Genomic DNA, 55,859 nt, shown 5'->3' on the forward strand with positions numbered 1-55,859 from the left:
GTGGCATCGAGAAGGGCCTGCGTCATGACGCCATCGGTCTCGCCGAGCGTTTGAAGCACCCAAGTGCCGATCTCGACCAGTTCCTCGTCGGTGGTGCTGGCCACGGGCGGCATGATCAGGCCGATGTACATCTGGCCCTGCACCTCCAGTTTGCCCGCCATCCCCGAGACCACCACACCGGCGAGATAGTCGGGCGCGGTGTCGCCAAGAGCCTGCCAAAAGGCGGGGCGGTTCAACGGCGGGGCGAGGCCAGGATTGCCGATGCCGCCCGTGTTGTGGCAGGCGGCGCAGTGAATATCGAACAACTCCTCCGGCGTCTCTGCCGAGACCGGGAGGGTGAGGAGGGCCGTGGCAATCGCCACAGCCCCCGTGAGTGTCGTCAAAAGGCGCACGTCAGATTACTCCGCCAAGCCCACAACCACGGAAACCGTGCAGTGGTAGCCTTTGTCGGTGTTCGCCATGCACCAGTTGATGTCGTTGTATAGCCCCATACGATAGCCCGGACGTTCGCCTTCGGAGGTGTAACAGAAGGCTGCGGAATCCACCGGCGGCTTGCCGCAACAGTCATTGTAGGCGACGAGGTAGTCCTTGCCGTCATCGGGGTTCGAACAGGTGCCGACCCAAGACACGGAGGAGGCAGACGAGCCCGGAGGACATTGCGTCAGAGAGCCGCCAGAGGTGGAGCAAAGGTTGCCATCAAGGGCACAATGACGCCAGTAGGAGCATTCGTCTTCCGGCAGCTCAGAGGCGTTGGCGCGACGGTCGAAGGGCAGGATCGGGGTCGCCACGGCGGCGCCCAGAACCGAAGCCCCGGCCTTTGCCATAAAGCTGCGGCGGCCAAGGTTGCGCGCGGCGGTGCGGGCACCGGTTTCGACGCTTTTGTCGAGGGTCTTGAGAAGTTTGTCGATCAGTCTGGTCATAATCAGATCCTTTCGGAGGAAAATTGAGTGGCGCCCATCTGGTGAGCGACCGCAGCCTGGTAAGAGGGGATGCCGGTCTCGGAGGCGGTGAACAGGCTTTCGAGCTGTTCACGGGAGTTGACGAGACCCTTGGCGCGCACCTTGCCGTCCGGCCCGATGAGCACGGCAAAGGGCAGTTTTGCGACCTTGAAGGTCATGCCGAGGTCGGAGGAGAGCGCATATGGGAAGCTTTGCAAATGCTCCGCCTCGATGAGCCGACGATGCGCCGCTTCGCGCCCGTCGGAGGCCAGCGCGACATCGAGCCAGCCCTGTTCATCGTCCCGGATCGATTTGATCGCGGGCAAAAGCGCCTTGCAAATCGGACAGGTGGTGGAGAGGAAGAACACAAGCTGCGCCCGTCCTTCCGGTCCGCCCAGTGCAAATTCCGACCCGTTGAGATTGGGCAGGGTCATCTGCGGCACGGTTTCGCCAATGTCCGGTCCGCTGTCCGAAATCATCGCGCCGACCGGAGAGACCCGTTCGAACAGGATGCCGATCTGGCGGGCGAGCGCGAAGATGATCGCGATCTGCACCAGCACGACAACCCACAGGGCGATGTTGGAAAAGATAAGTATATTCATATCGTTCTGTCCTCTCTCATCCGGCCTGCCGGATGTGGGGGAGATGGGAGGCGAGTTTTTCCGCCACGCCGTAGATGGCGAAAAGCGTGATCCCGGCGGTGATCGCCATGATCGCCCCCATCGCACCGAGCGGCCCGGTGGTGATCATCGCGACGGCCAACGCCATGACGGTCAAAACGGCATTGCGCCCGAGGGTGAGGCCGGAGACGATCTGCGGCGTGCCACCGCAGCCACAGTCGATCTCCGTCTGCCCGCGCAGCAAAGCCGCCGCCATCAAAGCGCCGTAGCCCAGGAACAAACCCGCCGCCATCAGCCCGCCGAAGGGGCGGGCGAAAGGGAGCAGGAGTGCGAGAACGGTGAGGGCCTCGGCCCCCATCAGTCCACGCACGATCAAGGGCACCATATGACGCGGCACAAGCCCATAGCCCTGCGCAAATCCCACCGTTTCATAATAGGCCTGCCACTTGTGCCAGGCCGCGCGCGCCAAGACGAGCACGAGAAAGCTCGTCAGGGTTGCAGAGGTGAGGTGCGACAGGTCTCCCATCAGCGATCCAGCTCCATGACGGTCGGCCAGCCAGCGATGTTGAACTCTTCGGCCACCTCAAGGAAAACTTCGTCGCCCATCTCGACGGAGTAGAGATAGACTTCGCCTTCCTCATTGGCGCCATAGAGCATCGGCTCTTCGGTCTGGGTCACGATCAGCCCGTTTTCGTGATGCGCGGCGGCGCGTCCGACAACGGTTTTGCTGTCCATATCCACGGCCCAGATTTGCTCGGCGCCGTTTTTGTGCGACCCGTCATAGGACCCGGAGTGCATCAGCACGAAAGCGGTGTTGGTCGGCGCGTTATAGGCGATCAGCTCAGAGCCGGAGGGCGCCCATTTGCCCAAAACGCCTTCGGTGAGGGCGATGGTCTCGGACAGGACCGGCACCTCGCCGCTGTCATCGACGACATAGAGATTGCCGTTATAGGACACGTAAACGAGGGTGTCGCCCACGCGCACGCCATTAGTGAAGAGCGCGTCGTCATCGACGTCAAAGATCTTTTCCGACTTGCCCGGATCGCCAAAGGTGCCATCGGCGGCATAGGAATAGGTTTGGAAGGTGCCGTCGCCACAGATCGTGGTGAATTTCATGCCAGAGGTCGAGGGGAAGATGCCCCAACAGCCCGGCGTCGGAATTTCAGCCAAGGCGCTTCCGGCGGCAATGTCGATCACCGACACGGAGGTGGCGGGTGTCGCGTTTTGCGCCAGCGCATAGGCCTCATCGGAGGACAGCGCCAACAACGCCGGCTGGCTTTCCACATGGGCCATTTTATCGCCGAACTCGAATTCGCCTTTGATCTTGAGCGTATCAACGTCCCAAGTGTGGAAGACGTTGGTGATCGAGCCATAGGTGTAGCGTTCAAAATAGACCGAGGTGGTATACATCGTCTTGCCATCGGCAGAGAGCACCATCTGTGCGGTGGTGCCCGGACCCATGTTGCCCTTCATCGCAAAATCTTCGGCGCCCAGCACGTTGATCGAGGACGGGCCTTTCCATTCCTGAGAAAGCACGAACAGATTCGGGCCTTCGTCGATCGTTTCCTTGACGGTGAGGGTTTCGGGTTCAATGGCGTCTTGCGCGAAAGCCGATCCGGTCAACGCAACAAGCGCCACGAAAGCGGCGGTTTTAGATTTCATCATCTGTCTCCTGGTGATGGTCTCGCGATCAGCTTAGGCGCTGGCAGTCAGCCCGCGCTATCCGCTTTGCTCCGGCTATTTCGCTCATAAAATATGCGTCGCGTGAATCTCGCCGTTTTCGGCGCCGACAAACTTGACGCGCCCCTTCCCGATGCGTCTTGAAGGAAGAAAAACATTCAATATCGGACGCTTACCATGCACACATGCCTCAAGGCCAAGACCCTCGTGAAAGAGGTGCAATATGACAGTTTCGTCGATCAAGAGCGTGGTCTCGACGGTTGGAAACAGCTCTATCGGCAATTGTCTCCCGGGGCGTTCGAGGGGCATATCGCGGCATTGGACTGGGATGAAATCTCGCTCTACCGCGAGACAGTGAACCAAAAGATGGAGAATTTCTATCGCGTCCCCGAAGGCTCCATCTGCGTCGGATTTTCGCTTGGAAAACGGCTTTCCATGGCGGGACAGGCCAATGCGATTGGTGCGGGGACCGGCATGATCCATGTCTCAGACGAAGAGTATCACATCTTCACCGACAGCCATGCGGATTACATCATGCTCACCCTGCCCGAAAACGCCCTGTCGGAAGAGGTCGCAAGAGGGTCGAACCCCATTCCGCCGCAGGCCAGCCATGGCCTCGCGGACTGGATGTTGACGCTGATCGAGAGTGCACGGCAGGGTCTGGCGCAACAACCCGTTCTGGATCTGGCGCCGGATCTGTTGATCGACCGCATATCGCTCTGGGCGCGTGACGCCACGCGACACCGCCTGCGCAAATCCCCGCGCGGGTTGATGTCGGATATTCTGGCGGCTTGCGACACGCTTCCGTTCGAAAAGCTCAGCGTCAGCCATTTGTCAAAACTGTTGGACCGGGACCGGGTGCTCCTGCGCGCCTGCTGTTTGGAACGGACGGGGATGACGCTTGACGACTTGCTCAAAGGGCGCCGCATGAGCGAAGTGCATCGCCGCCTCCGCATGTCAGACCCGCGCGCTACAAAAGTGTCGGATGTGAGTATGGAATTCGGCTATTATCATTGGGGAAGGTTTTCCCAAGCCTATCGTGCCATGTTTGGCGAACGCCCCTCTGACACATTGCGCCGTGGCGCGCCCAAATGTTGCTGAGACGTGAGCATCAGATCACTTGCTCGGATGAGATGCACGCATAGGCATAGCGCGGAAACAGGTGTGTGACGGAGCGAAGATCAAGGCCTGACCGGGATAACGCGCTCTGCGCCCTGACAGACCTTGGCTTGTCGAATGGCGCATGTGGTTTCATGCTGGAGAGTGGTCGGTTGACGTGATCGTGGTGCTTGTCGCGTTTGTCTCTCGCGCACGGCTGACAAGAGCGACCACGTCGGTTGCCACGGCGAGGATGTTGGCTCGCGGCGAGACCGCGACGTAGATCGGTTGCCAGTCCGGCGAGAACTTGTCCTTGAAGGCCCGCAGACCCTCGAAGTTGTAGAACTGTCGCCCGTGACGATAGACAAGCGCTCCGAGGCGGGTCGACAACGCCGCGCCGCGCCGTGCGTCAAGGCCCGAGAGCGGGGCATTGCCCAACGAGAATTCCGCGTAGCCTTGGTCCGCGAAATGCAACAGCAACTCGGTGAACAGGAACTCCATCAGCCCAGAGGGCGCATCGTCAATATGGCGCATCAGGTCGATTGATGCCTTTTGCCGCGCCTCGGTCAGCCACAGGTTGGCAAAGGCCACGATCCGCCCGTCAAAACGCACCACGGCGATCGGCGCGCGCGACAACACGGCAGGGTCGAAGGCCCCGACGGAAAAGCCCTTTTCCTCCCCCGCTTTGGTTTTCAGCCACGCGTCGGAGATCGCCTTGAGTTCAGGCATGAGATCCTCGGCGAAGGGCGGCGTCAGAACCTCGAAGGACAGCCCGTCGCGCAGAGCACGATTGTGTGCCGTGCGCAGTTTCTTGCGGGCGGGGCCTTCCAGCGAGAAATCCCTGAGCGGCACCACGGCCTCCTCGCCCATCTTGACCAGCGCAAGACCCATCTCGAGCCAGAGCGGAATCCTCTCGGCTCCGACCGAGTAGAACACCGGTCGGGCATTGGCCGCATAGGCTGCGTCCTGAAAGGCCCAAGCCAGCGCGGACAGTTCAGACGGATCACCGAAAGGTTCGTGCAACGCGATCCAGCTCCGCCCGCGGATGCGATACATCAGGGCGCTGCGCCCACTGTCCGAGAACATCAGGCATTTGTCTCCCGTCAGGGCAATATTGGCCTCGGGGTCAGGTTGAGACATGACAATGGCACGGACCTTTTCGATCTCGTCCAGCGTCGGCAACTCGTGCGACATCTGCCCCGGACGCAGGGCAAAGACCAAAAGCGACAGGCCCAGAACCGACATGCCGACCAAGGCGGCCCTGAGCGCACGAGGGGCACTCTGGTCGATGGCGAATTGCCACCACAGCTCATTGGCGTAGGGCGTCGCCTTATGGGCGAAAAACAGCGTGGCTGCCAGCGCCGCCATGAGGCCGAGGATCACCACCGCCCAACGGGGGCTGAATGCTTCACGTGTCAGACGTGTGGTGCGAAAGAACTCGGCCTTCGTCGGCCAGAGGATCAGCAGGGCGACACCGAGAAACGCGGCGCGTTCCACGTCGAGCCCATTGGCCAGGCTGGCGACGATGCCCGCTGCCAGAGCCAACATCGCCAACCACCATGCCCCCGCCACACGGCGCAGGAGCCCGTGTGCGATAATCAACATAGCCGCTCCGAGGATACTGGACAGCAATGCGCCACCTTCGATCACCGCCAGTGGTGTGAGGACTTCGAGCTGTTCGGCCAGTTCCGAGGTCGGCGGGATCAGCGTCGACATCATCAGGAACGCGCCCGAGGCCAGCATCATGACCGACATGGCCAGCGGCACCAGCGCGCCGACCGAGCGCGTCACCGGAGCCAGCACGGGCATCACCTTGCCGGAGGCCATCCGCGCCTCGGTCAGCGCCATCAGCACCAGCGACAGACCGAAGGGCAGAAGATAGTAGATCACGCGATAGAGCAGCAGGCCGGCGGCAACATCGGCGACAGGCACCGAGGCGGGCAGCGCCGCGACCACCACGGTCTCAAGCACCCCGACACCGCCCGGCACGTGGCTGATCACCCCCGCCATCACAGCCGCGGCATAGACCGCAAGGAAAGTGGCAAACCCGAGATCCGAGGGCGGCAGCAACAGATAGAGCGTCATGGCGGCCAACAGCAGGTCTAAGGCTGTAAAGAGAAACTGTGCCGCCATGAGGCGCGGCGCAGGGGCCTTCAAGGTGATGCTCCGCACCGTGATCTGAGAGCCGCGCACGGCGATCACAAACAGCAGACCGACGGAGAGTGTGACCACCACCACAGACAAGCCTCGCACCATCCCCGGTGCCAGCGGCAAGAGATGCCCCAGCGCATAGGGATGGACGGCCAGCGCGCCAAAGCCGATGATCGTCGCGCCGAACCCAAAGGAGACCGAGGCAAAGGTGGCAATCGCCGCGATGTCCTGCGCCGTCAGCCCCAGTGCGGAGTAGATGCGATACCGCACCGCGCCGCCTGTGATCAGGCCTGCACCGATCGTGTTGCCCATGGCATAGCCGAGAAAACTGCCGAGCGCGATCACGGGCTTGGGCAGATCCTTTTCAATGTAGCGCAGCGCCGACCAGTCATAACCGATCAGGGCCGCATAGCTGGCCAGCGTTGCCAAAACAGCGAGAGCCAGCACATGCCACGGCGTGGCCCGCGCGACGGACATCACTTGTTTCAGGTCGACACTGGCCAGAAGATGGTGCAGCGACCACGCCCCCGCCGCGAACAGGCCAAGGGTCACAATCCAAGGCAAAAGCGGCTTCAGGCGGTGCAGGAGACTGGGGGGCTGTGCGGTGTCTGTCATGGCCTATCCTATGCCCTACGATCATGCCGCCTGCGGCTTTGTAAAAGGTCAGGGAAACATTACGATTTCACACCCTTTTGGCAAGGCATGCACGATCTGTGGCGGGCATACGGCCATCCTCGCAACATCCTGAGCAACGTTCACTGCGCTGCCCCTTCTGCCCCCGCAACGACTGCCACGTCGGTGACCGACTGCCCCCTCTCGACGCCTGCTTCGACCTCCTGATCGCTCATACGTTGCGGCTATACTTCGCTTCGAGCCTATCCCTTGTCGCTTTATCGAGGAGATGGAGACGGCTTCGATTGTGCGCCACGTCTGCGTGCTTTACTTTCGCGGCGATCGGATTGCTCATGACACGCGGAAGATACTGTGTCTCGTAATCCTCAAGCGGCTGTTTCGTCATCGCAGCTACGGCGTCTGCGATCTCCGGGCCAAACCGCTCCGTTAAAATTTCCATCGACACCAGGCTGCGATCTGCACAGTCTTCCAAACTGTCATGCAGCAGGCCAACAATCTCGAATTTCAGCCCAAGATGCGCCACAGCGGCCGCAACTGCACGTACATGCTCTATATAGGGCACTCCAAGCTTATCGACCTGACCCGCGTGAGCTTTCTGTGCAAGTTCGAGTGCAGCAATGCGAAGATTTCCGTCCATGTTCTGAGACATCAACTATCCTTTTAGAGGTAAGCCAAAACCTTTGCGCGCATTGTCGGGCGGGTTTCCCACTTTGGGTCAACCAGCAGCATGACAGGCGCGAATGACATTTTGTAGGGGACTGTACAGCTGATAGGATAGCGTCCTTAGTGCAGTCGACAATGCTGTAAGTGCGCACAGTTCCAAGCTAAAATCGATTTCCGGAAGTTTGCTGCACGCCGCACGCATGTCCCGTTTGTGACTTGCTTAAGATCGGCACATGCGTTTCACCCCCGCTCATGACGTAGTAGGCTCCATTTTCCCCTTGAGTTCAGCCTGCGCAAAACTAGGATCACCCTCATTCATTTATTTCATTCCGGTATTCCCACATGTCTTTCTTTTCGCAAACCTCCCGCATGGGTCGCCTGACCACCGCACTTGGCGAGGACGTTTTGGTCCTGATGCGCTTTGAGGGCGAGGAGCGGATCAACGGGGTGTTTAGCTACCACGTCGACTGTCTCGCCTCCGCCGATGATATTGATTTCGATGCGCTTTTGGGCACGCACGCCACCGTCACGCTGCGCACCCATGACGGCTCGGACAAGCCTTTCGATGGCATTATTTCTGAGGCGCGCTGGATGGGCGCGGGCGAGAATGGCCATCGGTATCGGCTGACGCTCAAGCCGTGGTTCTGGCTCGCGTCGCTCCGTCGCAACCAGCGGATTTTCCATAATAAAACCGTGATCGACATCCTCACCGAACTGCTCGGCGCCTATGCTTCGGCGGGCAAGATGGAGACCCGGCTGACGCTCGAGTATCCCGAGCTCGAATACACCGTTCAGTACCGCGAGAGCGACATGGATTTCGCCGCGCGCCTCATGGAGCGGCACGGGATTTCCTATCATTTTGAACAGGATAGCGGCTCGCACCTGATGGTTCTGACCGACATTGTCGAGAGCCATGCGACCATCGGCGAGCGCCCGTTCAAGCCCTATGACGGCCACCATCAGGAAGAGATCGAGCACTTCTGGGAATGGCGGCCGGCGCGGCGGATCACGACGGGGGCTGTGCGGCTCACGGATTACAATTTCAAGACGCCGACCGCGGCGATGGAAACCAATTCTTCATCTTCTTCGAGCTATGCTCAGGGCCAGATCGAAAGCTTTGACTGGCCGGGGGATTACCTCGACCAGGGCCGTGGCGATGTGGTCGCCCGGCTGCGCTCAGAAGGCGAGACCGGCCAGGACCGGCGCTTTGAGGCGCAGGGCGATATTCCTGCGCTTGGTGCGGGGCTACGAGTGACGCTTGGCGGCGAGCCTCTGCCGGGCACGGGAGAGGACTACCTCTGCCTTGTGGCGCATCACAGCTACACGTCGGACAATTACGGCTCCGGCGGCGAAGAGGGCGACGGCTACGCCTACACCGGGCGCTATGTTTTGCTGCCCGCCGACGCGCCTCTGGTTCCGGAACTGAAGACCGCGCGCGCCGATGTGAAGGGGCCGCAAACGGCGGTCGTCGTGGGCGATGGCGAGATCGACTGCGACGAATACGGGCGCATTCTGGTGCAATTCCACTGGGATCTGGACGCCGCCTATTCGATGCGCTGCCGGGTGTCGCAATCCTGGGCCGGTAACGGCTGGGGCGGCATGGTGATCCCTCGGATCGGCATGGAAGTCGTGGTCGAATTCCTCGACGGCGACCCGGACAAACCGCTGGTGACAGGGTGCGTGTATAACGGCAAGAATGCGGTGCCGTATGATTTGCCCGCGAACAAGACACGGAGCACCTTCCGGACGGATACGCATGAGGGCGAAGGGTTCAACGAGCTTCGATTTGAGGACAAAAGGGGTGAGGAGGAGGTGTTCCTTCATGCTCAGAAGGATCGCAATGAGAAGATTCGCAACAATCACACGGAGCGGATTGATCATAACTGGGTTCAGAGCATTGGTGGTTTCAAGGGAGCTGAAATAGCCAGAAGCTCCTCAGAAGTCGTTAGCATCAGCAAAAGTGTGATCGTAGGAAAATCCCCACGCCACCCACATCTCGATAAGCGTTTGGAGAGCGATCAGGGGATTGGTTCTCTTGCAACCAACACTGGCTTGAAAAACTTTTTTTGGCCCCCTTCTGGCTGTATGCAAACTCAAATTGAATTTGACTCAGAAACGACTGTTGGGCGGCTTTTTTCTTTAAGTGCAGGCGAGACCGTGAAAATCAATTCCCCAAAATTTGACGTTACGACAGCACAACAGTTGACCCTGACATCGTCGGTTTCAACAGGCGTGAATGCGAAAAATAGCCTTTCTTTAAACGGCGGGGACCAAGTCATAATCTCTTCTGGAAAAGCCCGAATTGTTCTTAGCAAGGATGGAACTATTGCTCTGAAAGGAACCCAGTTACTGGTCCAAATGGATGGAGATACCGAATTTGTAAACGGCTCAAAATTCTCCATTGTTGCTGCAAAAATTAATTTGAACTGAGAATCTTAATGGCTGATAAGCACTATTTCCCTTACGGAAAAGATTTGCGGCATCCTGAACGGTGGCTAGGTCGTTATGATACAAAATCCCGATATTGGCATGCCACCTATATAGGTGGGTGGCCCGTTGGGGCATTCCTAAATGGGCATACTATTGCGTTGTTCGGAACGGAATCCCTAAGCGCAGCAGTTGTGACACTTTTTAGCTATGGCTTACAGGGCACGCTTTCACCAGGAAAAGCCGTTAAATGGGCGCGGGGTGCTAGCAGAACAGCGGGCGCACCTAGCCGCATCTCGAAAGATATCGAACAGAGGTCAGAGGAACTTCAGAAACGGCAGGCAATATCCGGCAAACTGCATAAAGCACCGAAGTTCATCTCCGAAATAACTGAACTGAACTCTGCAATCGATATTTTCAACGTATGCCAAGGATACGGAACAACAGTGCGGTGCGATATTCCGATGAGTTTAGCCGATCTCGACGGAATGTCCGGAGGTATCGCTGGAGGTGAAATTGAAATGATTGGCGCTGCATCAATCTATGCGATTACAGGGCAAAAAGTTAGCACCTCTCCTTTGCGGACATCCAATTATTTTGTCGATCAGCAAGTCTATAATATCAAGGGTGGCTTCGTTGGTATTGGCGGAGGTATCGCGGGAGGCATCTGGAAAGTTAGAGAATTCTACGATGGCTCGACACTAAACGATCCTGACAATGACCGCCCTCTTGAAGTAATCCGCGCCGGCGATCAGGAAACAATCCTAGAGAAGAACTTTGGTGACGTGACGAATGTTGGGTTGGATGAGAAGCCATACTATCGTTATTACGATTCTCCCGAATACATCAGACATTTACCCTCACTTTATGCGTCAATTCCTGACAGCATCATCGAGCTCGGAAATATGTATGCGGAAGAACAAAAGGTATTGAACCCATGAAGAAATATTTCTCCGTTGTCGTGTTTAGCTTCTCTATGGTCAGCACAGCCTGTTCTGAAGAAACAAAGCTGGTTCCTTTTGCAATCTCAGCGGAACAAGACAGTGCCGAAATTGAAACTCTGCTCATTGAACATGACATGTGTAGTGTAACCAAACCTACCGACAGTCTCTGGGAAGGAATTGAAAAAATAGATGCTAAAATTGGGCATTCCGATTGGGCATGGACCTGCTCAGTAAATTTTTCTGAGCATGTTTTAAGAAAGGTATCCGTCGAAAAATGGGTTAAGCCAGGTCGACAGAAAGTTTTAGCTGCCGCAGGCGACATAACACATAGCGGTGTAAATGTACTGGATACGGTTCCAAAACTGCAGACAGAGTGGCCGAGCGGTGCGTTTAAATACTACGAGACTTCCTTGCGGGTTCTTGCAGAAAATTATGCATTTTCTGTAGATAGAGGGGTTGGTTTTGTCGGCCTGGATGGCCGGTATATGGCATTCAATCCTCCGCTCGAAAAAAGTAATACAGCAAATACTACACAATATAGATGTAGGAGTATTGTTGGAATCTGTGTTTCCGGCTTCTTCGTCGCCAATGGTGAAATTTATCCAATGATTTATAGACCTTAAGCATAATGTATCTCGAACAAAATTTTCGTCCGGCATTTATCTGGTTCGTGCTTCAAAAGAATGCCGCGCACTGGAATGATCAGTTTTTTAATGGAGCACTTCCCGAAAACCTAGTGCCGTTGGACATGGAAGACAGAACTTTTTTAAAGGAATTGCAGTCGTATAATTCTAAAAAATGGTTGTCGCTCTGTGATGCTCTCGGCCCGACCGTCTACGGCGCGATCGCCCTCTCCTGGTGCAAAGACGCCGAGCTTTCACAGGTCTGGGAAGGCTGGCATGCCTCCGGTTTCCCCCTCAAACCAAGCCCCGAATTCGAACGCCCTGCCCGCTTCATCAATCCCACACTCATGCCGGTGAGCGACAGCCTGCATGACATCCTCAACGCCGAGGCGCGCAAGCACGAGGACTCCGAAATCCACACCCTCGCCATCTGTGCCCGTATCGCCGCCGTGCAGGGGCCGCTCAAATTCGACATCCCGCTCGACAGCCTGAAAACCGCCCCGCCACAGATCGCGGCGTTTCTTAAATCGCGGATGCTCGAAAAACCGGATCGCACAGCGGAAGAGAACGCCCTGATCGCGACATGGTCGGCGACGGTCAAGGGCACGGAATTCGACATCTGGGAGAGTGCATAATGCCAGCAGCAGGACGCAAGGGCGACACAGGATCGGACCACGACGGCTTCCCGCCGACGCCCGCCACATCGGGGAGCGGGGACGTGTACATCAACGGCAAACCTGCGCTCCGACAAGGCGACAGCTTCGCGCCGCATTCCAAACCCAAACACCCGGCGCACGGGCGCAGCCTCTCGGGCGGGTCTGGCACGGTGTTCATCAACGGCAAACCGGCTGGCCGCGTCGGTGACGCGATTGATTGCGGGGGCAGTGTGTCGAGTGGGTCGGGGGATGTGTCGATTGGTGGGTGAGAAAACCTAGGTCACATCGGTGTGCGCCCTCACGCAATTCTGTCCCAGAAAATTGAAATCTTAGATGACATGATCGATGGCTCGAAACTGTAACCGACCCTGAACTGCAGATACAGATGGATCACGACGCATTTGCGGAGAACGGCATTGGACCAGGTCCGGCGCGCGGTTCAGCCTGCCAATGAGCGTTCACTCAATGTCGAAATCCGGCAGGGTCTTGGTGAGCTTGCTCATATCGACCTCCGCCAAAAAGCGTGAGCGCGGCGCTGGCAGCGTGCTTCCGTCACTCAGACTTATTCGATATCCGTTCGCAGCCTTATCGACCTTCGTGATCTGACTGTACGCGATCCAATAGCTTCGGTGAATGCGTGCCCCCAGATCTTTGGGCATCTTGTCGGCCGCACCCGACAGGCTGATCCTCGCAATCCGATTGCCTGAATCGGTGGTGCAAATAAGGACGTAGTTCTGCTGTGCCTCAATCTTTACGATGCTTGCGGCGTCAAGCGTTTCCGCCCCCAGCGTGACAAATCTCGAGTGCGCGCCTTCTGGCCTCTGATCATCCTGCGTGGCGTGCGCAGCCGGGCTGGCTTTTGGGGCATGTTTCCGCATGTCCTTCAAAGCACTCGGAATGACGAAATTGCCGAGGACCGTCAGCAGCATTTCATTGATGAAACTATTGAACACGACCTGAAAGAAGAGAGACTTTAGTTTAAGCGGTTCGCCTCCCAGAAGGTATGTGAACCAATACCAAAACGGGGTCGTGACAGTGACCAAGACGATTACTAGGCCAATCGACCAGACGACGACCGCCCTCTTGCGCCGCATTAGGTATGCGTAGAGTTTTAACGAGAGCATGAACTCCAACCACCCGAACACGACCGCCAAAGTGAGTAGAATAAAGCGCTGCATGAAGGGCAGAGTGTTGGCGTTGTCCCAAGGCGCAAGTAGGGTAAATATCATAATAAATGAGAGCATCGCGATCAGAATGAAGCGATGCGACAGGAGCGTCAGACATTTATCCGCCCCAAATGTCACTGACGTTCCATTTAGGTACTTAAGAGTTATCTGCACGGGCGGCTTCTGCGCGGTATCCATCTGGCTCACTTTAATTGGCTTGAAGATTCTCACAACTGGCGATGCGTGCGTTTCAATGCGTCAGCTGGGTAAGTGACACTATTCACCCAAATGTGGCGAAACAAGGAGGGTTTAGGGGGAAACATCGTGATGCGTCGTCATGCCGACCAAATCGCATCGCCCAGAGACAGCTCATGTCTGACACTTTTCGCCACGACCTGGCACAACACGCCGCTCAGAGCCTACCACCTCATTCAGTGAACTGCTTTCACGTTTCCACCTCGGCTTACGCCACATATCCGACAGCAAAAGTGCGCCCGCTCTTTCGTCCCTTCGTCCCAAAGTTCGTCCCTTTGCCCCTTAATCATCGCGTCGAACAGGAGGTTTGTGAAGAAAGTCATGGATCGACTTTTCGATTCCGGTCGCAGCGCGGCGCGGAACGCAAAGGCGAATGGGGGCGAAAGCCAGCGCGCGACATCTGCAAGCCCAGATGACGGTGCGAGTACGCAAGTAAAGGGGTATGTGACTATGGCGTTAACTCAAGTTCCTACCAATGACGGCAGCGGGGTCACCCTTGTCACGTCCTCGTTGGATCTGACGAGCGGTGCGGTCTACGGTATCACCGAGGGTGATTTGCAAAGCTTCGACATCGATGCCAACAACGACGGCTGGAATGCGTCCGGCGAAACTGTCGTCGTGAACGGTGTCGAAACAACCATCGTGAACATCTATGCCGTCGACGTCGAGTTGACACTGACAGATGGCACGGTCATCAATTGGGACGTCTATGGCTCCCCGGAGAATGCCCGCGTCCTCGAGTTGGAAAACGGCGATTACCTTTGGTATCTGGCCAGTGTCCCGCCAGAATATCAAAACGCAGTCATCGACACTTTCGAGGTTCAGTCAAGTTGGTTGCTGAGTGTGGATTATCTCGGACACTATACTCCGTACTCGATCGACCTCAGCGACGGCCTCCCTGACGGCATTGTCGAAGGCACTGAAGGCGATGACTTTATTGATGTGAGCTACTTGGGTGACCCCGAGGGCGACATGGTCGACAACAGAGACAACACGGGGGCAGGTGTCGACATCGGAGGCGCCCCGGGATCGCATGACGACCTGATCGAAGCCTATGGCGGCAACGATACCGTCTATGCCGGCCGGGGAAATGACTGGGTCTACGGCGGCGACGGAAATGACACGATTTACGGTGAAAGAGGCGATGACACGCTCTATGGCGAAGCCGGAAATGACACGCTCGATGGCGGTTCCGGCGATGACATTCTCGATGGGGGCACCGGCGATGATGTTCTGACCGGGGGGGCCGGAAACGACACGTTCGTCGTCGGTCCGACGGACTCGGGTCATGACATAATCACCGATTTCAACACCGGGAACTCCGGGCCGATCAACGATGGCGACCAGTCCAACAACGACTTTGTCGATCTGTCCGCCTTTTATAACCAGGAAAACTATGATGCCGCCGTCGCCGCGGGGGACATTGATCCGACTGTCATCAAGAACCCGCGGCAATGGATGCGCGCCGACCAAGACGACGATGGTATCTTAAACGACATCCATGCTTGGGGGGCGGGGAACAGTCTGACCATTGAGAATGGCGGTTCTGCGGTGTCCGGGACCGATCTGACCTGGGACAACACGAATGTCATCTGCTTCGTGTCTGGGACGCTGATCACCACCGCATCTGGACTGGTTCCGGTCCAAGACCTCAGCCCCGACGATCTGGTTTTGACGCGTGACCATGGCTTCCGTCCGGTGCGCTGGATCGGGTCGACCAAACGCCCGGCAACGGGCAAGGTCGCGCCCATTTTGATCCCTGAGGGCACCTTGGGCAACGCGCGCGATCTGATGGTGTCACCGAACCACCGGATGCTGATGAAGGGCGCAGAGGTGGAGCTGCTCGTGGGTCACAGCGAAGTTCTGGTGGCCGCAAAACACCTGCTGGACGGCAAACATGTGCGCCAAGTCGAAGGCGGGACGGTCGAATATTGGCATATCCTGTTCGACGACCATGAAATCATCCTCGCCGAAGGCGCCTGGTCGGAAAGTTTCCACCCGGGCAAAGAGGGATTGGGCACCCTGTGCGAAGACACGCGGGCGGAAATCCTGGAGCTTTTCCCGGAGCTGGACGCGGACCATGCTGATGCCGACAGAACCACGGCCCGCATGGCTTTAAAAAGCCATGAAGCGGCCTTGCTGCGTCCGACCATCGCGCATGGTCACATGGCGCAAGGGGCAGCGTCATGTTGGTGAAAGGGGCTCGTATTCAGTGCGATCGCGATGGCCAAAGCAAAGCGGTTGAGGACTTGGCTGTCGGCGACCGGATTTTCGATCCGGTGCTCAACAGCCGCATCGCGATCGTGGACATTCTGTCCCGCACGATCCGCTTCACCGAAGGAGACCGCTCTTTGCACGCCGCTCTCTGGCCGCTGCGCGTTGGGCCCAGCGCCTTAGGGCCAAACATGCCGCAAGACGTTGTGCATGTTTCTCCGGGGCAAACCGTTTTCTCGGCGGCGGGCAAAGAGAGCCCGAACACACTTGAGCAATGCAGCGCCTTGGAGCTGGCAGAGCAATCGTTTGATGTTCAGACCTGTGTCATGCATGAGGTCGAGTACATTGCGCTCTTTACGGAGCTGCCGCAAATCATGAACGTCAATGGCTTGCTGCTACAGAGTTATTCTTATGTCGCGCTCTACGTGAGCGACGCACAGTGCAATTTGCTCCGACAACGCGGCGGGCACTCTCCGTGGGGTACGCTATGACCGAGCGCACAGATCCCGAGAACCGATATCGTTTGAGTGAAACGGTCAGCGTCGTCAACATCAGTGGCGATCTGCCGGGGCCGGAACATTGGTTATGGAACGCGCCAAGCCATCCCCCGGCCAAGCCCGCTTTTGAGGAGCCTGCGGCATTCCCTGTCACCGCATTCGATCTTTTCGGCCTCGACGATGGTGCAGCCAAGGATGACACCGTGCAAACGCGCCAATCGTCTCGTCGCAGGCGGTGAAGGACAGCGACAGAGCCTTCGTTTCTAAGCCGCTGAAATTCCGGAATTCCTCTCTCTTGCCCCCTTTCACCGGAGAGAGGTCTGCAGGCCAGGACCAACAGCACCCCATCATGCCCCCCAAATAGTGATGAGGTTGCATCGGAGCCCGCTCCGGCCTGGCCTGCTTCATATCAATGGCAATCGATACGCCGCCCAAGGATGTTGCGGTATTTTGTGATCAGGAGGACCATATGGGTTTTACGAGTACGGTCAGAAATCTGAAAAAACGACCTCAACAGGATCATGTGCCGAAAATGATCCGGAAGGTTTGGTTGGCCCGAGACTGTTTTGATGCCGCACATTCAGACCCGATGAAGCGGTCGAAGCAAAATGTGGCGTCTCATGATCGGGAAACCTGTCTGCTGCACGGCTCGGAGCATCTTCAGACCCGCCTGCATCCGTGCCTCCCGGAAATCTCCGGGAACACCCGAGCCATCAGATTGATCCGCCGCGTCTGGTTCAATGTCACCTTCGACGTTGCCCCGTCGATTTTCCTGGAAACCTCTCTTTCAGATCTGGGATGGCAAATCGAACTCTACGACATCTCCTGTGAGGGCTTCGATATTTCTGCGGAAATGAAAAGATGTAACGATTTGGAAGCGCTCGTCATCCCGTGGAAGGCCGTCGGCTTTCTTCAATCCGGACCGGATGCAGCACGGTAGAGAAATCCCCCTCAGCCCCATGTCTCTCAAAGTCTGAAAGATCCCACCTGCCGTCAACTTTGGCGACAGCAACACCGTCTCGTGTCACTCGTATAAGGAAAATTCCATGTCAGCGGTTTCCCGCAAAATCCTCTCCGCCCTCACCCTGATCGGACTTGCCGGTTGTTCCGGCTTTCTGGTGGACTACACGCCGATCTCGCCTGAGACATCCAGGGCCTGGACCGTCACGGCCATCCATGTCGATGTCCCTGAAGACCTGAAGGTCAACACGATCAATATCATGATCCCCAACGAAGATATCGTCTGGTACGGCGATGGCCCGGGAGACAAACGCGCGCAGGTCGCGGAGATCCTCGAAGAGGGCCTCTCCCAAGGCAGCAAAACGCTCAAAGGCCCGGTCCCCGTCGTTTTTGACGTCGAGTTGGTGCAGTTCCATGCGCTGACCCCAAGAGCCTTTCACAGCGCCCCCTCGGGGACGGGCGTGGAAAGCGTCCGCTACAAGATCGAAGTGCGAGATGCCCGAACCGATGCAGTGATCGTCCCGGAGCAGCTGATCGCATCCGACGGCCGCGCGCTCGTCGCGGTAGATGGTGGAGAGGACGGGATCGCCGAACGCAAACGCATCGTGGCGAAGATCGCGGAGACGACCCGAGGTTGGCTTGGTATTGGCCGGGATAATCGCACTGAATTCGAGCGGCTGGGACGATAGCGCCCACACCAGCGCGCTGACCACACGCTCTGTTGGTCGAAAACCTGACCACAGATGGCGCCTCGAAAACGCGGTTGTCCGAGGCGCTTCGGGCGGCGGGTCTGGTCGCCGAGGACCTATGCTGTTCCAATACAACATCTTTCCTGAGACCCGCGATGCGATGGCGCAGGCGGGCCTCAGGCTCCATGCGCTCGCGAAGTGGCAAGACATTCGCGAGCGCATGATCGTTTTACCGCAGCCGAGCGTGACATGATCGCCGAACTGGTGATCGTGCCATGAGCCCCTTCCTGACCCTCGAGGGAAAGTGGGCCCTCGTCACCTCCGGTACACGCGCTGCCAGAGGCGACAACCGCCTATGCCGCCGCAAAGGCGGCCCTGTCCACCTACAGCAAAAGCCTGTCGAAGCAGGTCTCGCCAAAGGGTGTGCGAGTGGTCCGGGTCTCTCCGGGCTGGATCGAAACTGAGTCCTCCGTCGAGCTGGCCAAACGCCTCGCGACGGAGCACGGAGTTGACGTGGAAGCGGGTAAGCGCATGATCATGGACTCGCTGGGCGGGGTGCCGATCGGGCGTCCGTCAAAACCTGGCGAAATCGCGAATCTGGTCGCCTTTCTCGCGTCGGACCGCGCGGGGACCATAACAGGCACTGAATACGTGATCGATGGCGGAACCGTGCCGACAGCGTGATCACCCTGACCGCCCCGCCCCAGCTCCGGCACCGTACCAAAGGCCCTGCGAGTAGACCAAGGATGCTGAGGGCAGCGGTGCTCGCCCACTCAAAGATGGAGGGGATTGTGCGCCACCTTGACGTCCAACATCAAAGCTGCGCGCGCCATCTTGGAAGAGCTGGAACTCTAGGGCGTCGGGACGGTCGGGAACGGTCGGCCCGAAGCGGATTTTCGGGTAAAATGTAGAGAATGACCGCTCTCGTCTACGAGCGGAACGCACCGGATTCAGTGAACCACAACCCGCTTTTTGCGCCTCACCAGGCCCGGGCCCGCTTCTCCGGGGGCAGCCACATCGGATCACCTTCGACTATGCCATAAGTCTCATAGAATGCGTCCACATGCTGGAGCGCCGCGACCGACCGGTAGTAGTCTGGCGCATGGCCATCGTTGGTGACGATGGTATGCAAGAACTGATCCGTCTGCTTCGACGCCCAGAACTGCGCCCAGCCGACAAAGCAGCGCTCGGCAGGTGACATGCCGTCGATCTCGACGTTTTCCTCCGGGTGCTCTTCGAGGTAGACCTTCAGCGCCTCGTAGCCGAGGGTGATGCCGCCCACGTCGGCCATGTTCTCGCCCACGCCGAGCGCGCCGTTGATGTTGAGGCCCGGAAGCACTTCGAAAGTGTCGGCCTGTTCGACCAGCTTCTTCGCCTCGACGATAAAGGCCTCGGTGTCTTCGGGGGTCCACCAGTCGCGCAGGTTGCCCGTCGCGTCATACTGGCGTCCGCTGAAGTCGAAGCCGTGGGTCATCTCGTGCCCAATAACCGCGCCGATCCGGCAGAACTTCAACGGCGCGTCCATGTCGGGCGAGAGGGCCGGTGCCATGGTGATTGCGGCCGTGATTTCGAACCCGTTGATCTGCGGTGTGTAGGCCGCATTCATCGCGATCGGCAGGGTCGATTCACCGTTGAACTCCTCGTGTTCGGGCGGGCGGGTCAAATTGTCGATGGTGCGCTCCATCTCGAAGCGACCGAGGGCGATCATGTTGGCCACCGGGTCGGGGCCGATCTCGACGCCGCTGTAGTCGATCCAATTGTCCGGGTAGCCGACCTTGTAATAGAAACTGTCGACCTTGCTTAGTGCTTCGGCCTTGGTGGGGTCGGACAGCCATGGGCTGGTCTCGATCCGGTGGCGAAAGACGGCCTTGATCCGCTCAACCATGTCGAGCACGTCTTCCTTCGTGCCGTCAGGATAGAACTGGTCGACGAAGACCTTGCTGGCCGGGTGCCCCATCTTCTCTTTCAGGAGATCATAGACCTGTTCGGAACGAGATAGATCCGGGCGCGCGCCGACCAAGGCCTCGAAGAGATCGAGCTTCGGTTCGCGAAGGGCCGTGTCGAGAAAGGGCGCATAGTTCTGCACGATCCGGTAGGCCATGTAATCCTTCAGATCATTCAGGGGCGTCTCACGCAGAACCTCGGACAAGCGGGGCAGCGCGCGGGGTTGGAACATGACGAATTCGTCGGGCTGCTCGAAGCCGACCATCTCCAGATAGAGCGGGATGTCGATCTCGGGCACCTGGGCGGCGGCTTCGTCGAAGGGCAATTTGGCGGAACGCATCTTTGGGTCCTTGAACTCTTCAGGTGTCAGGAAACCGCTGTAGAGCGCCGTTTCAATGGCGATCGAGTTGTCAGCGATCCGCAGGGCGTCTTCCGATGTGTAGCCCGCAATCTCCATCAGTTTACGGATGGAATCATGATAAGGGATCAGCGCGCTGTCGCCCGGTTCGGCGCGCAGAAGCTCAAGGAAGTGACGGTCGATCCCGAAGGCCTGACCGACCGCGTAAAGGGCGAACTTGCCGCTGTCCTCCGGATCCTGCCCCGGACCGAACATGGCGAACAGGCCCGGACCTGCCGTTGCCGCCTGTGACGCCATGAAAGGCGTGATATCGGACAATGAGGAGATCGCGTCGATTTCGTCCAGCATCGGCCTGATCGGATCTATCCCCGCCGCGTCGATCGCCTCGACATCCATGAAGGCGTTGTAGAAATCACCAACTTGCTGGGCGGGGGACCCTTTTGGCTGATCGCCTGCGGATTTGCCTGCCTCGGCGGCGGCGAGGGCGACCTGCTTGGTCAACCGGTCGTTCATGATGGTGAAGATACCGTAGGTGGGAAACCGTGCCGGACGCTCGACTCGATCCATCCATCCGCCTGCCGCATAGCGATAGAAGTCCTGACGGGGATCGGCGCTGCGATCCATATTCTCGACCGAGAAGGCCAGCTCATCTGGCGTCGGGGCGAGCAGTGTTTCCTGTGCCTGCCCAGGGGCGGCAAGTGCGCAAAGCGCGGCGGTGGTCAAAAGCGAACGGATCATCGGGGTCTCCCTGGTCACTCTGAGGCATTGGTTTCCGGCGGTCGGCGACGAGGTGGAACACTGCCGTCACCGCAAATGCAGGCTTTCTGAACGTCATGGCGCCAATCTCGCCGTCTTACGCTGTAGTCCGCTCTTGAAACTGCCTCGCCGACCAAAGGGCGTATTTTGGTCTGGTCTTTTTTCGATGCGTCTGAATTGTGACGCGATCCAACGTCAGACAGCTATCCGCCAAAGAGGATCGCATCCGGGAGTTCGTAACGTTCTGTTCCGTTGATCGAGATGATGTTCAGATCGCCCGTGCGGTCCTGAAACACCTGCATGCCCGGATCGCTGCCAACCAGCCGCCCTTCGCGAAAATCGAGGTAACGTTCCCCGCCCGACGGGAGCGCCACCCACACGCTGGCCGTCCCGCCAGACCCGCGAGAGACGCGGAAGGTACAGGTCGCCATCGGTTGCCCGACCGCCAATGCGCAGGGGATCATGCCAGAGGCCTCGCGATTAGGTGTGGACGCGGTCGCCGCCTCTCTTAGGTAGCGGCCCGCTGCCCACCCCCTCAGGGGTTGATCGCCCGGCATCTCAATCTCGCACCATTTCGTCTGGCCGTTCATGCGGCAGCCAAGGTTGCGAACCCGGTCGCCGTTGCCCAGTTGACCGACCACCGGGTTCGAAGTTCCCGGTCCGGAGCGGACGTTCAAGAGATCGCCCCCCGCCACGCCAGCAACGGACCACCAGTCCGGCCCTCCGGCCAGACCGTCGGCATAGTCGCTCGACGCAGTATGGGCTGGCGCTGCGCCGCCGATGCCGATGTTCAAGGTGAAATCTGCGGTTTCGTTCCGCCGGGCCGCGCTTCGCATCAGATAGACCCTGATGCGATAATCTCCATCCGCCGGTAATGCACCGGAGAAGCTGTTACCGCTGGTCGACCCGATGAAGATCGCCGCTGGATCGGTGCCGCGCATGACGTTGAAATAGGCCGACGGGTTTGTCGGCGCGAAATCCACTGTCATGACCTGACCGGCCCGAGCGCCAAGGATGTAGTCGACGATCTGCGACCCTTCGATCCGGCTTTGAATTGTCGTACCACTGGTGCCCGAGGCAAAGGACACCCGTTGCTCCGATATCGGTTGAGCAGCACCAATTGACGGTGCCACCAAGGCGAAGATAATCAGAAAAAATGTCGAAAGTTTCATGTGAACCTGCCCTCTGATAGTCCAGAACGTTGGAGCTGGCCCACGACGCAACCTTCACTCGGGCCAACAGCAGTCTTGTTCGCACGGTATCATGGTTTCATGGATTTACCTAACGAGAACCTTTAGTCGCGGTGTGTCATGCCCGGGGGGAGCTCTGGAACTCGGTCCGACGGAGGTGCCAGAGCCATTCATCCAGCGCCAGAATGGGACACTTCGCAGCCTGAACGCGCAGGACAGGCGCTGATCGCATTCCGTCTGCACATCAGTCCTGTTTTTTTGCGCATAGGGATAAGGTCGCGCTACGGCGGCAGAGGCAACAATAGCCCCGGCAATCATAACGCCTGCAACGCCAGTGGCCCTCATCGTTCTCAAACAGAAATTGTCATGTTGGCAATTAAGCGCACCCCGGTATATTTGCGTCCATATCCGCGAGAGAGCGGGACGTTGCATTTAAAATCTAGGGGCGAAATGATCGTATTTTCCGCTCAGTGTGAAATTTTATTGGAACGGAAAAGGGTTTGGACACAGACCTATTGTCCGGCACCGTCTCCTCAGGCGATGGATACCCTGCTTCGCGCACGACTTGACTCTATCGGCGGGCAGCTGCTGTTTATGAGCACGCCTGAAGCCGTCGGCATAGAGGCTCTTAAATTTAATCCAGAACACACGGCAATCAATGGAATATGGATCGATGTGTTGGATCGGGCAGACGGTGCCACAACATTGGCTGGACACTGGCTGGGCTTCGAAGACGAGCATCTATCCGTCTCTCCTTTGGATTCACAGTTTGGCGTGTATCCAACACGATCTATACCACCTGAATTGAGCGAAGCGCTCTCTTGCGAGCCCCTCCATCTCTATGGCTTAATATGCGCTCGAAAGGTCGATAATCTGGACCTGCGCTTGAGCCGTGGCTCCACACCGGCCTTATGCCTATACGAAGGTGAGCAGCGCGAAAAATTCGCAAAATCTGCACCATGGCTGGTCGCTCTCGCAGAGGACGACGCGTTTACACGTTCGCTGTTTACAGATGCGCCCGACAAGCCCTCATTCACCAGCTTGTGGCGCAAAGACCCTGTCGTAATTTTACGCAGTTCGCTCGAGATCGGTGATCTTGCCCGCCACCTGAAAAGGTTTGTCCGGTTGCAGGATGATAGCGGGGATTGGCATTACTTGCGATACTGGGAAAGCGATGCCTTCAGCGCCTTCGTCGATTGGCTACATTGCAACCCGTCTTTTTTGCGCAAATTTCTGACGACATCTAACGGCGAAGATCAGACCATTGATAAAATTGCGATTCCAGACAGCAACAGGTCCAGTTGTCGCGTCATAACTTACCCGCGCACAGCCCCCTCAGCGCAGGCGGCAACGCCGATTATTGACAGCAATCTCAAAGCGCGACTGGCCCAGGTCAACCGCGTGCGCAGTTTTCGCACCTGCTGCGACTATCTCCATAAAGTACTGCATCGCCGGACCCCTGAACGAAGCGGATTGGATGCAATCTCAGAAAACTATATGCGCGCTGCCTGGGTCGAAAGTTATGGTCTCGGGATGACGAGCGAGCTTGGCCGATGTCGTCTCGCTGTCGCGATGACGAGACTGGGGCACAGGTTCCTGGATGATCCCAAATACATGAGTGTTGGACTGTCACGACATGCGTTAAAACATGACACAACGGGTGAGACGTTGTTCGATACCTTGAAAGAGATCGAGCCTGTCTTGTTCAATCTGGACAGGGTACGCATGCGCGAGATGATCGACGATGGTGCTTTTGCAAGTTTTGCAGCTCTGGAACACTGGTTGCGACATAACGATGGGCGCGCGATGAACCTCTGGGGCGACAGCTTCGATGATATTGTTCGCGCGACGCTGAATGCCTCTGTCGAGGAACCAAGTACAATAAGTGCTTTCTTCGCTTACGTTTACGGTGCGGGATACATGAGCGACCCTTTGCTTGAACCGGAATTTTTGCAAGACCTCCAACGCGTTTAGTTTTAAACAGAGGTTGTTACCGAGTGTGCCGCCATTTAACGAGAAAGGTCTTCTTCATGGAAGATGAACTGGTAGACCCCGCAGACGATCCGGAGACCGAGCTTTCTCCGGTCCCGGAAGGCACCGAGGGGATGTGTCCCGGCCCGGTTGTGTTTCCGCTTGCCGAAGGGGCTGACGCGGACGGTTGGTCGGATTTGTTCGGTTACCCTGGCGAGCATGAGACAGGGTCGATTTCGCTGGGCCGACTGATGCAAAGTCAGGACCCCGAAATGCAGTTTATTTTCGACGTCTACGACGAGCTTGTTCGCCAGAAAGGCGGCGAAGACAGTGATGCCGCGATGGATTGGCTCACCAACTTCTTTCCACCCCGTCCCGAAGTTGGTGACCGCAGAACTCATTATTGCGTGCTGGTCTTTGAAAGCGAGGGATTGGAAATCATCCGGGGATCAGGCTGGTTTACCGATAGCCCCGACAACACCCGCCTGGAGACACCGGGTCTGATGGATGATGCCATCTATGAGATCAAGGTGTCGATGAGCCTTCAGGTCGATGTCGTCGCGCGATGGGGGCGGCACACCCGCGAGATCAACCCGATCGGCGACGCCGCAGGCGTGGCGCGTTCCATTATTCGCTTTGTAGATGAGGCTGCCCGGCACCGAGAGAACCGCCTCGCCGATTTGTTCGCGTTGAATATCGTTTCGGTCTTTATGGGAGTTGGCATCGGGACTGCTGCGCTGCGTGTTGCAACAACCGTCGGAGCACGTCTGGCAGCCTCCGCCGTGATCCTGTTCGAGACATCGCAGGGGGTGGAATACATCACGGGATATATGGGCGGGCGGCGCAGTGGCTATAATCCGCTGCGCGAAACCTTCCGGTATCTTGGGCGGACGAGCAATGGGCGTTCTGGCGAACAGACAGGAGAGATCGTGTTCAATACACTGAACATCGTGATCGGCTTCGGCGGCAGGGTCGGGCTTTTGGCGGGTGGGCTTTATGCGACAAGATCGGCCATTCCGACGTCTTGCACCCCGGCAGAGGGCGACATCGATATCATTGATGCCGAAAGCATCCCCCTTGAGGCGCAGTCTCGATAGTCATGGCAAAGTTGAATGTTCTTAGAAACGGCTCTGTCCGCTCGACCGCCAACGGTGCGACGTTCCGCCGGTTGACCGGTATCGCTGCGCGCCTGCGTAAAGGTTATTCCGTTGAAATCGCGCCCTATCCCTCTTCGTCCGGCAAATGGCTGGTGCGCGTCGTCGCTCCGACACGCGGCTCCACTCAGGGGATGACCACAGTCGACAGCTATTACGAGGTTATCGCCCGCAATCAGGCCGAAGCCGAGCGTTTCATCAAGACCGACGGTTTGTGGGGCGGCGCATTGGCGGAACGGGTGTCCAAGACGATCGGTGATATGGGGGAGGCGCATTTTGTCTCCCGTTTGCGAGGGGCCGGGATTTTTGACTCGATCTGGGGCAAGCAAGTGCGTTTCACTGACGTGCACCAGTTCCAAAACGCATCGGGCCACGGCGTCGATGCAATTGCCCGTGTTGCCCATGCGGCACCCCCGCCGCCCCCGAATGTCGGCGACTTCGTTGCGTTCGAGATCAAATCGACACTGGGGGTCCGAGGTCGCCCTCCCAGCATCGGCACAAGTCAAAAAACACCGACGCCGTTGGACTATGTAAGGGGCCGCTTGGAGCGGGCAGGCGGGGCCCCTAACTACCCAAATCCTAGTAAGGCTGACCGAAGATTTCTTAGAGCCGCTATAGCTGCTGCTCATGGTGGTGGTGCGGGTTTTCATCTTCGCAAAGGTGAGGTTGTCATGGACCATGCCGGCAATCTATCTTCGGCGGGCGGTCGGCCGGCAATTGCAACAAAAACCTGGTAGGACATATGACACTCGAACCCAAATATACCGTTGCGGAATTGCGCGGCTTTCGCGCTGGAACACACCGCCAATCCGCTCAAAGGGCCTTGAAAATTGAGCTTATGGATCTTGAAGACTTCACCTCCCAAGAAGACGATGACCTAGGCATCGCTCTAGTTAACTTGGAGGGCGCAATTGTGTGGCAGAGCCGCGTGGCGCTGGATGACTATTTGTTCGCGCAGGACGATATTGCCGATCTTCTCCCGCCCGATTTTCAAGTCGCCCGCATGGCATTTGCCCTGCGCCTGACACGATGCCGTGATTGGCTTCATTTCCGTCCTGAGCTGGGACCGGACATGGCCGCAGTTGGCGGCTGTATCGTGGATCTGATTGCCATCGGACAAGCGGCCAATGCCGCGGAACTGTACGAGGTGTCGCGTCAGGTTCTAGAAGAGACCGGCTATGGTTGGCAGGTTTTCTGGCGCAATCGGAGAGGAACCAAGCCCGAGATTCCGGATGAGGAATTTCCCACGCAAAAGCTACTGCCATTTGCGCATGAGCTGATCGCGGCACAAGCGGGCGAAGAGATCGATTGGGAGGCGCTGTTTCTCGAAACCGAGCCCGGATACATCGCCGCCGCGCGCAGCGTGATGTCCACAGATATGGCCAAGGTGAAAGCCGCGGTTGACGCGTTGTGTGATCTCCACATCACGTTCACGACACCGAACCCTGATGGCAATCTCCGGGCCTTGGAGGGATATGAGATCGACACATGGCATCACATGCTATGGCCAACCACGGTATTTGCCTATTTACGTGTCCGGCAGGCCCATGGCCTTGAACTGCCAGCACTGGATCACCCTTTGCTGCGCCAGACCATGGGACAATTCCCTCCCCGCCCGTTCAAAACGCAGGAGCTGCCTGAGTGGTACCTAAACGCGCTCGAAGCGCTGGGCAAGGCTGACCCCAGCCTTTCAGACCTTCGGGCTTTAGTCACGCGTGAGAATACCCTATGATTCTGAGTATTTTGGAGGTGAGGTGCCTCTAGATTTGTAGGCACGCTTCCAGTTTCCTTTGAACAAGCTAGCTCATATTTCACCCCCTAGGCGTGTTATGTAAAATAGCCCCCAGCACATCAGCAAACCTTTCCCCTTTCATATGCCCGGACATATCCGCTGGTGCATCTGATCGTCGGAATTCCCTCCCAGTCAAGACGCCGGGCAAGATGGATCGCGGCCACATTTTCCAGATCGGCCATTTGGCCCAGCGTGATGTATGAAGCCTCAAATCGCTTGATGCTGGCTTTGGTTATATAGAACCTCTGAAAATTCGTATCCGGGTTGCGGCGCCGAATTTGCGTCAAATAGCCTCCGTCCCTAAGCCTGCGCACTGCCACAACATTGAGCTTCAGATAACTGGCAGTCTCACACAGGGAGAGGTCCCGCGACAGCAAGACCTGTCTTTTTCCCAGTACCGCGTGGGACGCGATCTCCAGGGCGAGCAGACCCCTTCCTTCACCACGCCGAACGTCCCCCTCCAATCCACCGCCGTAGAATTCCTCAATGAGTTGAGGAAGGGCGAACCTTTGGGAACGACAAAACTCGCGAAGCGGCATAAAGTCCCCGGCCCCTGCCTCCTTCGGCAACAAAGCAACGCGTGCGAGCAAAGCCGCAACATCGGCGCGGTTCACATAGCGTAATGCCGAATTGATGCGGATCGCTCTTAACACCCCCAAAGCATGGAGCTGCTTAACATGCTCTCGCCCCACGCCAAGAGCCTCTCCTGCCTCTGACAAGTTCATATGCCCTGCCCAACATCAATGCGTACATCTGTTCTTCTCAGGGCGACGTCCTCGCTCTCGCCCTTCATATGTCCCAACAGTTTCTTCAAGAACGTCACACCGAAACCGGACCGCAACCGCGCCTCCTCCATAGTGAGCCAGATCTCTCTCTCAGGCCGCTCTCCGAACACCTCCTTGTCGAGCGGCACCGGATAAGTTTGAAAGATATGCACCCGGGTCAGCGGGATGAGACTTTTCAGCGCGGGCTCTTCCCGCATCTCCCAGAGCCATTCATAAAAGGATCCCAAATCCGCAGTGTAGTAAGGCCGCTCGGACTTGCTCTGCCGACGTAACTGCAACAAAGCCTGAACATAATTCTCCGGCCCATAGCGCAGCGCCGCAAAGCCAAGCTCGCAAAGATGTCGTTCATCTTCCATCGTCAATTCAGGAAGCGCCAGTTTCATTCGCCCCGACAGCGCCGCCCCCAGAGTCAGGCTGGCGCGATAGAGATGCGTCAAATCAAAATTTTGTAGCCAGTCATCGGCCCCACTGCCGGCCCAAATGCGCGTCCGCGCATAGGTTTCAAATTGCGTCGCATGTAAGAGATCCGGTTTCTCTGCGGCTCGGGCAACAGTTTCAAAATGCTTGATGACCTGCCGCGCAAAATCATAGGTCACATGCGAATGTCCGGCCGACGGCAAAGTGATCAAAGCACAACCATGCTTTTCACATCGACCAAGGCAACGCACCGACCACTCCAAGAGCTGGTACAGCCCAGCCACCCCATGGGTTTCCCATGCCTCCATCACGCATTGCGGACAAAGAGCAGTCGTTGTCTTTCGAAACACCCCCGTCGTCGCGGTTGTCCGGCCAATCTCGTAATGTCCATTGAGGATTTTACGCGCAGCCCCTTGGCGCAGATCATCCAACGCAAAACCTGTTAGCCAGGACAAGCGCTTCAATTGCTCGTCATAACCTGAACACAGTTGCGGCCAGCGCATGCCCAGGTCAGTCGACAAATCTCTCGCAGTTGTTTCATAGAGCTGTGCGGTCCGACTGACATAGCCCGAGGGTGTCTCCCCCTTGAGCAGGGGGAGAGTGGGTATGAGATGAGCACCCATCATTGATCCTCGGCACCCGGGTCATCGCCGAAAATGAGACGCGGATTGATGCGTGCAAAATCCTCGGCAATAAATGGGTTCATCGCGTCGATGGCAGCGTTGCGGTCGTGATAAACATCCGCAAAATGCTGAATGCCCAGCTTTGCCTCCGTTCCCTCTGAGAACAGCGCTTTTGTCACCGCTTGCACCGTGATTTCCGCCATGAGACCAAACTGATAATCCGCTGCATGTATCAATCTTTGAGCAAAGAACTCATTGCGTACAGAAGCCAGCGCCTCGATCTCAGCCCGGGCCGCATATTTCTGGACAATATTGAGAACCGGGGCCACATCACGAATGCCATGCAACCGCCCGATTTCGACGGGGTAAAGGCGGCGTGCCAACTGCGGGTCCTGATTCACGATCTTCTTGAGGTCGGGCATACCAGAAAGGATCAAGCCCGTAGGCCATACCGAGTTTTCCATCAAGGACTTGAGCGTATTCACAACCGACTGGCGTTCTTTATCCGTCTGATGGCGTGCCAAATCCTGTGCCCCGTCAAGGCCGAGAAACAAGGTTCCACGGAGCTTGAGCTGTACTTTGACCTGATCCCATATCGCGGGCCCTTGCTTATCCCCTGAATACGGATAACCGAGCGCCCGCAACGTCGATGCCCCGACGTGTTTCATCGTCGCCGGACTGGGCACCTGCAAACCAATATATTCACAGATTTCCTGTGTCGGGTCCGTACGTAAGACCCCGCTATACTTACGCGTGAGCTCACGGATCGCCGTTGTTTTTCCGCTGCCCGATTGGCCTACCAACATCAGACCACGCGTATTACTCGTAACCCCGTCTGTCATATCCGCCCGCCGCTGCTCAATCAACTCGCCAAGGCGCTCGTCCAGAGCCCGGAAGGATGGCGTCGGCACATAGAGAGCTCGCAGCCCCTGTACAAGTTTTCGCACTTTCGGAGAGTGCGCAGGTTTAGAGGTCGTTGTCGTCATTGTCGTTTTCCTCATTTAGTATGTCAGGATTGGTATTCGGCTGGTCGTCATCGAGTTCGTCACTAAAGGACCAGAACTCGACAGGCGGCTTGGACGGATCGTCCAGAACTGGCCGTTCTTCCCGCAAAGGTTCAGGAATGTAGGGGATTTCATCGGACAGAAATCCGATGATCTCAGGGGCACCGCTCTGATCCTGCAACAAAGGACCCGCTTCAGGGTCCCGCCCGAGCGACAGCCCCCAAAAGGTTTCGCGCTGCGCACGCCGGATCTGGTCCTGCGTCAACTTGATTGAGCCGAGCTGGCGCATTGCGCATTGCTCCGCGTCGATCTCCTTGATGCGTTTGATTGCGCGGTCCACCACGCCTTGGGTCAGGGATGCTGCATTCCGGTTGTTCTGCCGAAGTTCAAAAATCGCACGTTCCCAAGAGGCAAATGATACCCCCTCCAAACCGTCGATCTGGGCGGCCAATGTCGACCAACCACTCTCATTTCCCCGCTCCAGCCAAACGGAGATGTGGCCCATGTCCTCCGGGTCGATACGGATATCGACCGTCTGCTGGCCATACTTCTGAACATGCCTGGCAAGACGGTCAGAATGATAGTTCACCCCATTGACCAGCACGCCATGCCGCCCAGTTTCGCGCGAGAAATGCACACCCAAAATATGCCTGAGCTTGTGATTGCTCATCGCAGGGGACCAGCCGAATTCCGCAATCAGCCGATCCCACATAAGGTTGGGGGTCGCATACTCCAGCTTGCGGTGCTTGCGGTTGTGATACACATCAACCACAAAGCGCACCAAAAGCTCGACGATGCTCTCTGCAGTGTGCACCGCATATTTTTCCGACGGGTAATCTCCCCGCTCCTGCGGGTTCGAAAACGTTCGTCCGGTTAGATAGGGCATCAACAGTGTCGCAAGAGAACCAAACACACGCTCCACACGCCCCCGAAGCTTGGGGATACCTGCCGGGAGCACAGAGTAATCAATTCCCAAGTCCGCAAGCGCCGCCTTGAACTCGACATTCACAAAGGCCGGGCCATTGTCGACAGCAACATGATAGAGATGGCCGTGCTGACGCCACGCAGTTTCGCATTTCAACTGACGCGCAAGCTGGGTCTTGTCGCGCATCGCCATCCACAGCACCGCTTTCGCATCGTCTGCCGACGGGGCGGTGGAGAGTTTCAGGCCCAATATGCTGCGCGTGGCCGTATCGAATGCAACGCAGACCCAATACCGCCCCACCTGCACATCACGCAGGCTGTCTTGGGTGATATCGACAGCGGCCTTTTTCAGGATCGCCATCAAGTCAAGTTCCCACTCGTCCATCTCGATGCGGAGCAGAGGGGCTTGCAGTTTGATCCCTCCCCCATGAGCACCGAGCTTGTTCTGGGCAAAGGCAACACCTTTGCGAGCGGCCAGAACCTCGAATTTGTCCAGATCAGAAATCCGGCGTTCAATCGTACTCTTGGAAACCTCGGACAAGGGGGCCTCCCCTGCCAGCGCTCGCACGCGGTTCTTGCTGCGCACCTCCGCATTTACCGCGTCATGGACCTGTGCCGGAAAAATCTCATTGGGATGCAGATAAGCCTCTAGTTCGCGCTGAATGATCGCTTCGACCTCGGCATGAACCCGTTTGGCATTCTTGCCGTTGAAGGTCGACTTTTTGACAAAGCCCATCGGATCTTTTGATTTTTGCCACTCGCGTAGCATTTCCATCGCGGCAGTACGCCCCGGTGCCCGGCGGATTTCCACACTGTCGAAAGCCGCGCCAGGCGTCGCCTTCTTCAAGCCTGCCTTCAGTTTTTCGGTGACGCGTTTCTCGAGTTCAGGACGAAATTCCGCCCAACGTTCCGCAGACCGATTGAACCAGCCCTCCTCTTCTGCCTCTTCCATGACGATGCACCAGCATTCTTTCCAGAAAGCTTCGAGCTGTGTTTTGAGCGGAAGGCGAGAGAGCAACGCCCTCCCTGCCCGCGCGCGGCGTGCAACCTGACGGCTTTCAAATTAGCCGTATTCTATGGAGAAACTGCCTGCATCGATGAGTTCTGCCAATTCCTGATGGGTCAATGAAATCGGCGCTGAGCGCCCATGCAGCGGTGCGATCTGAATAAACAGATCGCTGACTTTATGGACAATCTGGATTTCTCCCCCCGCGACGATGGCATCGCAGGGGGTGACATTGATCTGGCGTGCCCAGTCTTTCATGACAGCCCCTTTCTTTTTGAAACAATGGTGTTGAGTGTGATGCGCTCACTGGTATTGGCCTGAAGCTCGCCAGCGTAGATCGCACGAAACACGGACCGAAAACCGCGAGCCGCCAAACCTGTCGGCTTGATGAGTTCACAGATTGCTATGTCGCAGGAGAGCTTCTTGATTTGCTCCGCGATGATCCGATCAGCCTCATCATCCGAACAGCGCCGGAAGAAGTTCAGAAGCTCTGCATTCTGCACTTCGATCCGGTGCCGGTTTCGCTCTGTGACCAAGCAGACCCGATCCGCAAAGCCGATCGGCAGATCGCGCCGGATCGCGATCAAGGTCGCACTAAACTTCAGCCTCTCGACTAATTCTTCGGGCTTAACCGCGATGGCTGCGCGGCTACCGTCTCGGAATTCCTTAAGGAAGTCGAAACGATGAGTACGCCGCCGCCCGTCAACGTCCGTATAGCTGACCGGCGTCGGCTGATCGTGCAGGTTCCACAGGTCGGGTTCGGCCTTCGTTATTTTGATTGTAGTTGCATACGAGCATTCAACAGAAAGGCAGCAACAAAAGCGAGAAGAAGAGGCGCTGACCTATTGGTGTCGCGCTCTCGCGAAAAGCGTTGGGATGAGACAAGTCGAATTGCATGACTTCCTCGCGACGCGTTGTCCGGCGAGCTTCCTTTGCGAAAATTTGGGGTCACCTTGGCAAATTTCATCCACACCATCATGTGGCCATGGCGGATGTGTTCCGGAAGCCGACCAATAAGAGCAACCAAATTTCAGCTGAGTGGTTAGCTTTACCTCGCCCCTCCCGAGTTCACCTAGGAGCCGCAGCAAAGACGCTGACCGCGTCCCGTCTGCACATCATTCCTGATTTCTCGCGAATGGGGATAAGGTCGCGCTTGGCGGGAGAGCTGGATTTCGGCGATTTGGGTCACGAAACTGACGATCAGGTCGTTATCAAATGACGTCCAATATTTGGTAAGTGGCGGACCGAGGAGGATTCGAACCCCCGACCCCTTGATTCGTAGTCAAGTACTCTATCCAGCTGAGCTATCGGTCCACTGGAGGCGGGGAATACATATAAGCTCGGAGGGGCGCAAGAGGCATTTGTCAGAAAAATGAAAAAACATTCGTCAAATGCATTTCCCGCTCATCGTGCAGGCGCTTGTTCCTTTTCTCGCGAGGCCACCCCACGCTGGGAATATCCCTTCGGCAGGTGGATGGCGAAGGCCGTACCGCTCTCGTCGGAGCGTTCCAGTACAAGCTGGCCGCCGTGACCGCGCACCAATTCGGCGGAGATCGCGAGGCCGAGGCCGAAGCCGCCTTTGCGCGTGCCGCCTTGGAACGGCTGGAACAGGTATTCGCGGGCGCGCGGCGGCAGGCCGGGTCCTGTGTCGATCACGGAGAGCACCCATTCGTCCTCATCCTCGCGGCCCGCAACGGAAATCTCACCATGATCGCCGGTCGCCATGATCGCCTGACGGGCGTTGCGCACCAGATTGGAGAGCACGCGGTGCATCTGTTCGGGATCGGCGCGCACGACCATGGTGGCGGGGATGTCTTCGGAGAAGGACAGATCGAAATCGCCGATGGAAAGTCGCTCGCCTTCGATCACCTCGCCCACAAGTTCGGCCAGACGCACGCCGGTGAGCGTTGGCGCAGGCTCCTCGGCCTTGCCGAAGGCCAGCGTGGTTTCACAGAGGTTCACGGCGCGCTGGATCGAATTGACGAGCTTTGGCGCGGAACGGGTCACGGCGGGGTCTTGGGACATTTCCAGCCGGTCGGTGAACAGCTGGGCCGTGGTCAGGATGTTGCGCAGATCGTGCGAGACTTTGGCGACCGCGCCGCCAAGCTGGGCAAGACGTTCTTTTTGCCGCAAAGAGGCCGTCAACTCGGTCTCCATGACCTTGAGCGCCACTTCGGCTTCTCGCAGTTCTGCGACCTTGGCGGAGGGGGTGATGATGCGGCGGGCGTCTTCGGGCGCTTGCGTGTAAGACGTCATCGCCCCCACCACGCGTTTGATCGGCCGCACCAAAAGCGCGCGCACCGCGAGGAACAACAGGAACGCCGTGATGAAAGAGATCACCGCCGACAGGATCAAAATCCGCACCCCGTAATCAATCATCGCCATGCGCAGGGGCGCGGTCGGCAGCGTCACCTCGATCAAAAGCCCCGCCTGTTTGACCGGATCGCCAATCACCCGGATCACGCGCTCCTCGGGATCGAAAAGCGTCACCATGGCATCGCGGATCAGCTCAAAGGCTGTGGCCTCGCGCAGATCGTAGGTGGCGTGAATTTGGTCCGGGATCGGCGAGGACAGGACCAGTTGGCGAATCTCATTGCGGCGCAGCACGACGTTATAGACACCCGCATTCGCCAAAAGCTCGTCTTCGAGGTCCATATCGAGGCTGTCATTGGCCAAGAGCGCCAGAGAGGCAATCTGGGCGCGTTCCAGACGCGACAGAAGGAAATCTTCGCGAAAACGTGCGACAGAGGGCATGAAAATCATCACCTCGGCGGCCATCACGAAAATGACTGTCAGGATCAGAAAGCGCCCGGACAGGGTGTTGATGAAACGCGGTAACGTCATGGCTCCTCTTCGCCGCATGGGGCCGCCCGTCAGGGCACAAGTCTCTGAATTGTCTTGACGATCGCCTTGACCTTGCGGCTGTCGAACAGTCTTGGGGTAAAATAGGCACTCACGGCGCGTTTGTTAAGTTCGGCCAATGTGGGATAAGGCGCGACCATCCCCGCGATTTTGCTCATCTTGAGTTTGAGCGAGCAAACGAGCGACCAGAATGCAATCAATTCGCCCGCGTCCGGCCCCACGATGGTGACGCCGACGGGGCGGGATTTGACCACCATGAGTTTGATGAAACCGGGACCAGACCGCGCGGTCGCAATCGCGCGATCATTGCCGGAAACCTCGGCGCGGACGATTTCCAGCTTATCTTGGTAAGCTTCACGGGCCTGCGCCTCGGTCAACCCGACCTGCGCCAGTTCGGGACTTGTGTAGGTGGCGTGCGGGATGTGATGCGTTGCGGCCTTCGCAGGCAGCCCGAACAAAAGCGCGCGCACGATGACGCCAGCCTGATAGCCCGCCACATGGGTGAATTGCATCCCGCCCGCCACGACATCGCCGATGGCATAGACCCGGCGATTGGAGGTGCGCAGGTTGGACCCGACTTTGATGCCGGTCTTGCTGCGATCCACATCGGCGTGTTGCAGGCCCAGATCGTCGCAATTCGCGCGCCGTCCTGTGGCGACCAAGAGATGCGAGCCTGTGACGGTCTGCCCATCCGACAGGCCGACCGAAATCGCACCATCCGCACCGGACACACGCTCAGCCCTTGTGCCTTCGATCAGGGTCACGCCTTCGTCTCGCAGCGCGGCTTTGACGATCTCGGCGGCCTCCGGGTCCTCCCGGCCCAGCGCGTCAAACGCTTCGATCACCGTCACTTTCGCCCCCAGACGCCGATGCGCCTGCGCCATTTCCATGCCGATCGCGCCGCCGCCGAGGATGATGAGATGATCGGGACAGGCCGTCAGCGACCAGAGCGTTTCATTGGTGAGATAGGGCACGGAGGCGAGGCCCTCGATCTCCGGCACACGCGGGCTTGAACCGGTAGCGATGACAAAGCGACGGGCCTTGATGGTCACACCGCCCGCCTCCACCGTCTTGGGCGAAATAAACCGCGCCTCGGCTCGGATGACTTTGCATCCCAGGCCCTCAAACCGTTCCTGACTGTCGTGCGGGGCGATGGTGGCGATGCTTTGGCGGACATGCGCCATGGCGTCCGGGTAGCTCATGCCAGCACCTGCGGCATGCAAGAGCGCCTTTGACGGCACGCAGCCGGTGTTAAGGCAATCGCCGCCCATCTCGCCCTTTTCAATCAGAACAACTCGCGCGCCCATCTGAACCGCACCGGCCGCGACGGACAACCCGCCCGAGCCCGCGCCGATCACACAGATATCCGTCTTGAGTTTGCTCATGTCGCCTCCTTGCGCTCCCGCCAAGCCTTCCACAAAATCGGCAAAAGCGCGAGCAGGCAAAGCCCGAGCAGCGGGAAAAGGATATGTGGCTCAAAGATGATGCCGAGATTCGGCGTCTCGCCTGTCTCGAACACAATGCCAAGCCCCGCCCCCACAGACGTGTAAACCAATGCGCCCGGAATGATGCCCAGCGCGGTCGAGATCACGAAACGCGAGAAGGGCACGCCGAATAGTGCGGGCAGGAGATTGGCGACGAAGAACGGCACCACGGGCAGGAAGCGGATCAGTAAGAGCATCGACCATTGGTTCTCGTCGATGCCGCGTTTGATCTTGTGAATGCGCCCCTCCGAGGCGTCGATCTTGCCCGCCAGCCAATCGCCAAGCCCCCAGCGTGCGGCGAGGAAGAGGATGGAGGCACCAAGGACAGCGCCGGACATGTTATACAGCACGCCGGGAAACGTGCCGAACAGAAAGCCGCCGGTCAGCGTCGCCACTGTCGCCCCCGGAAGCGACAGCGCCACGATCACAGTATAGCAAAAGATGAAGAGAAGGACGGCCAGACCGGCATGACGCTCGGTATACGCCACCAGCATCGCGCGATTCTCGGAGAGCGCCTCGAAACTCAGGTGATCGCGCAGCAGGACGGCCAGACCGAGGGCCAGACAGGCCAAGAGGCCCAAAATCCAGACATGACGTTTATCGGCTTTATCCTGCACGTGTGCCCCTGTAGAGATGCGATTTGCGGCAAGATGGGGCGTGATCACGCCTGTGGCCAGCATTTTGCAGCCTCTTCACGGCTCAGTGATAGGCTGTCATGAGATTTCGGCGCCGCAAGGCCCATTGTTACAGAATTTTGTTTTCGAATTCTGGCGCATGAGAATTGACAACAGACCGAAGGCCTCCTATTGGCAGGGCTTCGAACGATTACTCGCCTTCGAATCCCTTTGTCATGCCACGCGGTCTCTTGGCCACCCGGTTTGATGTTTGGGGGATTTGGGCCCCAACGCAACCGATGGAGATAGCGCGATGAAACGCACCTATCAACCGAGCAACCTCGTCCGCAAGCGCCGCCACGGCTTCCGTGCGCGTATGGCCACCAAAGCGGGCCGCAAGGTTCTGAACGCTCGCCGTGCTCGCGGCCGCAAGTCCCTGTCCGCGTAATTCACGCTTTCGGGACGGCCTGAACAGGCAAAGCTGATGACACCGCCGAACGCACCCAAGGATCAGGCACATGCCGACGCCAACGGGTCGCAGTCGGCGGTTTTGTCATGTTCGAATGATGAAATTACCCTGACCACTCTGGCCAAACGCAACGACTTTCTCAAAGCCGCCCGGGCCCGTCGCCAGGGCACGGCAAGCTTTCTATTGCAGGGGCGGAGACGTTCTGAGGACGAAGACGTCAGCGGCATTCGTGTCGGCTACACCTGTTCCAAAAAGGTCGGCAATGCCGTCGCCCGCAACCACGCCAAACGACGCCTGCGCGAAGCGGCGCGTCTCTTGATCCCGGACCTGGGGCGTGACGGTTGGGATTATGTGCTGATCGGCAAAAAGAGCGACACGAGCGAGCGGCCTTTCGAGCTTTTGCTCAATGACCTCCGATATGCGTTGAAAAAAGTGCATGGCGAGACGAAAGGAGAGCGCGAATGACGCCTCTGGCCTTTGTCGTCTCCCTGCCCGTCCGCGCCTATCGCCGCATTTTTTCGCCCTTCGTCGGGCACAATTGCCGGTATCAGCCGACCTGCTCGGCTTACGCGATGGAAGCGCTGGAAAAACACGGCGCCCTCAAAGGCTCCTGGCTGACCATCCGCCGCATCGGGCGGTGTCACCCGCTGGGTGGCATGGGCTATGACCCGGTGCCGGAGCCTAAAGGATCCGAACGCCACAAGGAGTAGGGCATGTTTTTCGTCGGCATAGAAGAACCTCTCCAGCACAACGAAGTGCTGGACCTAGGCTTGCCTGATGCGCTTCAAACTGATTGCTCGGTGAGAACGGTCAACGATACCCCCCTTCAACTAAACCGTTACACATTCTTTCAAAAAAAGGGACACGACCGCGAGATCGTGGGCCAACTGAAATGGGATGTTTTCCAATCTCTATATGAGACTCTCACGGCCGCATTTTTCTGGAACCGCAAGCGAAATTCTATGTCGGACATTCCAGCACTCGTCCTCGCCAAAAGATTTGAAAAAGAAGGATGGGCCGTACAGGAAGTCGAAGGAATCTTTTCCGCGACAAGTGTCGTGGACTTTCCGACACTGTCACAAATGGAAGCTATTCCACACGACCATTGTGAATGGATCGGCGTCGCATCAGATCAGCCGATACCATCGACACACCTCATTCTGTCGCGAAGTTATAGGAAATTGCTGGTCCATGCGACGAGGCCACCAGATAGAGAGACACTTGAGCGTCTAACCACCCGTAAGCTAGGCCTTCTCCATGCCCCCGCATTCGAGTGGCGAAAGCGGTCTTTCGTCTTTGTGACACCCAAGCGCCTCCATTTCGATGAGCTCTCGAAAAAGTATGCTTTTGAGAAATTTTTCACCGGCGCGGACGCATACCAAACGCTTCTCTATGCACCATAGCTTGCATTCGCTTGCTTTGCCCTTACGAAGCCACTAAATCCTGGCCATGCTTGACGATCTCGACGACATCCACCCGCTGTTCCACGGCGCCCCCTCCACCACGGAGTTCAAAAAGCTGCGCAAGCGGATCATCCGCAATGTGCGCGAGGCAATTGAACAATACGGCATGGTCGAGCGTGGCGCGAAGTGGCTTGTGTGTCTTTCGGGCGGCAAGGACAGCTATACGATGCTGGCCGCGCTCTATGAGCTGAAATGGCGCGGCATGTTGCCGGTCGAACTGGTGGCCTGCAATCTCGACCAGGGCCAGCCGGGGTTCCCTGCGACGGTATTGCCGGAGTTCTTGGAGCGGATGCAGGTGCCGCATCGCATCGAGTATCAGGACACCTATTCCATCGTCATGGATAAAGTACCACAGGGCCGGACGTTTTGTGCGCTCTGCTCGCGTCTGCGTCGCGGCAATCTCTACCGAATCGCACGTGAAGAGGGCTGTACCGCCGTGGTGCTTGGTCACCACCGCGACGACATCCTTGAGACGTTTTTCATGAATCTCTTCCATGGCGGGCGCCTGGCGACCATGCCGCCGAAACTGGTAAACGAAGAGGGCGATCTCTTTGTCTACCGTCCGCTGGCGCATGTGGCAGAGGAAGATTGTGAGAGATTCGCCCGTGCGATGAACTACCCGATCATTCCCTGCGATCTCTGCGGCTCTCAGGACGGCTTGCAGCGCCAACAGGTCAAGCAAATCCTTGATGGCTGGGAGAAAAACAGCCCCGGACGCCGTCAGGTGATGTTCAAGGCGCTGACGAACATCCGGCCCTCGCATATGATGGACCCGAAGCTGTTCGACTTTCTTGGCCTTTCGTTAACGGAGCGCCCTGAAACGGAACCAAATACAGAAAATTCTATTGAAATCCCAAAGTTGCGTTAACCGCACGACTACTTTCTTGGGTCAATGTCCCCGGTGTTGACGGTCAATCGACCATCCACGACACCAGCAATGACTCGGGACAGGACGCATGCAAAGAACCATCGCCGACACGCTTAGCCGCCTGCGCGATGCCCTGACGGGGCCACATACCATCGCCTTTTTGCCAGCACTTTGTCTTGGCGCCTATTGGTATGGCGGGGAAAACATGCTGGTGCTTTGCGCCCTTGCTCTCCCGGCACTTGCAGCGCTGCTGAACCTTGCACCAAACCTTGTGCGTCGCGACACGGATCAAGCCCTTCAGACAACGGATGGCTTGACCCGACTCCCTCTGCGCGCTCGTATTTTGCATACGCTCGATCAAATCCTCGATTCGCGCGATGTCACCGGGCGCACGACTGCCTGCCTTGTTCTCGAAATCGACGACTTCCGTGGGATATGCTCCACATTTAGCGACCCGGCCGGTGACACGATCCTCAAAACCGCCGCGCGCCGCATTCAGGACGTTCTGCGTGAACATGATACCGTTGCTCGACTGAATGGTCCGCGCTTCGCGATTGCTCTGGCGCCGGTCCGTTGTGCCGATCTGGAAACATTGATCCAGCTCTCTTCGCGCATTCAGGCCGCTTTGGCTGAGCCCTATTCGATCGATGCGACGAAAATTTTTGCGACCTGTTCTGTCGGTTTTTGTATGCCCGGTCGCGCGCCGGCTCACTCAGGGCAGGCCTTCCTTGACGCCGCCGAAATCGCGCTGAGCGATGCGCGCCACAATGGCCCCGGCTCCATTCGCGCCTATTCGCCCAACCTCACCCCCCGCACACTTGAGCACGGCAGCCTGAGCGTTGATCTGGGGGCAGCCTTGGAAAATGGCCAGATCATCCCTTGGTTCCAACCGCAAATTTCCACCGACACGGGTGAAGTCTCCGGTATGGAGGCGCTCGCACGCTGGGCGCATCCTGACCGTGGCATTCTCACCCCCGGGCAGTTCATGTCCGATATCGAAGAACTCGGCCTTCTCGAGCGCCTGAATGAGATTGTGCTTTATCACGCACTCATGGCGATCAAGACATGGGACAAAGCCGGATTTCACATTGCCTCCGTGGCCGTCAACTTCTCGCCCACTGATCTGGCCAACCCGAAAATCGTCGATAAAATTCGGTGGGAACTGGATCGGTTTGATTTAGAGCCGTCCCGATTGAGTGTCGAAATTCTCGAGAGCGTCATCTCTTCTTCGGACAACGACACGATCAGCCGCAACATCTGGGCGCTCAAGGAAATGGGGTGCGGTATCGATTTGGACGACTATGGCACCGGCCATGCCTCGATCGCCAATATCCGCCGCTTTGCCGTGAAGCGGATCAAGATTGACCGTTCCTATGTGACACGCTGTGATTTGGACCGAGACCAGCAGAGCATGCTGGCGGCCATTTTGACCATGGCCGAACGCTTGGATTTGGAAACACTGGCCGAAGGTGTGGAAACCGTGGGCGAACACGCCATGCTGGCCCAGCTTGGCTGCGATCATGTCCAGGGTTTCTCCATTTCGAGACCGATGTCTTTTGAAAAAACACTCGGTTGGATGGACAGCCACAAACGCAAATTGGCCCAAACGCCGCAAATCGGACGCCGCGCCAGCTGATCACTTTGCCGCATTTTCCAAAAGAAATGGCCGAAACTGCTTGACGTCAGGCCCTCTGGAAGGTTGAACCACCCGAGACTGAATTCCAACAATCGGGCGGCCTAGATGGACGATCAAAACAAGAACCTGATTCTTGCCATTGTGCTTAGTGGCATCGTGTTACTCGGGTGGACAATTTTCTTCCCGGCGCCAGAGCCCGTAACGGATCCGAATGCTCCGGCCGTCACGCAATCTGCGTCGGATGCCACAGGTGCGACACCTGCGCCATCGGCAGACCCGGCGAGCGATGCTCAGGGCGCGGTGAATGAAACCGCCGCTCAAACCGCAGATGCCCCGCGCATCGCCATCGACACGGCCCGCCTGATCGGTTCCATCTCGCTTGTCGGCGGTCGGATCGACGATCTTTCGCTCAAGGATTACACCGTCGACATCGACAGCGATGAGTTGGTTAAGCTTTTGACCCCCGTCGGGACCGCGACGCCTTATTTTGCGTCCTTTGGCTGGGCCCCGGGTGGCGCACTGAGCCTTGAGGACGTGCCTGGCACCAACACGCTGTGGTCGGTGGAAAGCGGTGAGACGCTGACCTCGGAGACCCCGGTGGTCCTGGTCTGGGACAACGGCAAAGGCGTGACCTTCCGCCGTACGATCGAGGTTGATGAGAATTTCATGTTCTCGGTGACCCAGTCGATCGAAAACGCCTCCGATGCCGCAATTCGGGTCGCCACCAACAACGAAATCGTCCACCTCGGCAAGCCCGAGAACCTCACGCGCCTGCTGGTGCATGAGGGCGCCATTCGCGAAAGCAATGGCACGCTGGAAGAAATCAGCTTCAAAAGCGGTTTTCTGAAAACCAAATTCGACGAGCTGAAAGCCGACCCGCGCTGGGGCGAGCATGCCGAGTTGGAAGAGGTGTCGGAAAACGGTTGGATCGGCTTTACCGATCACTACTGGATGACCACGCTCATCCCGAATGCGACCGACGCCTTCACCTCTGTCGTGACCTATCACGAAGCCAGCGACACCTATAAAACCGTCGCGCGCTATCCCGCCGTGGATATCGCCGCAGGCAGTTCTTACGAGGTGTCTTCGCGCCTCTTCGCGGGCGCCAAGCAATGGGAAACCATCCGCAACTACGAGCGCGAGGGCGGCGTCTACAAATTCAGCGATTCGACCGACTGGGGTCTGTTCTTCTTCATCACCAAGCCGATCTTCCGCATCCTGCATGCGCTGAACGGGCTGATCGGCAACATGGGCTGGGCAATCATCCTTCTGACGGTGATCATCAAGGGCATTATGCTCCCGCTCGCTTATAAATCCTACGTCTCCATGGCACGGATGAAAGAGCTTCAGCCGGAGATGGAAAAGCTCAAGGAAGCCGCGGGCGACGACAAAGAAAAACTCCAACGCGGCATGATGGAGCTCTACAAATCCAACAAGGTGAACCCGGCCTCCGGCTGTTTGCCGCTGTTGCTGCAAATCCCGGTGTTCTTCTCGCTCTACAAGGTGATTCTGGTCACCATCGAATTGCGGCACGCGCCCTGGGTCGCATGGATTCGCGACCTCTCCGCGCCGGACCCCAGCTCGATCCTGAACCTGTTTGGCCTCCTGCCCTACGCGCCGCCGGAGCCCGGTTCGATGCTCGCCTTCATCAGCCTTGGCGTGCTCCCGATCCTCTTGGGCATCTCGATGTGGCTGCAACAGAAATTGAACCCGGCGCCGACCGATCCGTCTCAGGCGATGATCATGGCCTGGATGCCCTGGGTGTTCATGTTCATGCTCGGCAATTTTGCCTCGGGTCTGGTGCTCTACTGGATTTGCAACAACACGATCACCTTCATCCAACAGTATCTGATCATGCGCAGCCACGGCCACAAACCGGATGTCTTTGGCAACATCATGCGCTCGCTCAAACTCAAGAAAAAGGACGCCTGATCAAGGCGTGATCCCGATGGATTTACAATTTCCCATCGCTGAACCAGATGCGGCGGCCCTCGAAAAGGGCCGCTTGCTGTTTGCGGGCGAAACCGATTTTCTCAAAGGCGTCGTCGCCATGGATGGCATGCCGCCAGACGACCGCATGGAGGTCTGCTTTGCGGGCCGGTCCAACGTCGGGAAATCGAGCCTGATCAACGCGCTGACGGGCCGCAAGGCGCTTGCACGCGCCTCGAACACGCCGGGCCGGACGCAAGAGATTAACTTTTTCACCTGTGCCGACAGCCATTACCTCGTCGACCTTCCCGGCTACGGCTTTGCCAAAGCGCCGGTGAAAACCGTCGAGAAATGGCAGCGGCTTTTGAAAGCTTACCTGTCTGGCCGCGCCACCCTGCGCCGGGCTTTCGTGCTGATCGACAGTCGCCATGGCGTGAAAGAAGTGGATGAGGAGATCATGACGCTTCTCGACCGCTCTGCCGTTCCGTTTCAAACCGTTCTGACCAAGGCCGACAAGGTCAAGGAAGCCGAACGCGCGAGGGTCATCGAACAGGTCCGTGGCGCCGTGTCGAAACACCCGGCCGCCTACCCCGAATTGATCGTGACCTCGTCTGAAAAAGGCTGGGGCGTCGATGTTTTGCGCGCGGTGATCGCCACGCTTGTCTGAGCCGCTTGGCCTCAGGCCGGGAAAATTGTATTGAGGTTCAAACCCTCATCTGGATTCCCGAAATGAAGAAGCAAGACATGAACCGAGATTGGATCGCGACCGCCCGCACTCTTTCCCAAGCGCTGCCTTATTTGCAGCGATACGAAGGCGCGACTGTCGTGATCAAGCTGGGCGGTCATGCGATGGGCTCGGATGAGGCTATGGAAGGCTTTGCCCGCGACGTCGTGCTGATGCAGCAGGTTGGCGTGAAGCCGGTGGTCGTCCATGGCGGCGGCCCGATGATCAATAAAATGCTGGCCGATCTCAACATCCAGTCCGAATTCGTGAACGGCAAACGGGTGACCGATAAGGCGACCGTCGAGGTCGTCGAAATGGTGCTCTCGGGCCTCGTCAACAAACGGATCGTGCAGGCGATCAACGGTCAGGGCGGGCGCGCTGTCGGGATTTCCGGCAAGGACGCGAACCTGATGGTCTGTGAGCAAACCGATCCCTCGCTGGGCTTTGTCGGCACGCCGGTGTCGATGAACCCGTCGATCATCAAAGAGCTTGGCGACGAGAACCTGATCCCGGTGATCGCGCCGGTGGGCGCAGGTCGCAATGGCGAGACCTTCAACGTCAATGGCGACACCGCAGCGGGCGCGATTGCAGGCGCGCTGCACGCCGATCGCCTGCTGCTTTTGACCGATGTGTCGGGGGTGAAGGACGGCAATGGCGAGGTGTTGACCTCGCTCAGCTCGCAACAAATCAAAGACCTGACAGAGGCCGGCGTCATCGCGGGCGGCATGATCCCGAAAACCCAGACCGCGCTCGATGCGCTCCGGGACGGGGTGCGGGCCGTGGTGATCCTTGATGGGCGCGCGCCGAATGCCTGTCTTTTGGAGCTTTACACGGAGCATGGCGCGGGGTCGCTCATTCGCGACACGCAGCCGCGCGTGAAGCCGTCAAAGAAAAAATCCTGATGCCCCGCCGTCTGATCCTGATGCGCCACGCCAAATCGGGATGGGACGATCCCCGATTGGACGACATCGACCGGCCATTGAATGCGCGCGGTCAACGCAATGCCGTCACCATGGGCATGTGGTTGAAGGACAAGGGATATATCCCCGATCAGGTGCTGGTCTCTTCGGCCGTGCGCACCCGCGAAACGCTTGAACGCGTCACGCGCGGGCTTGAGTTTTGTCCGCAGGAGACGGTGCTGGACTCGCTCTATCTCGCCTCGGAACACCGCATCATGAGCGCCTTGAAACAGGCGACGGGCGATTGTGTTTTGGTGCTCGCGCACAATCCCGGCATCGGGGAATTTGCGGTCAATTTTGCCTCTCATCCCCCGCTGCACCCGGATTTTCTACGCTATCCGACGGCGGCGACGGCGGTGTTCGATCTCAAGGCTCCGACTTGGGCCGAGGCGCGGCTCGGAGAGAATGAGGTGGCGGATTTCGCAATCCCCCGCGAATTGGAAGCCGCAGACTAAAAAAGGGCGCCGCAGCGCCCTTTTGTTTGGTCTGATGACCGCTCTCAATGACCGAGAATCTGCGACAGGAACAGCTTCGTGCGCTCCGATTTCGGGTTGTTGAAGAACTCTTCCGGCTCGTTCTGTTCCACGATCTGGCCCTGATCCATGAAGATCACGCGGTTCGCCACCTGACGGGCAAAGCCCATCTCGTGGGTCACGCAGAGCATGGTCATCCCCTCTTCCGCCAGCTCGATCATGGTGTCGAGCACCTCCTTGATCATCTCCGGGTCGAGCGCCGAGGTCGGTTCGTCAAAGAGCATGATCCGAGGTTTCATGCAGAGCGAGCGGGCGATGGCCACACGCTGTTGCTGACCACCCGACAGCATGCCGGGGTATTTATGCGCCTGATCCGGGATTTTCACCTTTTCAAGGAAATGCATCGCGATCTCTTCGGCTTCGCGTTTCGGCGTCTTGCGCACCCACATCGGCGCCAGCGTGCAGTTTTCCAGAATGGTCAAATGCGGGAAGAGGTTGAAGTGCTGAAAGCACATGCCGACTTCCGAGCGGATCTTGTCGATATTTTTCAGGTCCGAGGTCAACTCGGTCCCATCGACGATGATCTTGCCCTGCTGGTGCTCTTCGAGCCGGTTGATGCACCGGATCATCGTGGATTTACCGGAGCCCGACGGCCCCGCGATGACAATCCGTTCGCCCCGGTTCACGGTCAAGTTGATGTCACGGAGAACGTGAAATTCGCCGTACCATTTGTTCATATTCGTGATCTGAATGGCCACCTCATCGGAGACGGTCATGTTGGAACGGTCAATGTGACGTTCGACAGCTTGAGACATGGTCGTCTCCTTTCTTAACGATGATCGGTGCGGAGCTTGCGCTCCAGCCACTGAGAATATTGCGACATGGCGAAACAGCAGATCCAAAAGACCAAGCCGATGAAGATGAACAGCTCCCAATAGATGCCGTTCCACGCCGCGTTGGCGCGGATGGCGTTGGAAAGACCCAGCATGTCGTAGATGCCGATGAACATCACCAGCGTGGTGTCTTTGAACAGGCCGATAAAGGTGTTCACGATGCCCGGAATGGAGATTTTCAACGCCTGCGGCATGATGATCAGGCGCTGTGCCTTCCAGTAGTCGAGACCGAGCGCATCGGCTGCCTCGTATTGGCCTTTCGGCAGAGCGGCGAGACCGCCCCGGATCACCTCGGCCATGTAAGCCGACGAGAAGAGCGTCACCATGATGATCACCCGTAGCGTCAGGTCAAACGTCGTGCCCGGAGGCAGGAAGTAGTTCAACAACAGCGAGGCGGTGAACAGAAGGGTGATGAGCGGCACGCCGCGGATGAACTCGATGAACCCCACACAGATGGTTTTCACGATGAACAGGTCCGACTGACGGCCAAGCGCCAAGATGATGCCGATGGGCAGCGAGAGCGCGATGCCGGAGATGCCGATGATCACACAGATCATGAAGCCACCCAAGTCGCGGCTCTGGACCTCTTGCAAATGGCCCAGGGGTGCGACGGCATTGAGGCCCCCGACCACCGACGGGCCGATGAACAGCCACCAGATCAGGGCGACGGCAACAGCGGCAATCGTCGAGAGCGCCATGGAGCCGAAACGATCCACAAGCTTGAACGCTACGCCACCGAGGATGAAACCGACAGCGACCGAGGTCACACCCCAAATCGTGCCGCCCCAGACCAGCCACACGAGCAGGAAGGGGAAGGCCATGGTGAGATAGAGCATCTTGCGCGGCACTTTGTCGAAGAGCACCGGCGCCAGAGAGGCCAGCATCAAGACGAAGGCCAAATTGGCGCGCCAGTATTGCGTCTCCGGGTAGAACCCGTAGAGCAGCTGGTTCCAGCGTTCCGTCAGAACCGCCCAACAGGCGTAATGGGTGTTGCCGAAGCGCTCAGTGAGGATGGTGCGGCATTGCTCCAGAGAGGTCGCATCCCAGACGCCACCGAAAAGCCATGGAAGTGTTCCGGCGAGGATTTTGTAGATCACGAAAATCGACACAATCGTCAGGATGGAATTGAACCAACCGGAGAACAGGTTCTCGCGGACCCAGCGTGTAAACCCGACCTGAGAGCGTGGCGCAGGCTGCTGTTCCAGCATCTCCTTGCGCACATATGAGAGGGAGTTTGTGTTGCTCATCTCAGCGCTCCTTCAGTCTGACGGATTTGTTGTAGACGTTCATGCCCGACGAGATGAGCAGGCTGACGATCAAATAAATCAGCATCATCAAGAGCATACACTCCAACTCCCGCCCCGTGGTGTTGAGCGTGGTGCCACCCAACGTGGACCGGAGGTCCATATAGCCCACGGCCAGAGCCAGCGAAGAGTTCTTCGTCAGGTTCAGATATTGCGAGATCAGCGGCGGGATGATGACCCGAAGCGCCTGCGGCAGGATCACTAGGTTCATCGTCCGCGACGGGCGCAGGCCGAGTGCGAAAGCGGCCTCGGTCTGACCCTTGGAAATGGCAAGGATGCCGGAGCGCACGATTTCGGCGATGAAAGACCCGGTGTAGAAACTCAGCGCCAGCCACAAAGCCAGCATCGAGTTGCGCATGTGAAGACCACCGCCGAAGTTAAAGCCTTTCAGCTCCGGGTACGACAGGGTGATCGGACGACCCATCACGAAATAGACGAGGATCGAGGGCACGAAAAAGATCGCCAGCTTGATCCAGAAATTCGGCAGGATTTGCCCGGTCGTCTCAAAGCGACGTTGGGAATATTTGCCGAACGCCCAGATGCCCAGAAGCGACAAAAGGAAAGTGATGATCACAAAAAGCGATCCATCGCCCCAAACGGGCGCCGGGATATAGGTGCCACGATTGGTCACCGCCACACTGTCCCAAAGCCACATGGAGGCCGCCGGATCTTCGCCCCGAAAGGCGCGCGGCGCGGGCAAGGCTTCGGACAGCACGGCCATGAAGGCGAGAATCCACAAAAGCACCGGAATGTTGCGGAAGCTCTCGACGTAAAAGGTCATGATCCGCGCCGTCAGCCAGTTTTTGGAGAGGCGCAGAACCCCCGCGATGACCCCGATGATCGTCGCAAGGATACAGCCCAGAACGGCAATCAGAAGCGTGTTGAGAAGCCCCACCAATGTCGCCCGCCAATGCGGATCGTCAGAGGTGTAAGGAATGATTTGTTGGTTGATGTCATAGGCCGCACGATTGAACAGGAAACCGAAATCGATGTCCTTACCCAAAGCCGAAAGGTTGATGATCGTGTTGCGAATGAGAAATGCCGCGATCAACATGAACGCCAGCATCGCAATCACCTGAATGGTGATCGAACGATACCGCGTGTCATAGATCAGCTGGCTCAGCCGAAAGCCATGGTCTTCCGGCGTGTTTGTCGCTGTCGTCATGAGTGACGGTCCCCTGTTTAGATATAGCCCCACTGCCGCCCGGATTTTTCCGTTCGCATTTTTGATGGTCTTGAAGTGAGCAGAGCCAGAAAGGCAAAGGGCGCGGAGTGTGATCCGCGCCCTTCCCTTTTGTCAGTCTTAGCGGAAGGGCGGCGAGTAGATCAGGCCGCCTTCGGTCCACTGGGCATTGAGGCCGCGAGCCAGACCCACCGGGGTGTTCTCACCGATGTTCTTCTCGAAGCTTTCGCCATAGTTGCCAACCTGAGTCAGGATGTTCAGAGCCCAGGCGTTGTCGAGACCAAGCATCGCGCCCAGTTCACCTTCGACACCCAGAAGACGGTTGATCTCCGGGTTTTCAGTGCCATTGGCCAGTTCTGCCGCGTTTGCGGAGGTCACGCCGTATTCTTCGGCCGCGACCATGGCGTTCAAAGACCAGCGCACGATGTCGCCCCAGTTGTCATCGCCATGACGCACGAGCGGGCCGAGCGGCTCTTTGGAGATAATCTCCGGCAGAACGACATAGCCTTCCGGGTTCTCGAAGGACGCGCGCGAGGCGGCCAGAGCGGAGGCGTCGGTGGTGTAGACGTCGCAAGCACCGGCAAGGAACTGCGTCTGAGCTTCGGTAAAGCTTTCGACCGGAACCGGCTCGTATTCCATGTTGTTCACACGGAAATAGTCAGCAAGGTTGAGCTCGGTCGTGGTGCCGGTTTCGATACAGACGGTCGCGCCGCCCAGCTCTTTCGCGGAGGACACGCCGAGATCTTTCGGCACCATGAAGCCCTGACCGTCATAGTAGTTCACGCCGACGAAGGTGTTCTTCAGGTCGACGTCACGCGAGAAGGTCCAGGTGGTGTTGCGGGCCAGCATGTCCACTTCGCCGGACGCCAGCGCGGTAAAGCGCACGGCGGAGGTCAGCGGCGTGTATTCCACGGCTTCGGAATCGCCCAGCACAGCAGCAGCCACAGCCCGGCAGACATCCACGTCAAAGCCAACGAATTTGCCGTTTGCATCCGGAGCAGCAAAGCCCGGAGTGCCCGGGTTCACGCCGCATTTCAGAACGCCACGCTCTTTCACGGCAGCCAGCGTGGAGGAATCTTGAGCCATCGCAGTGCCGGCAGCCAGACCTGCCAGCGTCAGCGCGCCAAGAAAAACGGATTTTTTCATGTTTACCTCTTCCTGATAGTGCGCCGTTTGCGGCGCTTCTTCTCCGACCCTCCCTGTTGGGCCGGGGGCGATATCGAAATGAGCAATTGCCCTTTCAATGAGCTTAGTTTGGGAGGATTCATTCCAGAACGTCAAGACCACGATCACGTTTCAGCATGGTTACGCGGCGTTTGATCAAATTGCTCGCAGGAATGCGCGGGAATTAAACGCCCAGCGGCTGCAAGCGCCCTTTAATTGACCACGCGGTAAAACAAAGCCGCCTGAACAAAGCTTTGGCGCTTGATTTCAGCGGCCTCAGCGGCCTCTTCATCCTCGCCCCATTGCTCGATCTGGTAATCCTCATCGACGCGCGAGAGCCGCCAGGCTTCCTCAGCGTCAAGATGCCCCTCCGTCACGGCAAAGCCCAAAATCAAAGAGCCCGAGAGGCTGACGAGGTCATGAAAAGCGGCCAGTTCAAAGGCGGTGAACCCGTGGGTCTTGTCGCGCAGAATCGCCAGAGCGGAGGCAGATTGCGGTGCATGCATGATGCCCGTCCGCGTCTCCAGCCGCGCCCCAAGCGCGCCTTCTGCCCAATCGAGCAGCGGGTCCCAGAGATCGGCTTGGCGGGCGACCAGTTCCTGCGGATGCGCGGCGCGGTAGCACAAAAGATCGCTGTCGCCATAATCCGCCAGCATATCCGCCACCTCAGCGTGCTGGATCGACACCTTGTCGATCGCCGCATTGGCGCCACGAGTCGCGGGCATGGTGTTCGGGTCGATCACGCCGTCCTGCGCCTCCCATTCCGCCGCGACAAGATCGGCCAGCGCACGGGTCGGCAGGATCAGCGGCACCTTCGCAGGCGTGCGCACCGGACGACCATCGAGATGCACCTCAAAGCCCTCCTGCGCCTCTGCCACAACCGTGTCTTTCCAGAACCGTTTCGCTGCCCACTCTGCCACGTTTTAGCCTTTCCAATTCTCATCAAGCGCGCCGTCGAGCTGGTCGAAATGATCCAGCACCGTGACCGCGCCCGCGCTCAAAAGCGCCTCTTTGCCATGATAGCCCCAGCGCACGCCGATGCCCCGCACCCGCGCCGCGCGCGCCATTTCCATGTCATAGGTCGTGTCGCCGATCACAACCGCATCTTCTGCCGCGACACCGCAGTCCATCAGACAGGTCAGCACCATTGAAGGATGCGGTTTCGACGGGTGATCGTCCGCGCTTTGCGTCGACATGAAGAGATCGGCGAAGTCCCATTCTTGCATCAGCGCATCCAAGCCGCGACGGCTCTTTCCGGTCGCAATCGCCAAATAAAGATCGTCCCGCGCGCCAAGGCGTCGAATGGCCTCTTCGGCGCCGGGATAAAGCGGCGAGGCGGCGGCGCCCTGCGCCAAACGGTGCTGTTGAAAGGCGTCTTTATAGGCCTCGACCATCCGCGACAGCATGGCCTCATCGGCCTCAGGCGCCAGTTCGCGCATCGCAAGCGGCAGGGACAGGCCGACAATCGACAGGATCGCGTCACGTGTCGGCGTCACAAGGCCAGCCGCCTCGAAGGCCTCCGCCATGGACAGCACAATATGTGCCTGACTGTCGACGAGCGTGCCGTCTACGTCAAAAATGACAAGCTTCATCCACGAAGCTCCTCAAAGGGATCGTCGGCAGCCAAATCCTCGGTCCAGCCAAAGGTCTCCCAACTGTGCTCCATATGCTCCGGCAAGGGCGCGGTTACGGTGATCACCTTGCGGGTCGCCGGGTGTTCAAAGGTCAGGCTGCGCGCGTGCAGGTGCAGTTTCTTCGAGATGATGCCGCCCAATTGCGCGCCCCAGCCATCGCCGAGGTTCTCCTGCCCGGAGCCGCCATATTTTCCATCGCCGATGATCGGATGCCCGATCTCCGCCATATGCGCACGAAGCTGGTGGGTGCGGCCGGTGATCGGCTCCATCGCGACCCAAGATGCCCGCGCACCAACCCGGTAGAGCGTGGCGTAAAGCGTATGCGCACGTTTCGCGCCTTCGGTCGCGTCGATGTCGCGCGGGTGGACGGCGATCATCTTTTCGCCCTCGCCCGATTTGCCACGACCGCGCGCCTTCACCAGACCGTATTTGATCTCGCCAAGATAGGGCGTCGGCACGCCCGCAACCAAGGCCCAGTAGATTTTGCGCGTGTTCTTGTGACGGAAGGCTTCGGTCAGTTTCGAGGCCATCGCCGGCGTCCGCGCCAAGGCCAGCACGCCCGAAGTGTCCTTGTCGAGCCGGTGTACGAGGCGCGGTTTTTCCGGGAATTCGCCCTGAAGTGCGGCAGACAGCCCATCGACATGGCGCGTCTGTTTCGAGCCGCCCTGTGTCGGCAGCCCTGCCGGTTTGTTGATGACGATGATATGCTCATCCTGATAGATCACCGCATCGCGCATCATCTTGGCGTCCGCCGCCGAGATATTCGTGGTATCGCGCTTCGGTTTCGGCGCATTCTCATCCGGCAGCGGCGGCACACGGATTTCCATACCCGGCCCCACCCGCGTGTTGGATTTCGCCCGCGCGCCATCGACGCGGATCTCGCCCTTGCGGCACATCTTTTCGATATTGCCCTGGGTCACCTGCGGAAACATTTTGCGGAACCAGCGATCAAGGCGCTGCTCCGGTTGATCCTCTTCGATGGTGATCGTCTGAACCCGGCTCATGCGTAGAAACTCCGTGCGGAATAAAGGCCGAGGGCGATGCCGCCAAGGGCGAGGAAAAGCGTACCGATGACATAGGCGGCGGCGATCCCGTAGTCGCCGCGTTCGAAAATGGTCATCGTATCGAGGGAAAAGGCCGAATAGGTGGTGAACCCGCCCAGCAGGCCAGTCATCAACAAGGGCGCGAAACGGTTGCCGTTTTCATGCGCCAGCACCACCACAAGCACGCCCATGAGAAATGAGCCGAGGAAATTCACGAACATCGTGTTCCAAGGGAAACTCTTGCCGAAAAGATGGGTCATCCCCAATCCCGACAAATAGCGCGCCGAGGCGCCGAGGGCGCCGCCCAGTGCGACTTGTATCAAAGGTGCCATTGCGTGTCTCCGTCTCAGACCCTGCCATGCGGGGCAAGGCGCGAAATGTCAAGTTTTGCCGGAGTTTTTGCGCTCGGCCCGCAGTTTTTCAAAGTAGGCAACGCGTTTTGACAGGTCGCGTTCAAAGCCGCGCTCCACCGGTTTGTAGAACTGTGTCCGGGGCAAGGTGTCGGGGAAATAGTTCTGCCCGGAGAATGCATCCTCAGCGTCGTGATCATAGGCATAGCCCGCGCCATAGCCCTGTTCGGACATGAGTTTCGTCGGGGCATTCAGGATATGTTTTGGTGGCGGTTCCGACCCGGTTTTGCGGGCGGCTTCGCGCGCGGCTTTGAAGGCCGTGTAGACCGCGTTGGATTTGGGCGCCAACGCCAGATAGACCACCGCCTGCGCCAGAGCCAATTCGCCTTCGGGCGAGCCCAAACGTTCGTAGCTTTCCCAGGCATGAAGTGCCACGGTATGGGCTTGCGGATCGGCGAGCTGGATGTCTTCGATCGCCATCCGCAACAGACGCCGCGCGAGATAGCGCGGGTCTTCGCCGCCCTCCAGCATCCGGTTGAACCAATAAAGCGCGGCGTCCGGGTCCGATCCGCGCACGGATTTATGCAGCGCGGATATCAGGTTGTAATGCTCGTCACCCGATTTGTCGTATTTCGCAGCACGGCGCATCAACCGTTTGCCAAGCTGCTCCGGGTCCAGCGGATCGACCACTTTCCACGCGGCGATCTGTTCGATCAGGTTCAAGAGCGTGCGCCCGTCGCCATCAGCCATCTCAAAGAGCGCGCGCCGCGCGGCCTCGGTCAGAGGAAGCGTCTTGCCAAGCTCATGCTCCGCGCGCTGCGCCAGCTGATCCAAATCCTCTGGCGTGAGCCGCGTCAGCACCATGACCTGCGAGCGTGAGAGCACAGCGGCGTTCAACTCGAAAGAGGGATTCTCAGTTGTGGCGCCCACAAGCAGGATGGTGCCGTCTTCCATATGCGGCAGGAAACTGTCCTGCTGCGCCTTGTTGAAGCGATGAATCTCGTCGACGAACAAAAGCGTGCCCTGCCCGTTCCCGCGCCGCAGTTTCGCGGCCTCGAAAACTTTGCGCAGCTCGGGGACACCGGAGAAAATCGCGGAGATTTGCACGAAATGCAGGTCGGTTTCATCGGCCAGAAGACGCGCGATGGTGGTCTTGCCCACACCGGGCGGCCCCCAGAAGATGATCGAGGACAGCGAGCCAGAGGCCAGCATCACGCCCAAAGGCGCATCAGGGCCCAGCACCTGTTGCTGGCCAATGACTTCGGACAGATGCTTCGGGCGCAAACGGTCCGCCAAAGGGCGGTGCGCGGTGCTCGGGTCCGGGGCGGGATCATCTTTTGAAAACAGGTCAGCCATGGCCGGAGATTACGCCGCCATTCAGGCGGGCGAAAGAGGTTTCGGGGCCGAACAGGCAGCGTTTCGGCCCCGATTTCCCAAGCATCGTGTCAGTGCAGTTTGTTGATGAGATTGATCCGCATACAGGCGTTGCGCGCACCGCCGATGTCCATCACTGGACCGATCACGTCGATGTCGAGCCCAACACGACGGCCCCAGCGGTTGCCATTTTCAGGGATCAAACAAATGACCGAGGTCGCGCCAAGTTCGCGCGCCGAATTGGTCATTTCACCAATCAGGCTCATCTGGACCCGCATCCGTTGTTTCGCAGGCACGCGCGGCGACACGAAAATCCGGCTGGATTCCCAGACATGCTGCGCCACCGGCGCCTCTTCGAACAAAAGATTTGTCGGGATACTCTCCAAAAGTCCGCGTTGAGCATCGCGGATCATATAGGAATAGATGCCACATTTCGTGGTCGTGGGAGTCAAACGGATACCGGCCAACACTTCGCCAAACTCGTGAACCGCGATCCAACGGGATGCGGGAGTATCATACTGGTCATATTCCATGCCGTCTGCCTGGGGCAAATCCCACTTCGCGTGCTGAATGAACGTTTCGTGTCTTGCGCGAAGCATGTTGGCGAAAAGATCGCCATGGTTGTGCAGATTAGCAAAAGAAAGCGTGGTCGTTTGCATGGTACGTCTCCGGTGTTGGTTGATTTCTTCAACGCAACGCAGGAGCGAGTACCGTCATAGCAGCTTGATCTCCTTGGCTTTTTGAATGGCCTCTGAGGTGGTCCGGGCCATGAGACGTTCTCGGGCAGAGACAAGTCGCGCTTTGAGCGCGCTTTCAGAAATCCCGAGCTTGGCCGCGGCTGCTGCATGACGATCACCGCCTGCGATGCACCGGAGGGCCTGAATTTGCGCCTGCGTCAAATCTGTTTGAGGTTCTGAAATTTCATGCAGGGTGCGCACGATCGTGGCGATTTTACTGATTTCCTGATCGGTAAACTCGCGGTCAGACCTTGCACATCCGACGATTGATCTCGACTGAACCGGTCCACAGGACACGGCAACACCAAAGTTCAGGCCGAATTCGGCGGCCTGCCTCCATATTTTGAATGGATCGGGGAGTTCTATTTCGCTCCACCTTATTGCCCCTTCGCAAGACAATCCCCATGCGATCATCGGGTCCCTCAGCGCGTAAGCGTTCACTGCATAGTGTTCGAGCCATTTCGGATCGTAATTTGCCTCAGAAACAATTGGGGCAGCGAAACGAATATGCAGCCCAGCGGAATACCCGGCGGGCGACATGGCTCGGAGTTGAGCAAA

General features: G+C 58.1%; 57 protein-coding genes and 1 tRNA gene (2 of these 58 only partly in view). 27 read left to right on the plus strand and 31 right to left on the minus strand.

What is annotated here, in order from left to right; all coding sequences use genetic code 11:
• The 5 genes in view from LC094_RS19170 to LC094_RS19190 are tightly spaced (at most 16 nt apart) and all read right to left on the minus strand, a layout consistent with a single transcriptional unit that may run on beyond the window.
• Window positions 1–392, minus strand: partial view of a c-type cytochrome gene (locus LC094_RS19170; protein ID WP_226554406.1) — the 5' portion only. The gene continues 58 nt to the left of window position 1, outside the view; the window shows 392 of its 450 coding nt (coding positions 1–392); the start codon lies at window positions 390–392; the stop codon falls past the left edge of the window.
• 6 nt (window positions 393–398) lie between these two features.
• On the minus strand, window positions 399–920 hold the full coding sequence (locus LC094_RS19175; RefSeq protein ID WP_226554407.1) for a methylamine dehydrogenase light chain: 522 nt from the start codon (window positions 918–920) through the stop codon (window positions 399–401).
• Between the two features lie 2 nt (window positions 921–922).
• Window positions 923–1,540, minus strand: coding sequence for a redoxin family protein (locus LC094_RS19180; RefSeq protein ID WP_226554408.1), 618 nt, complete (start codon window positions 1,538–1,540; stop codon window positions 923–925).
• 16 nt (window positions 1,541–1,556) lie between these two features.
• Window positions 1,557–2,084 carry a MauE/DoxX family redox-associated membrane protein gene (locus tag LC094_RS19185; RefSeq protein ID WP_226554409.1) on the minus strand — a complete coding sequence of 176 codons (528 nt, stop codon included), beginning with the start codon at window positions 2,082–2,084 and terminating at the stop codon, window positions 1,557–1,559.
• A complete protein-coding gene (locus LC094_RS19190) occupies window positions 2,084–3,223 on the minus strand; it encodes an amine dehydrogenase large subunit (protein WP_226554410.1) in 1,140 nt (379 codons plus the stop codon). The genes LC094_RS19185 and LC094_RS19190 overlap by 1 nt, the downstream gene beginning before the upstream one ends.
• Before the next feature lie 192 nt (window positions 3,224–3,415).
• On the opposite strand from LC094_RS19190, the gene LC094_RS19195 reads away from it, so the two are divergent.
• Window positions 3,416–4,339 (plus strand): helix-turn-helix domain-containing protein, encoded by a 924-nt coding sequence (locus LC094_RS19195; RefSeq protein WP_226554411.1) that lies wholly within the window; start codon window positions 3,416–3,418, stop codon window positions 4,337–4,339.
• A gap of 150 nt (window positions 4,340–4,489) precedes the next feature.
• Here LC094_RS19195 and mprF read toward each other — a convergent pair whose 3' ends face one another.
• Together mprF and LC094_RS19205 are read right to left on the minus strand one after the other, a co-directional pair.
• Complete coding sequence (mprF, locus tag LC094_RS19200; RefSeq protein ID WP_226554412.1) at window positions 4,490–7,102, minus strand: bifunctional lysylphosphatidylglycerol flippase/synthetase MprF; 2,613 nt, start codon at window positions 7,100–7,102, stop codon at window positions 4,490–4,492.
• Window positions 7,103–7,331: 229 nt separating this feature from the next.
• The gene (locus LC094_RS19205) at window positions 7,332–7,769 is read right to left on the minus strand and encodes an HD domain-containing protein (RefSeq protein WP_226554413.1); all 438 of its coding nucleotides are present in this window, start codon (window positions 7,767–7,769) and stop codon (window positions 7,332–7,334) included.
• 356 nt (window positions 7,770–8,125) lie between these two features.
• On the opposite strand from LC094_RS19205, the gene LC094_RS19210 reads away from it, so the two are divergent.
• The 5 genes from LC094_RS19210 to LC094_RS19230 all read left to right on the plus strand — a co-directional run bounded on the left by LC094_RS19210 (window position 8,126) and on the right by LC094_RS19230 (window position 12,702).
• Window positions 8,126–10,213, plus strand: coding sequence for a type VI secretion system Vgr family protein (locus tag LC094_RS19210; RefSeq protein WP_226554414.1), 2,088 nt, complete (start codon window positions 8,126–8,128; stop codon window positions 10,211–10,213).
• Between the two features lie 8 nt (window positions 10,214–10,221).
• The gene (locus LC094_RS19215; protein ID WP_226554415.1) at window positions 10,222–11,151 is read left to right on the plus strand and encodes a hypothetical protein; all 930 of its coding nucleotides are present in this window, start codon (window positions 10,222–10,224) and stop codon (window positions 11,149–11,151) included.
• The gene (locus LC094_RS19220) at window positions 11,148–11,777 is read left to right on the plus strand and encodes a hypothetical protein (protein ID WP_226554416.1); all 630 of its coding nucleotides are present in this window, start codon (window positions 11,148–11,150) and stop codon (window positions 11,775–11,777) included. Before LC094_RS19215 ends, LC094_RS19220 begins: the two co-directional genes overlap by 4 nt.
• Before the next feature lie 125 nt (window positions 11,778–11,902).
• Window positions 11,903–12,412, plus strand: coding sequence for a hypothetical protein (locus tag LC094_RS19225; RefSeq protein ID WP_226554417.1), 510 nt, complete (start codon window positions 11,903–11,905; stop codon window positions 12,410–12,412).
• A complete protein-coding gene (locus LC094_RS19230; RefSeq protein WP_226554418.1) occupies window positions 12,412–12,702 on the plus strand; it encodes a type VI secretion system PAAR protein in 291 nt (96 codons plus the stop codon). Before LC094_RS19225 ends, LC094_RS19230 begins: the two co-directional genes overlap by 1 nt.
• Window positions 12,703–12,891: 189 nt before the next feature.
• Here LC094_RS19230 and LC094_RS19235 read toward each other — a convergent pair whose 3' ends face one another.
• The gene (locus tag LC094_RS19235) at window positions 12,892–13,797 is read right to left on the minus strand and encodes a LytTR family DNA-binding domain-containing protein (protein ID WP_226554419.1); all 906 of its coding nucleotides are present in this window, start codon (window positions 13,795–13,797) and stop codon (window positions 12,892–12,894) included.
• A 507-nt stretch (window positions 13,798–14,304) separates the two neighbouring features.
• On the opposite strand from LC094_RS19235, the gene LC094_RS21630 reads away from it, so the two are divergent.
• From LC094_RS21630 to LC094_RS19270, 7 genes are all read left to right on the plus strand, one after another.
• Complete coding sequence (locus LC094_RS21630) at window positions 14,305–16,050, plus strand: Hint domain-containing protein (RefSeq protein WP_264186592.1); 1,746 nt, start codon at window positions 14,305–14,307, stop codon at window positions 16,048–16,050.
• Window positions 16,041–16,559 (plus strand): Hint domain-containing protein, encoded by a 519-nt coding sequence (locus tag LC094_RS19250; protein ID WP_226554420.1) that lies wholly within the window; start codon window positions 16,041–16,043, stop codon window positions 16,557–16,559. The genes LC094_RS21630 and LC094_RS19250 overlap by 10 nt, the downstream gene beginning before the upstream one ends.
• A complete protein-coding gene (locus tag LC094_RS19255) occupies window positions 16,556–16,804 on the plus strand; it encodes a hypothetical protein (RefSeq protein ID WP_226554421.1) in 249 nt (82 codons plus the stop codon). The genes LC094_RS19250 and LC094_RS19255 overlap by 4 nt, the downstream gene beginning before the upstream one ends.
• A 230-nt stretch (window positions 16,805–17,034) precedes the next feature.
• The gene (locus LC094_RS19260) at window positions 17,035–17,505 is read left to right on the plus strand and encodes a hypothetical protein (RefSeq protein ID WP_226554422.1); all 471 of its coding nucleotides are present in this window, start codon (window positions 17,035–17,037) and stop codon (window positions 17,503–17,505) included.
• 106 nt (window positions 17,506–17,611) lie between these two features.
• The gene (locus LC094_RS19265) at window positions 17,612–18,214 is read left to right on the plus strand and encodes a DUF6778 family protein (protein ID WP_226554423.1); all 603 of its coding nucleotides are present in this window, start codon (window positions 17,612–17,614) and stop codon (window positions 18,212–18,214) included.
• Between the two features lie 118 nt (window positions 18,215–18,332).
• Window positions 18,333–18,467, plus strand: coding sequence for a hypothetical protein (locus LC094_RS21635; RefSeq protein WP_264186593.1), 135 nt, complete (start codon window positions 18,333–18,335; stop codon window positions 18,465–18,467).
• Window positions 18,468–18,547: 80 nt separating this feature from the next.
• The gene (locus LC094_RS19270) at window positions 18,548–18,898 is read left to right on the plus strand and encodes an SDR family oxidoreductase (RefSeq protein WP_226554482.1); all 351 of its coding nucleotides are present in this window, start codon (window positions 18,548–18,550) and stop codon (window positions 18,896–18,898) included.
• A 295-nt stretch (window positions 18,899–19,193) separates the two neighbouring features.
• Here LC094_RS19270 and LC094_RS19275 read toward each other — a convergent pair whose 3' ends face one another.
• Window positions 19,194–21,254: a M13 family metallopeptidase gene (locus tag LC094_RS19275; RefSeq protein WP_226554424.1), complete on the minus strand. Its 2,061-nt coding sequence runs from the start codon at window positions 21,252–21,254 to the stop codon at window positions 19,194–19,196.
• A gap of 221 nt (window positions 21,255–21,475) precedes the next feature.
• On the minus strand, window positions 21,476–22,360 hold the full coding sequence (locus LC094_RS19280; protein ID WP_226554425.1) for an SH3 domain-containing protein: 885 nt from the start codon (window positions 22,358–22,360) through the stop codon (window positions 21,476–21,478).
• Between the two features lie 552 nt (window positions 22,361–22,912).
• On the opposite strand from LC094_RS19280, the gene LC094_RS19285 reads away from it, so the two are divergent.
• From LC094_RS19285 to LC094_RS19300, 4 genes are read left to right on the plus strand one after another with little or no spacing between them, the layout of a single operon-like run.
• Window positions 22,913–24,436, plus strand: coding sequence for a DUF4123 domain-containing protein (locus tag LC094_RS19285; protein WP_226554426.1), 1,524 nt, complete (start codon window positions 22,913–22,915; stop codon window positions 24,434–24,436).
• Window positions 24,437–24,492: 56 nt separating this feature from the next.
• Window positions 24,493–25,530: a hypothetical protein gene (locus LC094_RS19290; protein ID WP_226554427.1), complete on the plus strand. Its 1,038-nt coding sequence runs from the start codon at window positions 24,493–24,495 to the stop codon at window positions 25,528–25,530.
• A 2-nt stretch (window positions 25,531–25,532) separates the two neighbouring features.
• Complete coding sequence (locus LC094_RS19295; protein WP_226554428.1) at window positions 25,533–26,324, plus strand: hypothetical protein; 792 nt, start codon at window positions 25,533–25,535, stop codon at window positions 26,322–26,324.
• A 5-nt stretch (window positions 26,325–26,329) separates the two neighbouring features.
• Entirely contained in the window at window positions 26,330–27,319 is a 990-nt protein-coding gene (locus LC094_RS19300) for a hypothetical protein (protein WP_226554429.1), read from the plus strand.
• Between the two features lie 119 nt (window positions 27,320–27,438).
• Here the strand turns inward: LC094_RS19300 and LC094_RS19305 are convergent, their stop codons facing one another.
• The 10 genes from LC094_RS19305 to LC094_RS19350 all read right to left on the minus strand — a co-directional run bounded on the left by LC094_RS19305 (window position 27,439) and on the right by LC094_RS19350 (window position 37,101).
• Complete coding sequence (locus tag LC094_RS19305) at window positions 27,439–28,104, minus strand: hypothetical protein (protein ID WP_226554430.1); 666 nt, start codon at window positions 28,102–28,104, stop codon at window positions 27,439–27,441.
• Window positions 28,101–29,204, minus strand: a complete 1,104-nt coding sequence (locus LC094_RS19310) for a TniQ family protein (protein ID WP_226554431.1) — start codon at window positions 29,202–29,204, stop codon at window positions 28,101–28,103. Before LC094_RS19310 ends, LC094_RS19305 begins: the two co-directional genes overlap by 4 nt.
• The gene (locus LC094_RS19315; protein ID WP_226554432.1) at window positions 29,204–30,190 is read right to left on the minus strand and encodes a TniB family NTP-binding protein; all 987 of its coding nucleotides are present in this window, start codon (window positions 30,188–30,190) and stop codon (window positions 29,204–29,206) included. Before LC094_RS19315 ends, LC094_RS19310 begins: the two co-directional genes overlap by 1 nt.
• Entirely contained in the window at window positions 30,171–32,150 is a 1,980-nt protein-coding gene (locus tag LC094_RS19320; protein ID WP_226554433.1) for a transposase family protein, read from the minus strand. Before LC094_RS19320 ends, LC094_RS19315 begins: the two co-directional genes overlap by 20 nt.
• Window positions 32,151–32,195: 45 nt before the next feature.
• Window positions 32,196–32,396 carry a hypothetical protein gene (locus LC094_RS19325; protein ID WP_226554434.1) on the minus strand — a complete coding sequence of 67 codons (201 nt, stop codon included), beginning with the start codon at window positions 32,394–32,396 and terminating at the stop codon, window positions 32,196–32,198.
• Entirely contained in the window at window positions 32,393–32,725 is a 333-nt protein-coding gene (locus LC094_RS19330; protein WP_226554435.1) for a hypothetical protein, read from the minus strand. The genes LC094_RS19325 and LC094_RS19330 overlap by 4 nt, the downstream gene beginning before the upstream one ends.
• A gap of 650 nt (window positions 32,726–33,375) precedes the next feature.
• Window positions 33,376–33,452: transfer RNA gene (locus LC094_RS19335), tRNA-Arg, on the minus strand.
• A gap of 90 nt (window positions 33,453–33,542) precedes the next feature.
• Window positions 33,543–34,982 carry a sensor histidine kinase gene (locus LC094_RS19340; RefSeq protein ID WP_226554436.1) on the minus strand — a complete coding sequence of 480 codons (1,440 nt, stop codon included), beginning with the start codon at window positions 34,980–34,982 and terminating at the stop codon, window positions 33,543–33,545.
• A 29-nt stretch (window positions 34,983–35,011) separates the two neighbouring features.
• The gene (locus LC094_RS19345) at window positions 35,012–36,385 is read right to left on the minus strand and encodes a dihydrolipoyl dehydrogenase family protein (protein WP_226554437.1); all 1,374 of its coding nucleotides are present in this window, start codon (window positions 36,383–36,385) and stop codon (window positions 35,012–35,014) included.
• Window positions 36,382–37,101, minus strand: coding sequence for a TVP38/TMEM64 family protein (locus LC094_RS19350; protein WP_226554438.1), 720 nt, complete (start codon window positions 37,099–37,101; stop codon window positions 36,382–36,384). The genes LC094_RS19345 and LC094_RS19350 overlap by 4 nt, the downstream gene beginning before the upstream one ends.
• A 310-nt stretch (window positions 37,102–37,411) precedes the next feature.
• Between LC094_RS19350 and rpmH the strand changes: the two genes are divergently transcribed.
• From rpmH to LC094_RS19400, 10 genes are all read left to right on the plus strand, one after another.
• The gene (gene rpmH / locus LC094_RS19355; protein ID WP_043868490.1) at window positions 37,412–37,546 is read left to right on the plus strand and encodes a 50S ribosomal protein L34; all 135 of its coding nucleotides are present in this window, start codon (window positions 37,412–37,414) and stop codon (window positions 37,544–37,546) included.
• A gap of 36 nt (window positions 37,547–37,582) precedes the next feature.
• Window positions 37,583–38,032, plus strand: coding sequence for a ribonuclease P protein component (gene rnpA, locus LC094_RS19360; RefSeq protein ID WP_226554439.1), 450 nt, complete (start codon window positions 37,583–37,585; stop codon window positions 38,030–38,032).
• Window positions 38,029–38,277, plus strand: coding sequence for a membrane protein insertion efficiency factor YidD (gene yidD, locus LC094_RS19365; protein WP_226554440.1), 249 nt, complete (start codon window positions 38,029–38,031; stop codon window positions 38,275–38,277). The genes rnpA and yidD overlap by 4 nt, the downstream gene beginning before the upstream one ends.
• A gap of 3 nt (window positions 38,278–38,280) precedes the next feature.
• A complete protein-coding gene (locus LC094_RS19370) occupies window positions 38,281–38,970 on the plus strand; it encodes a hypothetical protein (RefSeq protein WP_226554441.1) in 690 nt (229 codons plus the stop codon).
• Window positions 38,971–39,016: 46 nt separating this feature from the next.
• Window positions 39,017–39,898, plus strand: a complete 882-nt coding sequence (gene ttcA, locus LC094_RS19375; RefSeq protein ID WP_226554442.1) for a tRNA 2-thiocytidine(32) synthetase TtcA — start codon at window positions 39,017–39,019, stop codon at window positions 39,896–39,898.
• Window positions 39,899–39,986: 88 nt separating this feature from the next.
• Window positions 39,987–41,534, plus strand: coding sequence for a putative bifunctional diguanylate cyclase/phosphodiesterase (locus LC094_RS19380; RefSeq protein WP_226554443.1), 1,548 nt, complete (start codon window positions 39,987–39,989; stop codon window positions 41,532–41,534).
• 105 nt (window positions 41,535–41,639) lie between these two features.
• On the plus strand, window positions 41,640–43,466 hold the full coding sequence (gene yidC, locus LC094_RS19385) for a membrane protein insertase YidC (protein WP_226554444.1): 1,827 nt from the start codon (window positions 41,640–41,642) through the stop codon (window positions 43,464–43,466).
• 16 nt (window positions 43,467–43,482) lie between these two features.
• Window positions 43,483–44,130 carry a ribosome biogenesis GTP-binding protein YihA/YsxC gene (gene yihA / locus LC094_RS19390; RefSeq protein ID WP_226554445.1) on the plus strand — a complete coding sequence of 216 codons (648 nt, stop codon included), beginning with the start codon at window positions 43,483–43,485 and terminating at the stop codon, window positions 44,128–44,130.
• A gap of 62 nt (window positions 44,131–44,192) precedes the next feature.
• A complete protein-coding gene (gene argB, locus LC094_RS19395; protein WP_226554446.1) occupies window positions 44,193–45,089 on the plus strand; it encodes an acetylglutamate kinase in 897 nt (298 codons plus the stop codon).
• A complete protein-coding gene (locus tag LC094_RS19400) occupies window positions 45,089–45,601 on the plus strand; it encodes a SixA phosphatase family protein (protein WP_226554447.1) in 513 nt (170 codons plus the stop codon). The genes argB and LC094_RS19400 overlap by 1 nt, the downstream gene beginning before the upstream one ends.
• A 44-nt stretch (window positions 45,602–45,645) precedes the next feature.
• Here LC094_RS19400 and LC094_RS19405 read toward each other — a convergent pair whose 3' ends face one another.
• The 11 genes from LC094_RS19405 to LC094_RS19455 all read right to left on the minus strand — a co-directional run.
• Window positions 45,646–46,434, minus strand: a complete 789-nt coding sequence (locus tag LC094_RS19405) for an amino acid ABC transporter ATP-binding protein (RefSeq protein ID WP_319003311.1) — start codon at window positions 46,432–46,434, stop codon at window positions 45,646–45,648.
• Between the two features lie 14 nt (window positions 46,435–46,448).
• Window positions 46,449–47,759 carry an amino acid ABC transporter permease gene (locus tag LC094_RS19410; RefSeq protein ID WP_226554448.1) on the minus strand — a complete coding sequence of 437 codons (1,311 nt, stop codon included), beginning with the start codon at window positions 47,757–47,759 and terminating at the stop codon, window positions 46,449–46,451.
• A 1-nt stretch (window position 47,760) separates the two neighbouring features.
• A complete protein-coding gene (locus LC094_RS19415) occupies window positions 47,761–48,981 on the minus strand; it encodes an amino acid ABC transporter permease (protein WP_226554449.1) in 1,221 nt (406 codons plus the stop codon).
• 138 nt (window positions 48,982–49,119) lie between these two features.
• Window positions 49,120–50,145 (minus strand): amino acid ABC transporter substrate-binding protein, encoded by a 1,026-nt coding sequence (locus LC094_RS19420; protein WP_226554450.1) that lies wholly within the window; start codon window positions 50,143–50,145, stop codon window positions 49,120–49,122.
• A gap of 230 nt (window positions 50,146–50,375) precedes the next feature.
• Window positions 50,376–51,083, minus strand: a complete 708-nt coding sequence (locus tag LC094_RS19425) for an ATP12 family chaperone protein (RefSeq protein WP_226554451.1) — start codon at window positions 51,081–51,083, stop codon at window positions 50,376–50,378.
• A gap of 3 nt (window positions 51,084–51,086) precedes the next feature.
• Window positions 51,087–51,755 carry an HAD-IA family hydrolase gene (locus LC094_RS19430; RefSeq protein WP_226554452.1) on the minus strand — a complete coding sequence of 223 codons (669 nt, stop codon included), beginning with the start codon at window positions 51,753–51,755 and terminating at the stop codon, window positions 51,087–51,089.
• On the minus strand, window positions 51,752–52,801 hold the full coding sequence (locus tag LC094_RS19435; RefSeq protein ID WP_226554453.1) for an RluA family pseudouridine synthase: 1,050 nt from the start codon (window positions 52,799–52,801) through the stop codon (window positions 51,752–51,754). Before LC094_RS19435 ends, LC094_RS19430 begins: the two co-directional genes overlap by 4 nt.
• The gene (gene crcB, locus LC094_RS19440; RefSeq protein ID WP_226554454.1) at window positions 52,798–53,172 is read right to left on the minus strand and encodes a fluoride efflux transporter CrcB; all 375 of its coding nucleotides are present in this window, start codon (window positions 53,170–53,172) and stop codon (window positions 52,798–52,800) included. Before crcB ends, LC094_RS19435 begins: the two co-directional genes overlap by 4 nt.
• Window positions 53,173–53,220: 48 nt before the next feature.
• Entirely contained in the window at window positions 53,221–54,546 is a 1,326-nt protein-coding gene (locus LC094_RS19445) for a replication-associated recombination protein A (RefSeq protein ID WP_226554455.1), read from the minus strand.
• An 89-nt stretch (window positions 54,547–54,635) separates the two neighbouring features.
• Window positions 54,636–55,223, minus strand: coding sequence for an acyl-homoserine-lactone synthase (locus LC094_RS19450; protein ID WP_226554456.1), 588 nt, complete (start codon window positions 55,221–55,223; stop codon window positions 54,636–54,638).
• 54 nt (window positions 55,224–55,277) lie between these two features.
• A protein-coding gene (locus LC094_RS19455; RefSeq protein ID WP_226554457.1) for an autoinducer binding domain-containing protein crosses the window boundary here: on the minus strand, window positions 55,278–55,859 show its 3' portion. 30 nt of this gene lie beyond the right edge of the window; only the last 582 of its 612 coding nucleotides appear in the window; its start codon lies beyond the right edge, outside the window; its stop codon occupies window positions 55,278–55,280.

The sequence above is a fragment of the Celeribacter naphthalenivorans genome (assembly GCF_020524585.1).
GTDB lineage: Bacteria > Pseudomonadota > Alphaproteobacteria > Rhodobacterales > Rhodobacteraceae > Celeribacter > Celeribacter naphthalenivorans.

What these genes read in the sequence shown, in the direction of transcription:
- LC094_RS19175 (WP_226554407.1), bottom strand. Translation starts at nt 920, where the DNA reads ATGACCAGACTGATCGACAAACTTCTCAAGACCCTCGACAAAAGCGTC.
- LC094_RS19180 (WP_226554408.1), bottom strand. Translation starts at nt 1,540, where the DNA reads ATGAATATACTTATCTTTTCCAACATCGCCCTGTGGGTTGTCGTGCTG.
- LC094_RS19185 (WP_226554409.1), bottom strand. Translation starts at nt 2,084, where the DNA reads ATGGGAGACCTGTCGCACCTCACCTCTGCAACCCTGACGAGCTTTCTC.
- LC094_RS19190 (WP_226554410.1), bottom strand. Translation starts at nt 3,223, where the DNA reads ATGATGAAATCTAAAACCGCCGCTTTCGTGGCGCTTGTTGCGTTGACC.
- LC094_RS19195 (WP_226554411.1), top strand. Translation starts at nt 3,416, where the DNA reads ATGCACACATGCCTCAAGGCCAAGACCCTCGTGAAAGAGGTGCAATAT.
- mprF (WP_226554412.1), bottom strand. Translation starts at nt 7,102, where the DNA reads ATGACAGACACCGCACAGCCCCCCAGTCTCCTGCACCGCCTGAAGCCG.
- LC094_RS19205 (WP_226554413.1), bottom strand. Translation starts at nt 7,769, where the DNA reads ATGTCTCAGAACATGGACGGAAATCTTCGCATTGCTGCACTCGAACTT.
- LC094_RS19210 (WP_226554414.1), top strand. Translation starts at nt 8,126, where the DNA reads ATGTCTTTCTTTTCGCAAACCTCCCGCATGGGTCGCCTGACCACCGCA.
- LC094_RS19215 (WP_226554415.1), top strand. Translation starts at nt 10,222, where the DNA reads ATGGCTGATAAGCACTATTTCCCTTACGGAAAAGATTTGCGGCATCCT.
- LC094_RS19220 (WP_226554416.1), top strand. Translation starts at nt 11,148, where the DNA reads ATGAAGAAATATTTCTCCGTTGTCGTGTTTAGCTTCTCTATGGTCAGC.
- LC094_RS19225 (WP_226554417.1), top strand. Translation starts at nt 11,903, where the DNA reads ATGGAAGACAGAACTTTTTTAAAGGAATTGCAGTCGTATAATTCTAAA.
- LC094_RS19230 (WP_226554418.1), top strand. Translation starts at nt 12,412, where the DNA reads ATGCCAGCAGCAGGACGCAAGGGCGACACAGGATCGGACCACGACGGC.
- LC094_RS19235 (WP_226554419.1), bottom strand. Translation starts at nt 13,797, where the DNA reads ATGGATACCGCGCAGAAGCCGCCCGTGCAGATAACTCTTAAGTACCTA.
- LC094_RS21630 (WP_264186592.1), top strand. Translation starts at nt 14,305, where the DNA reads ATGGCGTTAACTCAAGTTCCTACCAATGACGGCAGCGGGGTCACCCTT.
- LC094_RS19250 (WP_226554420.1), top strand. Translation starts at nt 16,041, where the DNA reads ATGTTGGTGAAAGGGGCTCGTATTCAGTGCGATCGCGATGGCCAAAGC.
- LC094_RS19255 (WP_226554421.1), top strand. Translation starts at nt 16,556, where the DNA reads ATGACCGAGCGCACAGATCCCGAGAACCGATATCGTTTGAGTGAAACG.
- LC094_RS19260 (WP_226554422.1), top strand. Translation starts at nt 17,035, where the DNA reads ATGGGTTTTACGAGTACGGTCAGAAATCTGAAAAAACGACCTCAACAG.
- LC094_RS19265 (WP_226554423.1), top strand. Translation starts at nt 17,612, where the DNA reads ATGTCAGCGGTTTCCCGCAAAATCCTCTCCGCCCTCACCCTGATCGGA.
- LC094_RS21635 (WP_264186593.1), top strand. Translation starts at nt 18,333, where the DNA reads ATGCTGTTCCAATACAACATCTTTCCTGAGACCCGCGATGCGATGGCG.
- LC094_RS19275 (WP_226554424.1), bottom strand. Translation starts at nt 21,254, where the DNA reads ATGATCCGTTCGCTTTTGACCACCGCCGCGCTTTGCGCACTTGCCGCC.
- LC094_RS19285 (WP_226554426.1), top strand. Translation starts at nt 22,913, where the DNA reads ATGATCGTATTTTCCGCTCAGTGTGAAATTTTATTGGAACGGAAAAGG.
- LC094_RS19290 (WP_226554427.1), top strand. Translation starts at nt 24,493, where the DNA reads ATGGAAGATGAACTGGTAGACCCCGCAGACGATCCGGAGACCGAGCTT.
- LC094_RS19295 (WP_226554428.1), top strand. Translation starts at nt 25,533, where the DNA reads ATGGCAAAGTTGAATGTTCTTAGAAACGGCTCTGTCCGCTCGACCGCC.
- LC094_RS19300 (WP_226554429.1), top strand. Translation starts at nt 26,330, where the DNA reads ATGACACTCGAACCCAAATATACCGTTGCGGAATTGCGCGGCTTTCGC.
- LC094_RS19305 (WP_226554430.1), bottom strand. Translation starts at nt 28,104, where the DNA reads ATGAACTTGTCAGAGGCAGGAGAGGCTCTTGGCGTGGGGCGAGAGCAT.
- LC094_RS19310 (WP_226554431.1), bottom strand. Translation starts at nt 29,204, where the DNA reads ATGGGTGCTCATCTCATACCCACTCTCCCCCTGCTCAAGGGGGAGACA.
- LC094_RS19315 (WP_226554432.1), bottom strand. Translation starts at nt 30,190, where the DNA reads ATGACGACAACGACCTCTAAACCTGCGCACTCTCCGAAAGTGCGAAAA.
- LC094_RS19325 (WP_226554434.1), bottom strand. Translation starts at nt 32,396, where the DNA reads ATGAAAGACTGGGCACGCCAGATCAATGTCACCCCCTGCGATGCCATC.
- LC094_RS19340 (WP_226554436.1), bottom strand. Translation starts at nt 34,982, where the DNA reads ATGACGTTACCGCGTTTCATCAACACCCTGTCCGGGCGCTTTCTGATC.
- LC094_RS19345 (WP_226554437.1), bottom strand. Translation starts at nt 36,385, where the DNA reads ATGAGCAAACTCAAGACGGATATCTGTGTGATCGGCGCGGGCTCGGGC.
- rpmH (WP_043868490.1), top strand. Translation starts at nt 37,412, where the DNA reads ATGAAACGCACCTATCAACCGAGCAACCTCGTCCGCAAGCGCCGCCAC.
- rnpA (WP_226554439.1), top strand. Translation starts at nt 37,583, where the DNA reads ATGACACCGCCGAACGCACCCAAGGATCAGGCACATGCCGACGCCAAC.
- yidD (WP_226554440.1), top strand. Translation starts at nt 38,029, where the DNA reads ATGACGCCTCTGGCCTTTGTCGTCTCCCTGCCCGTCCGCGCCTATCGC.
- LC094_RS19370 (WP_226554441.1), top strand. Translation starts at nt 38,281, where the DNA reads ATGTTTTTCGTCGGCATAGAAGAACCTCTCCAGCACAACGAAGTGCTG.
- ttcA (WP_226554442.1), top strand. Translation starts at nt 39,017, where the DNA reads ATGCTTGACGATCTCGACGACATCCACCCGCTGTTCCACGGCGCCCCC.
- LC094_RS19380 (WP_226554443.1), top strand. Translation starts at nt 39,987, where the DNA reads ATGCAAAGAACCATCGCCGACACGCTTAGCCGCCTGCGCGATGCCCTG.
- yidC (WP_226554444.1), top strand. Translation starts at nt 41,640, where the DNA reads ATGGACGATCAAAACAAGAACCTGATTCTTGCCATTGTGCTTAGTGGC.
- yihA (WP_226554445.1), top strand. Translation starts at nt 43,483, where the DNA reads ATGGATTTACAATTTCCCATCGCTGAACCAGATGCGGCGGCCCTCGAA.
- argB (WP_226554446.1), top strand. Translation starts at nt 44,193, where the DNA reads ATGAAGAAGCAAGACATGAACCGAGATTGGATCGCGACCGCCCGCACT.
- LC094_RS19400 (WP_226554447.1), top strand. Translation starts at nt 45,089, where the DNA reads ATGCCCCGCCGTCTGATCCTGATGCGCCACGCCAAATCGGGATGGGAC.
- LC094_RS19405 (WP_319003311.1), bottom strand. Translation starts at nt 46,434, where the DNA reads ATGTCTCAAGCTGTCGAACGTCACATTGACCGTTCCAACATGACCGTC.
- LC094_RS19410 (WP_226554448.1), bottom strand. Translation starts at nt 47,759, where the DNA reads ATGAGCAACACAAACTCCCTCTCATATGTGCGCAAGGAGATGCTGGAA.
- LC094_RS19415 (WP_226554449.1), bottom strand. Translation starts at nt 48,981, where the DNA reads ATGACGACAGCGACAAACACGCCGGAAGACCATGGCTTTCGGCTGAGC.
- LC094_RS19420 (WP_226554450.1), bottom strand. Translation starts at nt 50,145, where the DNA reads ATGAAAAAATCCGTTTTTCTTGGCGCGCTGACGCTGGCAGGTCTGGCT.
- LC094_RS19430 (WP_226554452.1), bottom strand. Translation starts at nt 51,755, where the DNA reads ATGAAGCTTGTCATTTTTGACGTAGACGGCACGCTCGTCGACAGTCAG.
- LC094_RS19435 (WP_226554453.1), bottom strand. Translation starts at nt 52,801, where the DNA reads ATGAGCCGGGTTCAGACGATCACCATCGAAGAGGATCAACCGGAGCAG.
- crcB (WP_226554454.1), bottom strand. Translation starts at nt 53,172, where the DNA reads ATGGCACCTTTGATACAAGTCGCACTGGGCGGCGCCCTCGGCGCCTCG.
- LC094_RS19445 (WP_226554455.1), bottom strand. Translation starts at nt 54,546, where the DNA reads ATGGCTGACCTGTTTTCAAAAGATGATCCCGCCCCGGACCCGAGCACC.
- LC094_RS19450 (WP_226554456.1), bottom strand. Translation starts at nt 55,223, where the DNA reads ATGCAAACGACCACGCTTTCTTTTGCTAATCTGCACAACCATGGCGAT.